Here is a 56,463-nt window from a genome sequence, read left to right as displayed (position 1 = left end):
CGCAAACGTGTGTTTACATGGTTGCCATGAACATTCTCGAAACGCATAATTTGACCAAGACCTATGGCGGCGTGCATGCCAATTCCGATATTGATTTCGCATTGCCACAAGGCAAGATCACCGCCTTAATCGGCCCAAATGGTGCTGGCAAATCCACCTTTGTCGGAATGTTGAGTGGTCGGATACCTGCAACCAACGGTCAAGTGGTGTTTGACGGGCGCGACATCAGCGCCCTGCCCGCGCATCAACGTATCCAGCTTGGGATTGCATATACCTTCCAGATCACCTCGATCTTTCCGCGTTTGACAGTGTTGGAAAACGTTGCCATCGCAGCACGGCGACGGTTTGCGAGCAACCCGGTGCAATTGAAGACCAGGATCGCCACCGCCCTTGGCAAAGTCGGGTTGCTGGAACGCGCAGAGGAGATTGCCGGAGACCAGAGCTATGGTCATCAACGCCTGTTGGAGATCGCCATGGGACTGGTGCAGGATCCTCGGGTGTTCATCCTTGATGAACCGACCCAAGGTCTGGCCGAGGCCGAAATCAGCGCCTTTATCACCCTCATCAAATCCCTTGCAGGTGAAACCACCATTCTACTGATCGAACATAACATGAATGTAGTGATGGGCGCGGCTGACTGGATCACGGTTCTGGATCAGGGCAGGATACTGGCCAGCGGCACACCGGAAGACATCAGTGCAAACACCGCTGTTCAAGCCGCCTATCTTGGTAAAACCGATGCTTGAGGTGCAAGGGATCCATGCCGCATACGGCGATGTCAGGGTGTTGCGTGGCGTAACCTTTGATGTTCAACCCGCTGAAATCATGTGTCTTCTTGGCAGGAATGGCGCAGGCAAGACCACGACACTCAAATCGGTCATGGGGCTCTTGCCGCTGGGGGATGGTTGCGTAACACTGGCAGGCGAAAACCTGGCAACCCTGCCCCCACACGATATTCCCAGGCGTGGTATCGGCTATATCCCGCAGGGACGGCGGTTGTTTCCCGAACTAACGGTCGGCGAAAACATCGAAATCGGCCTGATGACCCGGAGCATGGGTAAAGAGACAAGAGAATGGGTGCTTGAACTGTTTCCCCGGCTGCGTGAACGCCTCAAACAAACCGCTGGTACGCTTTCGGGGGGTGAACAGCAAATGCTGGCAACAGCCCGTGCATTATGCCTGCGCCCCAAGGTGTTGCTGCTGGACGAACCGACCGAAGGACTGCAACCTTCCATGATCGCGTTGATCCGCGATGTCATTCTGAAGATGAAGGCCGAAGGCGTTGCCATTGTTCTGGTAGAGCAGCGCGTCGATGCCGTTCTGCAAGTGGCTGATCGTGTGGTATTTATTGAAAACGGCACGTCGGTCAAAACCGCCACTGCCGATGATCTCAGAAAAGACCCTGAAATACTCACGCGGTATTTGGGGGTCTGAAACCATAATCAAAAGGAACCTGCGCCATGGGTGAGAAACTGGTCATCAAGAACATCGGCATGATCCTGTCAGGGAAGTTGGAGGAACCGATCCTCGACGGCGATTGCATGGTCGCTGAGGGGGGTAAGATCACAGCCTGGGGCATTGAAAAGAATCTCGACACCGAAGGGGCAAGCACCACCGTTGATGCCAAGGGCATCACCCTCGCCCCCGGACTGATAGACAGTCATGTGCACCCGGTTGTAGGCGATTACACGCCGCGCCAGCAGCAACTTCACTGGATCGACAGCACCCTTCATGGAGGAGTGACCACACTGATTTCCGCAGGCGAGGTCCATATGCCGGGCCGTCCCAAAGACATTGTCGGCCTCAAGGCGATGGCAATTGCATCGCAACGTTGGTACGAGAATTTCCGCCCCTCCGGCGTCAAGGTCCATGCAGGTGCTCCCGTGATCGAACATGGCATGGTCGAAGAAGATTTCAAAGATCTCGCTGATGCTGGCGTGAAACTGCTTGGCGAAGTCGGTCTGGGCACGGTCAAGGACGGCAAGACCGCACAGCAAATGGTCACCTGGGCACGCAAATACGGGATTCAAAGTACGATTCATACGGGTGGTCCGTCGATTCCCGGATCGGGTTTGATCGACGCGGATATGGTCATGGAGACAGGAACCGATGTGATCGGCCATATCAACGGCGGTCATTCCGCCCTGCCAGACGATCAAATCCTTTGCCTTTGTGAAAGCTGCACATCCGCCTTCGAGATCGTGCACAACGGCAACGAACGCTCTGCTGTCTTGGCGTTGAATGCAGCGCGCGAACTGGGCAAGCTGGATCAGGTGATATTGGGCACCGATGGTCCGGCGGGATCGGGTGTGCAACCATTGGGTATCCTGCGTATGATCGCCATGCTGTCTGCATTTGGCAATGTGCCGGCTGAACAGGCCTTTTGTTTTGGTACCGGTAATACAGCGCGGCAACGCGCCCTGGACACCGGCCTGATCGAGGTTGGCAAATGCGCTGATTTTGTACTCCTGGATCAGGCGCAACATAGCCCAGGCAAGTCGATGCTGGAATCGGTCAGCCAGGGAAATCTCCCCGGTGTCGGCATGACGATCATTGACGGAAAGGTCACATCAACCCGCAGCCGCAACACACCGCCTGCAAACAGATTGCCCGAAGTCGTCGCCTAAGAGATTTTCTTAAGCAACCGGATCAATGTCTCGCTCTCTGCCGCATTCAAAGGCGCAAGCGTTTCACGGCTGATCCTGTGTCCTGAAGTTTTCAAACCAGCAATCATTTCGCGTCCCTGATCCGTTAATGAGATCGCCATACGGCGCTTGTCCTTCGGATTCGCACGGGTCTGTACCAGGGATTTGGCTTTCAACCGGTCGACAACGCCCTTTATCGTTGCCACATCCATTGCCGCCAACCGGCCCAGATGGTTCTGCGACACCTCTCCTTGCTCGGAAATTCGCATCATCGTAGAAAACTGTGTGGGTGTCAGATTGCCCCATACATGGTGCTGGAAAATCGCCGAATGACGCTGGCTGGCCAGACGCAACAGAAACCCGATCTGGTCTTCAAGTACATAGTCCGCCTCAGAGGTCGTGGCCTCGCTCACCGCAAACCGTCCTTGCCAACGGCCTGTTCATGGGTAAGTCCGCCAACACGTGGCAACGGGCGACCGGAATCAGTCACAGCCACTGCAACCATGATCTCATTGGCGCGAGGTGCGTCGTTCAAACGGACCTCGATCCCGTCGAAATGGCTGCGCACATAAGCTGCATCCTTATGCCCCAGCGGTACGTCAAGGACTTGACCGGGGCTGCCCATTTTCTTGGAAGACGCCACCAGCGCCGCCCCTTTTTCCACAGCCATGCGCAACGGCGCCCCCAGCTTGGGATGCAAGATAGCGGCTGCATGTTCCAGTTCGCCGTTTTCCCCGACCATCGCAGATTTTCCATAGCTTTGCGCCTGGGCTGGTGTGATCCCCAAAGCATCCACGCATTTTTGCCCCAGAAGCGCACCCAATTCCGCTCCGATATCCATTAGCGTGGTCAAATCTTCGGTATAGGCCCCGGCAAAGGGGTTTTCGATCACTGCAACGGCCACGGCCTTGCGGGTTGGCGGCGCGATACTGCGGCCGATCTCGATATGGGTTTCCTCGATGTTGACAGCAATCTTTCTGATCTTGGCTTTCATCGTAAACCGTCCTCTCCTTTAATGTCAGATGCGGCAAGACCGCCCGCACGGTTGTGAATGCGTGCTCCTGTGCTCATGACCAGAACAAGGGCGAGCTCATCCGACTTGGGTGCGTCATTGCACCCGACTTCCATCGCGTCAAAATGGCTGCGTACATATGATGCATTGGTATGGGTCAAAGGCACGTCAAGACGCGTGCCGACGCCACCAACCTTCTTGGTTGACGGTACAATAGCCCTTGTGTCGCCCAAGAGTTCGCGCATCGCATAACCGCCGGGCGCATGCCACAAGGCACCATGTTCAATTTCGCCCGCGGCTCCGACAATGGCACCTTTGCCATAACCCTCGATGGCTTCTTGCCCGCCCATTGCTTCCGCCAACTGCGCTGCCATCCTCAGCCCCAGCGGTTTAAGATCATCAATGAAACCTTCGATTTCCTCGACATATTTTCCCGCAAAAGGGTTTGTAATTACCGCAAGAATTGAGCCGCGCAACAAGGGCTTTGCCGCCACTGGCCCGCCTTCGTGAAAGATCTCTTCAATCGAGACCACGGTTTTGCGCAGGATGACCTTATGCATATTCTATTGTTCCTTGTGATAATGTGACAGGCATGCGTCCAACGACGCGGGACTGCCCTGCAAAATGCAGACACGCCCCGTGAATGTGATCGTTCTGGCAAAACTCTCGGGCGCGCCCCACCCCCCTTGAAAGGGCAGTCGCGACCTCGAAATCCGTCAAACCCGCGCATCCCGTCACCACCAGTCTACGACCAAGATCCGACATGTCATCCAGCTCGCAGGCGGGGGCCCGGGAAATCGCGGAATGATTGGGCAGGTCAACCGCATTGGCGATCAGGGTTGCGGCAACATCGGCCTCGGCGGCATGTGACGCCAAGACCGTAACGCTGTCGGCGATCCCAAAACTAAAGCTGCGGCCATGCTGCCCACTGGTTGCGATGCCACGAACGCAATCGTTGTAGGTAATTTCGATCACACCCAAGGACTGTCCCTCCTGTCCCAGCATCGCTGTTCGAAACCGCTGCTCAGGTGTCAGATGCAGCGCAATATCGCCGCCGTTGTTCACATAGGCACGCTGCAAATCCGCATGCGCCACCATCGCGTCAAGCACGCTTTCTGCGACGGCACCGGCAACACCGGCCATTGCAGTGACAAAACCCGCGTCGCGAAAGGCCCAGGCCGCATCCATCATCCGCCGCGCCGTTTCGCCCTCGGGTCGCATTCTTTCTTCTGAGAGAGGTCTGCGCAGCAAGTCAATCTCGACCATCAATTCGGACAAAATCGTTTCAAATCGCCCCCGCGCAGCATCAAAGGCGCGCCTACGATCCCCATCCGCTGCGATAATCAGATCGATCGGACCATGATGCAAATGCAACCTGTCACCCTGCCCCAACAACCGTGCAACAGGCTGCATCACAGATCCTTCTCTCTGGACCAGCGGTAATGAATCGCAGAGGCAGGGTCATGTCCGCTGCGTGCACGGCTTACCCGTCGGGTTTCGGGCTCGACGATTTGCGAAACCGCTTTAATTGCATCCATATACCCGCCCAGAGCAGCATAATCGCTGCGCCGCAGGGTGAATTCTATGGGCGCAACCAATGCGGGCGTAGGCACATAGCCAAACGATCCTTCGGGCATTTCCATCACATCGACCATCACCGTGATGCCGCCTCCCGGCCAGACATAGGTTTGCGCACCGCCACAAGAGACATGGGTCAGTGTTTCCTTAACCGAACGGGTCAGGCGGACGGGGTTTTCCGTCACCCCCGCCCGCAAACTCCCCCCTGCGCCGCCCATGAACAACACCGAACAGACCGAAGGTTCGCAGTTTTCCGCAATCAGATCAGTGGATTTGCGCAGCGCCACGGGCAGATCGCGTGGCTGAGGCACCAAAGCATCATCCAACTCGTAATAGGCAAACTGCTCACCGGTGGTAGAGACCATCAACAAACGCAAACCTTCGCGCGCGAATTCAGGGTTGAAAGGGCCGAGTATGGTCAGGGGATCCTCAATATCCGTGCCGCCCCATCCTGTGCCCGGTTGGGCCACCTGAAAATAGCGTCCCGGTGTGGAACGGCGTCCCTTGATCTTGATCCCCGTCGGTTCCAGGGACAGTTGCTTACCTGCTTCGTGTTCAGACAGAACACCGGTGATATGGTCGTCAACCACCACCACATCATCCACATGATCCAGCCATTGTTTTGCAAACATACCGATTGTCGCAGAGCCACAGCCGACGCGCATCAGACGTTCGGTTTCACCATTGATGATAGGGGCTTTTCCTGCCTGCACAATCACCTCGCAGGCATTTGTGTCATCGCCGATCTTCAATGCAACCGCCGCGCGGTTACAGAGCGCCAGAAGCGTGGCACAGGTGGCACGACCTTCCTTTTTCGTACCCCCCGTCAGATGCTCTACACCACCTAGTGACAGCATTTTTGACCCGTATTCGGATGTCATCACATGGCCAACCGGTTCGCCCTGTGCGTACACCACGTCGCGTTCATCGCCGATGTGACGATCGGTGTCGATTTTCACCTTCACGCCACAATAGCTGAAAATGCCCTCGGTCACGACCGTGACCATATCAACGCCATCGATTTCCTGACTGACGATGAAGGGGGCGGGTTTGTAGTCTGGATAGGTGGTGCCGGCACCGATTGCCGTAACAAAGGGGCGGTTGCCTTTGACAATGTCACCGTTCCAATCATCCGGCTCTGCCCCGCTCATGAAGGGCACCAGAGTCCGGTTTGGCCCATCAACAATAGTCAGCGGGTCAAGCCGAACCAACCTGCCCGCGTCGTTGGCATACCGATCGCAGGCACCAGACCGACCTTCGGCGATGAAGCACAAGACCGGGCAGGCATCACATCGGATTTTTCCTTCGGGCAGCGGTTTTTTCATTTCTCAAGCGCCTTGATCGCAGCGCGGACCTTGTCTGGTGTTGCAGGCACCTGACAGATCCGCGCGCCGGTTGCTGCATAGATCGCATTCAGGATTGCGGGGGCGGTCGGGATCAATACATGTTCTCCCAGCCCTTTCGCTCCATAAGGTCCGCGGGCGTCCGGTTCTTCGATGATAAGTGTCTCGATCGGGGGCACATCGCCAATCGTCGGGATCAGGTAGTCATGCAGATTTTCGGTCCGACCGGGAATGTATTCTTCCATCAATGCCATTCCCAGACCCTGAGCAATACCGCCCTGCACCTGCCCTTCGACCAACAACGGGTTTATCGCCTGGCCAACGTCATGCGCAGCCACGAATTTTTGCGGTTTCACGGTGCCCAATCGGGTATCCACCTCAACCACCACCAGATGCGCCGCAAAACCGAATTGCGCATATGGCACGCCCTGACCATTTGAATCCAGTGGTTTGGTCGGCGGGTCATAGGTTTCTTCTGCCGTGAAAACAAACCCGTCTTCCCCTGCTTCCAGCGCTGCCAGGTCAAGCAGATGCCTACCGCCTGAATCACGCGCCACAACCGACCCGCCATCAAGACGTAAGACGGCATCGTCAGCGACGTTCATCCGTTGTACGATCTGCGCCCGCAACGCCAAACCCGACAATCTTGCCGCAGCGCCCGAGACATAGGTTTGCCGCGAGGCCGAGGTCTTGCCCGCATCAGGTGTCACATCTGTGTCCGGCCCGATCAAGACAATCCCTTTGGTTGGCACCCCCAGCGCAGTGGCAAATATCTGGGCAATCACAGTGTTGGCACCCTGCCCGATGTCTGCCGCCCCCTGGTGCAATACCACGGTACCGTCCTTCTTTAACCCAGCCTTGATGGTGGACGGATTGGGCAATGAGGTGTTGCCGCAACCATACCAGCCAGCCGCGATGCCCACCCCACGTTTGCGAGTGTCCCAAGCGTTGTTAAAAGCCTCTGCCTGCATCCGTTCGCGCGCCCAGGCAGGCCGCAGACTCTCAAGACATTTGCGGATCCCGACCCCCTGTGCAAACACCTGCCCACAGACCGTCTGCACATTGTTTTCCAGGGCATTCAGGATGCGGAACTCCAGTGGGTCCATTCCCAGTTTCTCGGCCAGCCTATCAAACAGGCTTTCCTGCGCAATCGCGGATTGCGGCACACCAAATCCGCGAAAGGCGCCGGCGGGTGGATTGTTGGTATGGATGCCTTTGGATTCTGCACGATAGTCAGTGATCTGATAAGGCCCCGAGGCATGTACCGGCACACGGTTGGCGACGGTCGGTCCCCAGCTTGCATAGGCCCCCGTGTCGAATTCGCCAAAGAAATCAAAGCCACAGATCTTACCCTCGGCATCTGCCCCGATTCTGAGTTGGATGTCCGAAGGATGCCGCTTGGTCGTGCTCTGCATGCTTTCGGTCCGTGAATAAGTCAGCCGTACAGGCTGCCCTGTCTTCATCGTAGCCAGTGCCAGATAGGGTTGAACCGATAGATCAAGCTTTGATCCGAAACCACCGCCAATCCCGGTCGGTACAATGCGTATCTTCGACCCATCCAGCCCAAGGATGATTTCAAGACTGTCGCGGTCCATCATCGGGGCCTGCGTGCCCGCAAAGATTTCAACACGGTCTCCAACCATTCGGGCATATCCTGCTTCGGGTTCGATATAGGCGTGTTCGACAAAACCACTGTTAAAGCGGCCCTCAACCGTGACATAGGCACGGGCAAGTGCCTCTTGCGCATCGCCGCAGGTGACAAAGCCGCCGCACATGACGTTTTGTGCACGTCCCTCATGCAGGATCGCCGCACCGCTATCCTGTGCCTGGCGAATATCCGTCACAGCTGGCAGAGCCTCCCAGACAACAGGGAAATCAGATTGAGCAAGTCGCTTGATCACCGCAGGCTCTGCGACCACGGCGGCAACGGCTTCACCCCGAAACCGCGTTTCCTTTTCCGCAAAGACCGGTTGATCGACAAACTGCGGGATCACTCCGAAGACGTTGCGCCCCGGCACATCTGCCGCTGTTAAAACCGCCACGACGCCCTCTGTTGTCGCGGCCCAGTTGTCGAGATCCCTGAATTGAAACGCCGCCCGCGGATGGGGGGAGCGGATCACCAGAACCTCCAGCATACCGGTGGCGGCAAGATCATCGCTAAAGACCTCGGCCCCCGATACCTTATCAAGGCCATCAACCCGACGGATCCTTGCTCCCACATGGTCCCCCTCCGCAGTCAGCGGCGCAGGTCGTGCCATCACGGCATCAATGATCTTGCGATAGCCAGTACAACGGCACAGAACGCCCCCCAGGGCATCCCTGACGGCAGCCTCTGTTGGCGCTGTTTCCTTTCGCAGCAGCGCTACAGCCGACACCATCATTCCCGGTGTACAGATCCCGCATTGGGCGGCACCGTGATCCTGAAACCGCTCTGCCAATGCCTGTGCGATAGGGTCATTGCTGTACACTCCGGCAAGTGTTTCAACACTGCGCCCTGAAACCTGATGTACTGGCGTCAGACAAGCACAAACTGGAGCGCCGTCCAGCAACACCGTGCAGGCTCCACAATCGCCTGCGTTGCAGCCGATCTTGACATCCCGCGCACCCAGACGCTCGCGCAAGGTTTCTGACAACCGGTCGCCCGTTGTCGCTGTGGTGGTAACCTCTTGACCATTCAGCGTGAAACCCAGCCTTGTCTCAGATGGCATTACTTCGGTCATCCCGCCGCTCCGATGATGGCACGTTTGCACAGTTCCGCAACAGCCTCGTGCCGGTAGATCGCGCTGCCTCGCACATCGTCAATTGGCGCAAGTTCGACCAGATGATCGGCAGTCACATCCACCGATCCGGGCTTTTCGCCAATGCAGGCCTGTTCTAGCCCCGACAGTCGTTGCGCAACCGCTGAGCAGGCACCTACTGCAATCCGCGCATATGTTATCACACCTGCCGCATCGGTTGCGATTACAGCCGACACCATTGCAATCGAGATCACCAGATAACTCCGGCTCCCTAGCTTTTCAAAACTGGCCCCTGCCCCCGCTGGCGGCACAGGCATCACAATGGCAGTCATGATTTCATCCGGTTGCAACGCGGTCTTGCGCACCCCTTGAATGAAATCCTCAATCCGGATTTGCCGCATCCCACCTGCTGCACTGGCCACTTCCACGGAGGCACCCAAAGTCAATAACGGCGGCACACCATCCGCCGCGGGCGAAGCGTTGCATAAATTTCCAGCAAGCGTCGCACTGTTTTGGATCTGCACACTTCCAATTTGGCGCGCCGCTTGTTTCAAACCGTCAAATGCCGCTGGCAAATCCGCTCTGATCAGGTCCATCCATCGAACGGCCGCCCCTATCCTGATTTCACTATCCGATATTTCGATTTTCGAAAATTCCGCTACGGCAGTCACATCAAGCATGGTTTCAAACCGCTGTCCCTGCGCCGCTGCCGGAAAAACATCTGTGCCGCCTGCGATCACTTTTCGGTCCGGTAGGGCCGCCAGTCGAAGCGCGGATGCCAGATCTGTCGGGCGGTGATAGGGCAAGGGACCAAGCCTCTCGATTGTTTGCATACGAATGATATGCAGACACCGGCACATGTCAACCGCCAAGCCGTTCAAACAAGACTTCAAGGCAGAGCGAACCATGCTCTTTCACTCGTGCCAAAATGCCCGATACACTGTGGGGCAATGAACCCGAGCAGCATCACCGGTACCACCATCGCAAGCACAACCGCATCGAACCTGCCGCGCAACTGCGTCGTTCAGATGGTCAAGCCAAGACGCTATTCATCTGGCGGAACACTTCATCCGTGACGCTGCACAGGCGAGGAAGACGGAAAATGTGATCCGTTAACCTGTACGCGACTGATCGCTTGAAATTGCTGTGCAGGTTGCCGATATTGATCCGCTTTCGTTGTCGCGCCAATTCAAACCTGATTTGATCTAAACCCCAGCACAACTTGTCCAACGGGTGCGGGGTGATGGTGCACGGAACCTGTTGAGCCCCCTGCCCGCCAAACACATCGCCATCAATAGCGGTCAAGGTGATCTGCAGTGCAAACTGTGGACAATTCAGCGACGGTTCTGGTTGGCTTCAATGCCTATATCAATGGCTTCGGTTGACCAATCCAGCACCTTCGCAAAAAAGGTGTGCGCGTTTCCGTGCACACCCGTAACTTGTCTGGCTTCTTTATGCCTGAAGCGTTGTCTCGGATGCCTCATCTGTGGTGCCATTGACCGGCTGCCGGGTTGTTGAGGCACGTGCCGGTACGTCCAGCACATCATCGACAACGCCTGCGACACCATTCTCAAGGCTGATCCCCAACTCTTTCCCAAGGGCCTGCATCGCAGGCATCTGCAACGCCATGCCAAGGACAGAATCCAGCGCCTGATTGACCGGCGTGCCACCGTTTGAAGTAGCGGCGTCACCTGATCCGCCTCGTCCCATGCCGGTCACTTGATGAATCTTGATGGAATCGATCTTTTCAGCGGGTTTTACCATCTCGGCGATGATCGCTGGCATGGCCTCAAGACTCGCCAGACGTATTTTCATCGCGATGATCTCAGCGCTCAATTCATTCTCTGAATTTGCAATCGCAGTCTGACCCTCCGCTGTCGCCAACATATCCGTTTTCTTGGCCTCAGCACGGATTATCATCGCTTTTGAATCAGCTTGTGCCTCTTCCAGCTTTGCCGCAGCGCGGTCATTGGCCGCATCTTTCTCGGCCTCGGCAGCAAGACGAATGCCGGTCGCCTGACGCTCCGCTTCTTTCTGCGCTTCGATGAGGGCAATCTGCTTTTGACGTTCCGCCTCGGCCACGGCACGGGCGGTCTCAATGGCTTCCGAGGCTTTTTTGGCCTCAGCGCGGGCATTATCCGCAGATGCACGCGCCTGGCTTTCTTCTTCGGACTTGCGGGCAACGATGATCTGGCGTTCCTGATCCGCGACCTCAAGCTCGCGCTCTTTGGCGATCTCTGCCTCGCGAATGGCACGCTCGCGCTCGATCTCGGATGCACGCACAGCACGTTCGCGTTCGATCCGGGCCTGCTCCTTGGCTTGATCCGAAATTTCCCGATTGCGCGCAATCTCGGCTTCCTGGCTGGCCTGTAATGTCTGGATTTCGCGAATCTGTGTGATCGACGCTTCCTGTTTTTCACGCTCGATCTGATATTTCAGCTTTTCGGCTTCCATCTCGGACCGCGCCACGGATACATCTGCGCTTGCGGTGATTTCGGCACGTTCCTTACGCGATGTTGCAATCACGGCGGCCAGCTTTTGCATCCCGACAGCATTAAATGCGTTGTTTTCATCAAGGGAGTCGAATGGCGTCTGGTCCAGTGCTGTCAATGACACCGCTTCAAGCTCCAGCCCGTTTTTCAGCAGGTCTTCGGAAATTGCATTCTGCACTTCCTGAACAAAGCTGGCGCGGTTCTCGTGCAATTCATCCATTGTCATCTGCGCGGCAACAGCCCGCAAACCATCAATCAACTTGCCCTCAATCATCTCGCGCAGTTGATCTACATGGAATGTCCGGTCACCCAGCGTTTGGGCCGCACGCGAAATACCGTCTTCAGTGGCATTGACCGACACGTAAAATTCAACACCAACATCCACACGCATCCGGTCTTTGGTGATCAGCGACTGTTCGTTTACACGAGCCACCTCAAGGCGCAGGGTCTTCATGTTGACCTTGGCGATTTCATGCAGGAAGGGTACAACAATCGTCCCCCCGTCCATGATCACCTTCTTGCCGCCTGAACCGGTCTTGACCAAGCTCGTTTCCCGGGTCGCACGTTTGTACAAGCGGGCCATAATCAAGCCGATAAAGATCAGCAAGCCGACTATGATACCGGCGATGACTAGTATTTCATTCAACTGCATAGAGGTACTCCTTGGTCTCGAAAGTTGGATTGCTCAGCGTCGACAGTTCTGGCTAGATCACAAAGAACTTGTCGCCGCGTTTGCGGATAAGCGTAACTTCACTCCCCTGCGGAAAGACACCTTCGTCGTCCAGCGGTTCAACCCGCAGGTAATGAATGTTGGAATAGCGGTCTTTGATCTTGGCCTCGGCAGGATTGCCGCGTCTGGCAGTTCCCTGGGTGATCGTGCCGCGATGTCCCCCCAGAAAACGGGTGCGCATCGCAGTGGTTTCAGTCTTGGGCATGATCAACGTGACCCAGTTCGCAATCACACGGGTCGTCGCAATAGCGGGAACCGCAGCGATCACAACCGCCAGAATTGCAAACAACGGAACACCGATCATTTTGATGGCCATGGCTTGCACAATCATGCCGGACAATCCGAACATCGTCAGAAACGAAACCAGCCAGATCAGAAAGGGTACATCACGTGCACCAAGCCATGTCAGAATGCCCGAGGGGGAAGACGGCATATCTGCCATTTCGCCTGCCACCTCAGGGTCAAATCCTTCGACATCAAAATCGGGCGCATCAAGATCAATATCCGCGGATAGATCAAAATCGGAATCCACATCAATATCAGGTGCTTCCGCCCCTACACCAAGAATGGTGGCCCCCAGCAACAGGCTGATAATCTCCAACAGAAACAACCCTGCCGTGACCGCAAGTGCAATCGCAAAGGGAAGAGATTGCGGCATCAAAAACAATTCAAACATCGGCATCCTTTCCAATCATATATAGCACTGTATCACAATAATGTTAGGGATATATATGCATAAACTTTGATTTTCGGTATAATTTGTTGGCGGTGTTGAAGGTATCGGCCTATATAGGGTAAAGAAATGGTCAGAATAATGACCAAAGGAGATCCATGCCTGATTTCATGCAACGCAGACGCTGGGCGCGCATTTTGGACCGCAGTGCCGAACAATTTGCCGACAGGCCGATCCCTGAAAAGGGTTGGATCGCTACCATGCGTCTGGCTTTGGGTATGTCCGCTGAACAGGTTGCCGCTCGCAAGGGCGTAAGCCGTAACGCTGTTTATCAAGCCGAGCGCAGTGAAAAAGAAGGCGCAGTGTCAATCAAGCAAATGGAGACCATCGCCGCCGCAATGAATGGCACATTTGTCTATGCAATCATCCCCAATGCACCGATTGAGCAGTTGAAATATCGCCAGGCCCTGCGGCGCGCGCATATCATGGCCCGCGACAAGCCCGGTTTCCGATCCTGGTCAAAGGATGAGCAGCAAGACTGGATCGACGATACAGCAGCACAGCAATTGCACGACATGCCGACTGATTTTTGGGAAGCAGAGTGATCCCTCTGTTGCCCACACAACAAAGGTAAGCACAGGAAACCGCAAAATGGGCGAATGCATATTAAAATGAGCAGTACCAGAGCAATTGTCGGCGGGAACCGGTCTGGCGATAACCCCGCCCCTACTCTGCAAGCCCTTGCAATCATTGTTTAGAATTCAGTTCGCAAGTCGCCCCGTTGGCATGTCTCTGGCAGCAAAACCAATATTTCGCAGCACTGCATTCAAGCATCCGCCAACAAATCCCTTTGTTCGCGTTGCGCCCAAAACCCTCACCGCGCCATGGAATATTAACATCAATCTGTGCCACGATATATCGCTCGACAGTGTTCTGCGCGCAATAGGACCCCGAAGGACTGCGAGATGTCCAAAGGAACCGCCACAGACGCTTCTTGAAGGTTTTGTTCGGGGAAATGTTTGCGCAGTTTTCAGGAGCTGCTCTGTAGACCATTGTCGCCGCAGACGTATGAAACATCTCACGCTTGACCAGACACCCCGTTCTTCCAGTGCAGGAAGCCTTCCTCACACGACCTTTCCATCATGCGGACAGAAACACCTTCGAGATGCGCCGCATCGTTTACTGTGAGACCTTCGAAGAGTGCTGACGTCGCCACCATCTTCACCCTTGGGACCCGAAAGGAATGCCTGGGGCTTTCATGTCAACGATGGGGTCTACTCATACCGCCCGCAGCTGATCCGCCCCAACGGCCACGCGGGTCTGGCCGCCCATGATCTCCATCAGAACCCAGACGCGCCGATCCGGCGCGATCTTTTCCACCTCTGCAACAAAGTTGGTAAACGGCCCCCCGGTCAGGGTCACCTGATCCCCGGGTTTCAGGTGCTTGTGAGGCAGTAACTTGCCCTTCGCATCACACCGCTGCATCAACTGCGAAATCAGACCGGTCGGCACCGCAGACGGCTCTTTGCCGAAGCTCACCAGCCGCGTGATGCCGTAGGTCGAATTGACCGTCCGCCAGAAGCCACTCGCAACATCGAAGGCAACGAAAATGTAACCCGGAAACAGCGGGCGCATGGCGGTGACAAACTTGCCGCCCCTCTGATGCGTCTCCTCTGCCATCGGCAGGAAGGTCTTAAAGCCCTGGCGTCTGAGGTTCCTATCCGCGATGTTGGCGCAGTTCGGCTTCAGTTGGGCCAGAAACCAACTTGTGCCGCGATCGTGGAATGTCATCTTGCAACCTCATTGAAACTCTACCGCCCACATATCGCTCGAACTTGAACAGATGCAAGTCAGCTTTTCCGGCTGCGATGTGACATTTAGATGATGGCGCTGGCGCACCTCGCCCTCAGCACGTTGATATAATGAAATAATTTAGCATTATCAGCTTGATACGTTTTGCCACTCACGCAAACGTCCGACCGACAGACACGCGGATCGGAGGCTGAATTGGACGGGAGTGGCGAGATTACCGAATTTCGGGCGGCGCAATATGTGCGCATCTCGACAAAGCACCAGCAGTATTCGACCTGCAACCGGTCCCACAGGATCCGCGAATATGCCGAGAAGCGCGGCATCGAGATCATCAAGAGCTATGCCGATGACGGCAAAAGCGCTCTTTCCATTGGCGGGCACGCGGTCTAGCAGCGGCTGATCGCAGATGTGGAATCCGGTGCGGCCGATTTCAACGTCATCCTCGTCCATGGCATCAATCGCCGTGGGCGATTTCAGGACTCAGATGAGTCTGCCCATTACGCATACATCTGCAAGCGCGCCGGTATCAACCTCGCCTATTGCGCCGAACAGTACAAGAATGATGGTTCCCCCTCTCTACCATCGTCAAAGGCGTCAAACGTGCCAGGATGGGGGAACATGATTGATCAACGCATTTTTCGCAATCAGAAGCGCATTGCGCTCAACCTGTGCCTGCGCTGGATGCATCCGGAGTTTACCGTACAAGATGGAAGCATCGATTGGGGGGGCTGAAGCCCCGTGCCCCGCGATCCCAAAGCCGTTTTTCTTACCATCAACGATGAAACGATCTGAGCTTGGTGCTCGCAAGTTACCAGACGCAGGGCTATCGGAGCCTGCGCTGGCGGGTCAGGTTTGAGCAAATGTGCTCTCAGGTAGACTTCGCATTGACACTGCGGCACACAACGGTGAAAAACCTTTAGATAAACAACCATCCGTGATCATGAAACTGCATTGTGCTGAAAGGGTCGTTCAGTTTTAAGCTTGTTATTTCCATACTCAATGGGTAGCGGAGCGGGCACGATTTCCAGCCGTGGCCGCCTACAAAGGCAAGGCGCAGCTTACCTTTGACCGCCCAGCTGGCAGATCGATTACCGCGACCGACTGAAAAAACCTCTTGATTTTCTGTAATTCAGTCTTGTTTGCGCGCGCAGCATTTGATACCGCTCAAAAATGAGCAATGTGATTTTTACATCACCTTTGCATCCAACAAGGTGCCCTTCGGGCAGTCCTTGTGCGGTAGCCTGAGAAAATCCCAAAAATGACCAGCAAGCGTACCAAGCTGCAGGAAGACACGCATTTTCGCGTGCTTCGCCTTTTGCAAGATAATCCTGAGATGTCCCAGCGTGAGCTGGCCGAAGCGGTTGGGGTCAGTGTCGGGGGCATGCACTACGTGTTGAACGCCCTGATCGACAAAGGCCTTGTGAAGTTGGGAAATTTCACAGCCGCGGAAGACAAGCGCCGATATGCCTACGTTCTGACGCCGAACGGTATCGCGAGGAAGGCTGCGCTGACTCGTGCATTTCTGGTGCGGAAGATGGAAGAATATGAGGCGCTCAAGGAAGAGATCGAAGCTCTTCGAGTCGAAATAGACGCCAACGCGACAAACAAGCTGTCTTGATCGCAACAGCAATTCGTTTGGCCGACTATCTCTATCGAGAAACGGTGAATTACTGCGTGATCAAAGATGAAATGCTGGCGGCGTCCACCAGAAATAAAGTTTGAGGATTCAATGAAAAAAGTATTGCTTGTCTTTGGGACTCGGCCAGAAGCCATCAAGATGGCTCCGGTTTATGAAGTACTCAGGGCAACTCCCGGTCTTGATGTACGCGTTGCTGTCACAGCCCAACACCGCGAAATGCTGGATCAGGTTCTGCGTCTGTTTGGGATCGAACCCGACTACGATCTGAACGTTATGAAGCCTGGACAGGGGCTAACCGAGATCACCGCGGCAGTGCTTGCCGGGCTTAAGCCGGTGCTGGAAGAGTTTTCGCCAGATTTGCTGCTGGTCCACGGCGACACTACTACGACGTTGTCGGCCTCGCTCGCGGCCTATTACCAGCAGATCCCTGTGGGTCATGTCGAAGCGGGCTTGCGGACCGGAAATATCTATTCGCCATGGCCCGAAGAGATCAATCGCAAAATCACCGGCACCATCGCACGGCTGCATTTCGCACCGACAGAAAAGGCCGCATCGAACCTGAGATGCGAAGGCGTCGAAGACGAGCAGATTTCGATCACGGGAAATACAGTCATCGATGCGTTGCTTGAAGTAGTTGAGCGGCTCGAAAACGATCCACAACAGAGCGCGGCATTCGACGCGGAATTCGGAATCGACCCGACCAAGCGCCTGATCCTTGTGACGGGTCATCGGCGCGAAAGCTTTGGAGGCGGCTTTGAACGTATTTGCTCTGCGCTTGTAGCGGTCGCAGCGCGAACCGATGTCCAGATCATCTATCCTGTTCACCTCAATCCCAACGTGAAAGGCCCGGTCGAAACCAGCCTCGGCGCTCTTGAACGTGTGAGGCTCATTGCGCCGCAGGATTATCTGCCCTTTGTTCATCTAATGCGTCGCGCTGACATCATTCTGACTGACTCTGGCGGAGTGCAAGAAGAAGCACCGTCGCTGGGCAAACCAGTTCTGGTAATGCGTGACACGACCGAACGGCCTGAGGCGGTGGGCGCCGGAACGGTGAAATTGGTGGGCACTGATGCTGAACTGATCGTGCGGGAAACGGCAATTCTCCTCGAAAATCAAGCGGCCTACGACACCATGTCACGCGCGCACAATCCATACGGCGACGGGCTTGCTACACAGCGCATCCGGGACGCCATTCTGGAATTCTTTGCTACACAAGAGGTTCAATACTAATGCACGACCAACCCTTCAAACGGATCTCAGTCATTGGGCTCGGCTATATTGGCCTGCCGACCGCCGCAATGTTCGCGTCGAGAAAGATTAAGGTAGTCGGAGTCGATGTGAACGAAAAAACGGTTGACACAATCAATCGCGGAGCGGTCCACATTGTCGAACCGGAACTCGATCTTATTGTACATGCGGTAGTCAAAGATGATTATTTGCGGGCAACCATGACCCCGGAGCCAGCCGAAGCTTTCCTGATCGCTGTCCCAACCCCGTTCAAGGGTGAGAAGCATGAGCCTGACCTTAGGTTCATCGAGGCGGCAGCGCGTGCGATTGCGCCGGTTCTGGAGCCGGGCAACTTGGTGATCCTGGAAAGTACCTCGCCCGTCGGGGCAACCGAAGCAATGGCAGCTTGGCTCGCCGAGGCCCGGCCCGACCTGAGTTTTCCCCAAGACGCCGGCGAAGCCTCCGACATCCGTATCGCGCATTGCCCCGAGCGGGTACTGCCCGGCAAGGTGATGCAAGAGCTGATCCACAACGACCGGGTCATTGGCGGCATGACCCCAGCCTGTTCTGAGCGCGCTGTCACGCTCTACAAGACCTTCGTCACCGGCGAGTGCGTCGTGGCCTCTGGCCCGCGGGCTGCGGAAATGGCCAAACTCACCGAAAACAGCTTTCGTGACGTCAATATCGCCTTCGCCAATGAGCTTTCGGTTATTTGCGATGAACTCGATATGGATGTCTGGGAACTGATCCGGCTGTCCAACCGCCATCCTAGGGTCAACATCCTGCAGCCCGGGCCGGGCGTGGGCGGGCATTGCATCGCGGTCGACCCATGGTTCATCGTCTCGTCAGCACCAGAGCAGGCTCGACTGATCCGGACAGCGCGTGAAGTGAATGATGCCAAACCGGGTTGGGTGCTTGAAAAGGTCCGTGCGGCAATTGGTGCACTTCTGAGCAAGAACCCCGACTGGACGGCGCGTGAGGTGACGGTGGCGATCTACGGGTTGGCGTTCAAACCCGACATCGACGACCTACGCGAGAGCCCGGCATTAGACATTGCCCGGCGCATCGCGGCGGAACATGCCGGGCCATTGCACATCATAGAGCCGAACGTGAGTGCCCTGCCTGAGGGCCTGGGTGCAGCCACGCTGGTTACGCTAGAGGAGGTTCGCGCAGAGGTTCATGTGATGTTGGTCGATCACAAATCTTTCAAGATCAGCTCCCCGCCGGTCGGCCAAATCGTGGACGTCCGCGGAGTTTGGGCGTAATTTAACGCAAATATGTATCCTGCGCTCCTCATATTCGGCCTAGTCCTCTCGGCAGCGGTCATTTTTGTTCAAATAAAGAGGGCTGGAGTCGCCGCGGTTGCCTATTATCCGATCACGATTTTTGCGCTTTATTTTGCAATCATCCACTTCCTTACACCACTGGTGAAATACTTTTCTGGTTGGTTTAGGTATCAATCCGAATATAATAACACTACCTTGGTATATTCAGTCGTTCTTTCTATCGTATTTCTGTTATTCGCCTCAGCATTAAACGAAGTTTTTTCTCGAAAAACCACGCAACTAATTAAATTGTATAGGGGTACATCTTCGTCGGTCAGCGACAAAAACGCCAAGAATACCTTTTGGGTGGGTTTGGCGATCGCGCTGATGGGAGCTTTCTTTGCATGGAGCGACCTGTCGACAATTACAAGCGCAAGCGGATCTTTCGAAAACTTTTTGCTCGATCGCCACCTTCACAGCCAGGCGAGATCATCCACCCGAATTTTCTCCAATTTTCTCATTCCGGGGTCGGCTGCAATTCTTGCAGCGGCGCTGCTCTCAAAAAAGCGCATGTCAAAGATTTTGCTATTTGGGACCCTTGCAGCATTCACAGTCTACTACGCCAATGCCATATCTAGCAGAAACACAATTCTTGTTTTTGCCTTGATAAACCTTTCAGTATATTTCTTCTTTTCAAGCCAAAGAAAAACGTCAATGCCACGTTTAAACATCAAGGGTTTGATGCTTACGCTGACTTCGGTTGCTGCCATAGCTGGAGCAGCTTATTACGTCACCCTTCAACGGTATAGCATTTCAGATTCAGCTTATTTGGCCGAAAGGCGCGAGGCCATCATTTTTTTTACGCTGGATGGTGCTTTTGGCAATGATGAAGCCCGCCCATGGATGATTGATAACGGTCATGAGCTTTACTGGGGGGCAACGTATCTTGCCGCGGTAACAAATTTGATTCCTCGTTCGATCTGGCCGGACAAGCCCCTTGGCGCAGGCCCTCGGTTGATCAACATGGTTAGACCAGGTTCGTTTATCATTGGCCAAGAAGGTAATAACTCCCTTACCACAGGCTTGGTTGTGGAAGCGCGCATGAATTTTGGCGTGCCCGGTGTATTTTTAGCAATTTTCTTACTAGCATATTTTTCAAACCGCATGACCCGTTCAGCCATTCGCAGCCAAAGTATATTGTCAAAAGTCACACTCATCATTGCCGCTGTGTCAATCAACTCAATGCTTCTCTATAGCGAGTTTCTTGGCTTTTTCTTCAGATTTCTAATGCTTACGACACCCCTTTTAATCGCGACATACATGCAAAGAATATCGTTTAGGTCGACACTACATATGCAGCGCGGTGCAAATTGAAACCTCTTTACGTCCTAGTACGCGAAAGCAACCTTTTCGGGCTTCCCATCCTGCGGAAAATCAGAAACTGGGTTTATGAACGGCATCTTGCCGCGCCGCGTATCAATGTTGGCAGCCGGGTGCGCATCCAACAACTACACGGAAACTCATCCTCAAATTTCCGGATCGGCACGGACCTACATATTAGCAATGATTGCCTTTTGGACTTGTCGGGAAACGTCATAGTTGGTGATCGGGTAACGCTAAGTGAGGCAGCCAAGGTTTTCACACATAGCCATCAAATTGATGGCGTTGGACAAGATTGGCGTCGAGGAAATCTTTTTTTCTCAACGCTTACAATAGGAGACGACGTTTGGATTGGGGCTAATGCGGTTGTTTTGTCTTCCGTTTCCACCATTGGCGCCGGAGCAGTGGTCGCCGCGGGTGCAGTCGTGCGCTCCGATGTTCCAGCCGGCGCCGTTGTAGGCGGAGTGCCGAGCAAGCTGATCAGGATGCGCGAAATCGTATGAGGCTCGGCTTTGTCGCTTATGGGACAGGACTTGTCCTGCTGTTGCTGGCAGATATGTTAGTCAGCAGCCTGTTTTCTCCGGACGACATCTCCGACTGGGCGTTGTTACGATCGCTCATCGGGATTTCGGCGGTCCTCCCGTTGATTGGGTTGGATCAGGTCTTGGTGCGTCGCCCCGCGGCTTCGGCGCAGGTGTTGCGACTGTTATCTTTCCAAGTGCCGGTTTTATCCTGCGTGGTCGGGGTGATCCTGTTTATCACAGAGATCCTGCCGAATTGGTGGATTGGGAGCCTGCTGGCGATTGGTTCCGCCGCATCCCTGGCTCAGTTTCAGTATTTTCGGTCACATCACAAACGGGTTCTGTCTCAGCTGGCGCAACAAGGTTGGAAGATCGCGGCGTTCGTCATGGTCGGCCTGATGGTCGTGACGGGATGGCGGGGTGATCTGATCCTGTCAGGCGTCCTGCTGGTCCTGACCACCAATATTGTGATGGCAGGGGCCATGCTGCGCCTGCCACCTTCGCAGCTGCATCCACAAACTACCGAGAACGTGGGGAAACATTACGCCATTGGCAGTCGGTTTATGGTCACCACCTTGCTTTTGGCCATGTCGGTCTATGCAGAACAGGTCGTCGTAAACCGATTGGGCAACAGCACGGACGCCGCGCTGTACTTTACGTCCGCCACGTATTTCCTGTTCCCGATCTCGTTTCTTAACGGTTACCTTGCGTTCCTTATCGGACCATGGCTACGCGACAACCATGATCGCTTCGCGGGCTTTCTGCACACTCGTTGGCTTGTCATCGTAGGCTTTCCCGCCGCCGCCGCAGCCCTGTTGAACCTTTTAGGCTGGTGGTTATGGCAGGTGGTCACACCTCCTGTCGGTCAGGTCGATCCGGTGTTGCAGGGTCTGTTTTTCTTGATGGCTTTTGTGCGCACCCTTTACGCTCTGCCCTCTGGGTACCTTGGCGTGTTCGGGATGCCCCATCAACACGATATCCTGATCCTGCTGCAAATCGTGGCTCTAGTACCTGTTGTTGCACTTTTCTTGGGCTTGAGATGGGTGGGATTTGATTTGGTTCACAGTGTTGCCGCGGCCAGCGCTCTTAACTGGTGCTGCCGCACTCTGGTGGGGTACGGAATGACCGCAAAAATAATTTGGCTGCGGTCAGGAGAGCCGAGAGTATGACACAGGACATTCATTTTCTTGCGCCCCTTCCCGCAATGCGCAAACGAACGCGTCTTGCCAAGATGGTGCCTGTTCTGCGCGACTCGGGTCACCAGATCTGGTTTTATGGTTGGGAACGCGTGCCCGGTGAAGCAAGAGAATTTGCTTGGGGCGAAGACGGAGTTCGCGAAACAACCCTGATGCGGGGCGGCGGTTACGCCTCCGGCAAGGCCCGGGCGATGTATCCCTTGTGGATGACCAAGGTGTTTTGGCAAACCCTTCGGCTAGGGCGCGGTAAACTACTCTTTTGTTTGGGTTGGGAAACCGCATTCCCCGCCCTTCTAGCAGCCAGCTTTACTGGATCGAGAATCGTCTTCGACGACGCGGATCGATTTTCGATGATCGTTCGACTCCCCGGCATTGCTGGCAGTCTGCTCAGGGTCTTGGAACGCTGGGCATCGCGTCGAGCGGAGCTTCATGTCATTCCAGGGTTTTCGCGCTACGAGTCGCACCACGACAAGATGTTCGTTTTGCGCAACAGCCCTTTGGAAGAAGATTTCCTTGCTGCAACGCGGGCAGTCCCTTCGCGCCCAGACGCCAGTTTGGTCCTTTACGCAAACGGATGGATTGGCGAGACCCGCGGTGCCCCGATCTTCTTGCGCTTGTTGGATCTCGCGGCACAAAGCAGGATGGACCTGAAAATCGTGATTGCCGGACGTTACGACGGTGCCGCGGCAACGCGCCTGATCTCACACCCGCAAGCCATCTATCTTGGTGAATTGTCTCAACGCGAAGCGTTGGCATGGTACGGTGCCTGCGATGCCGTTCTAACATATTATGACCCCGCCGTTCCGATCAACCGTAAGGCGGAATCGAACAAATGGGGAGACGCGGTGTTTTTCGGTTGCCCAATCATCGTCAATTCCGAAGTGGAAACCGCCGCACCGCTAGTCGAGGCCCAAGCCGCAATCAGTATGCCCTACTCAGACGCCCAGGGTCTTCTGGACCGCCTTAGAGAAATCGCACCAGAAGGTGAGTTGAGGGCCTCAATACGCAATGCCACCAAGCGTCTACGACCGGAATTCCCGGTCTTTGATCACCAACTCAAGCATATCCTTCGCCGCTTGACCCTAAAGGAGCAAGATTAGCATGTCACGTCTTCATCGCGTCCTGTACAAGATCGAACGGATCATTGGTTTGACCGCCATCAAACTGGCCCCGATCATACGTCCGGGCTTCGCAACCACTATTGCCGTCAAGGTTTATGGCCGATGGGGCATGAATTTCGTCGGAACGCCAAATTACCTTTCGGCCCGGATCAATTTCGACGGGACGGATTATGGCCTTATCGAAATCCACGAAGGTGTAACCATCTCGTCATACGTGCGAGTCCTGACACATGACTGGTCACTCTACACGGTGGCAAAAGCCATCCATCATTTCGCGGAGAAGCCGATTGGTGAAATCAAAGGCGTCAGCATCGGCGAATATTCCTTTGTTGGCACAGGCACTATCATAATGCCCGGATCCCGCATCGGGCGCGGATGCATCATCGGTGCCGGAACCGTCGTCCGGGGCAATATTCCGGATTATTCGATCATAATCGGCAGTCCGTGCCAGAATGTTGGCGACACGCGGCGCTTGATTGCATCCAAGTTCGAGCGCATGGGCATCGACTCGACGCCAGCACTGGCCGAATTCCTTTTAAACAACACTGATCCAAACTAGGCTCCGGAAAATGAAACAGATCCTCCAAAATCTCTCTACCGGCGAATCCGAACTCATCGAGGCGCCCGCGCCTCAGGCGAAGCGGGGCAGCCTGTTGATCGACACCAGCGTATCATTGATTTCGACCGGGACCGAGCGGATGCTGGTCGATTTCGGAAAGTCCGGGCTGGTCGCCAAGGCTCGCAGCCAACCGGAAAAGGTGCGACAGGTGCTGGACAAGGTGGCCACCGACGGGTTGATGACGACCGTGGACGCCGTGCGCTCGAAGCTCGGCCAACCAATCCCGCTTGGTTATTGTAATGTTGGCGTGGTCAGCCAGAGCAAGGCAGATGGCTTTCAGAGCGGTGATCGGGTGGTCTCGAACGGGCCGCATGCTGATGTCGTGAGCGTCCCCAAGAACCTCTGTGCGAAGATCCCTGACGGTGTCAGTGACGAAGCTGCTGCCTTTACGGTGGTGGCGAGTATTGGCCTGCAAGGAATTCGTCTTGCCCAGCCCTCGTTGGGCGAGAGTTTCGTCGTCACTGGCGTTGGGTTGATCGGGCTGTTGACTGTGCAAATGCTCCGTGCACAGGGCTGTCGTGTACTCGCGATCGATTTCGACCCGGAAAAGCTGGCTCTGGCGCGTAAATTCGGTGCCGAGACCTGTAACCCTGGTGCGGGCGAAGACCCGGTGGCAGCGGGTATGGCCTTCAGCCGAGGCTTTGGCATAGATGGCGTTATCATTACCGCCTCGACCAAATCTAGCGATCCTATCACCCAAGCTGCGCGCATGAGCCGTCAGCGCGGGCGGATTGTACTGGTCGGTGTGACCGGTATCGAGCTGAACCGCGCCGACTTTTACGAAAAGGAATTGAATTTCCAGGTCTCATGCTCCTATGGTCCCGGCCGCTATGATCCGTCCTACGAAGACGACGGCAACGACTATCCCATTGGCTTCGTACGCTGGACACAGCAACGCAATTTCGAGGCGGCGCTGGATATGCTGGCCTCTGGCGCGTTGGATGTGTCACATCTGATCAGCCATCGCGTTCCCTTCGAAGACGCGCCACGCGCCTATGAATTGCTGACCTCGGACAAGGCCGCGCTTGGGATCATTCTGACATATGGGCATGCGGTCGAACCCCGCCATCTGCGCAGCGTGACCTTGGCCGACGCGCCCGTCGCGGCCTCGGGCAAGGCGGTGGTCGGGTTCGTCGGGGCCGGAAACTATGCCTCGCGCATGTTGATCCCGGCTTTCAAGGCCTCGGGCGCGACGCTGCACAGCATCGCATCGGCGGGCGGAACCAATGCGGTTGTGCATGGGCGGCGCACGGGCTTTGCCCAGGCGACCTCGGACACCGATGGTCTGATCGCTGATCCGGCTATCAACGCCGTAGCGATTGTTACCCGCCATAACACGCATGGCCGCTTCACCTCACAGGCCTTGCGCGCAGGCAAGCATGTGTTTGTAGAAAAACCGCTGGCCCTGACACTTGAGGATCTCGATGAAGTCAAGTCGGCCCATGCTGAAAGTGGCAGGCACCTCATGGTGGGCTTCAATCGTCGCTTTGCGCCGCAAGTTCAGACGATGAAGCGCCTGCTAAGTGCGGTGACTGCCCCCAAAAGCTTTGTCATGGTGATGAACGCCGGTGCGATCCCGGCGGATCACTGGACGCAAGACCGGGCGACAGGCGGAGGGCGGATCATCGGCGAGGCCTGCCATTACATCGACCTGATGCGCTTTCTCGCCGGGTCTCCGATCACCTCGGTTCAAGCACGGCGCATGGGCGACACCGATGCCGAGGCGGTGACCGAGGACAAGGCTTCGATCACTCTCGGGTTCGAGGACGGGTCGTTCGGCACCATCCATTACCTCGCCAATGGCGGTGCATCCTTTGCCAAGGAACGGGTCGAGGTCTTTGCCGCCGGACGCACCTTGCAGCTGGACAACTTCCTGAAGCTTCGCGGCTTCAACTGGCCGGGATTCAAAAAGCAGAACCTATGGCGGCAAGACAAAGGGCAGACACCCTGCGCGGCGGCCTTTGTGAAGGCGGTCGAAGCGGGTGGTGCCCCCCCTATTCCGGCCACCGAATTGTTCGAGGTCGCCAAGGTCAGTATCGATGTGGCAGAGATCTTGCGCGCCCAGGCATGAACCGTCGCCTGACACAGGTTAGTACTTACGCCCGGTTGGGACCTGCCAGTATCGCGAGGGTCGCGGCCTATCGGCTCGGGTTGAAAAGCGGGCGGCATCCGGCCCAGCGGCTGGTGGCGCCCGTAGCCCAGCCGCCGTTTTTTCGTGTCGTTGACGCGCCCAGACAGAAAACCCATCCGAACCACGCCTGGGATGACAGACTGTGGTGGTTCGGCTGGCACAGCGCGCCCTTGCCTGATGCGCCGCCAGATTGGTTCTCCAACCCGTTCTCCAATACTGCCCAGCCAAACGCCACCCGAGACTGGTGGCGCATCCCCGATTTCGGCACCGGGGATATCAAAGGGCTGTGGGAGCTGTCTCGGATGGACTGGGTCGTCGCCTGGGCCACGACCGCGTCCTGTGGCGATGGGCCGGCGCTGGAACGCTTGAACCTTTGGCTGGCAGACTGGGCTGCCCGAAATCCACCTTACAAGGGGCCAAACTGGAAATGTGGGCAAGAGGCATCAATCCGCGTAATGCACCTGGTCGTTGCGGCCTGGGTGCTGGGTCAGGACCAGAGACCAGAACCAGGCCTAGTCGATTTGCTGCGCGCGCATCTGCAACGCATCGCGCCGACAATGTCTTATGCCATCGGTCAGCAGAACAATCACGGCACCTCTGAGGCCGCCGCGTTGTTTATTGGCGGCTGCTTTCTGATGGGTCAGGATCCTCGAGCCGAAGGTTGGGCCCACAAGGGGCGGCGCTGGCTGGAAGAGCGTGCAGCGACCCTGATCGAGCCCGATGGCAGTTTCAGCCAATATTCGGTGACCTATCACCGCGTGATGCTTGATACGTACTCCTTGGCCGAGGCTTGGCGTCGGCATCGCGGCATGCCCGCGTTTTCGAACCGACTGCATGCGCGGCTGATGGCGGCAACCGGCTGGTTGCGTGCGATGACCGACCCCGAAACCGGAGACACGCCCAATATCGGGGCCAATGACGGGGCGCGATTGTTACAACTGACAGGAACGGATTACCGCGATTTCCGCCCCTCGGTCCAATTGGCAGCGGCCTTGTTCCAAGACGAGGACGCCTTTGGCCCAGGACCCTGGAGCGCCCCACAGCGTTGGCTCGACGTGCCTGAAGGGCAGAGAGCCGCGCCGTTGCGCAGCGCCAGTTTCGACGATGGCGGCTATCATGTGTTGCGCACGGGGCGGTCCATGGCGGTGCTGCGCTATCCGCGATTCCGCTACCGCCCCAGTCAATCAGACGCTCTGCATGTCGATCTCTGGCACAACGGAACCAACCTGCTGCGCGATGCGGGGACTTTTAGTTATAATGCCGAGGGCGCTGAATGGTTCGCAGGCACGGCGGCACATAATACGATTGAATTCGATGGGCGCGACCAGATGCCTCGACTCGGACGTTTCCTTTTTGGAGATTGGCTCAAGGCCGAGACTGTCGAGCCTGTTTTGGATGATGGTGTTACGGCAAGTGGAGCGGCGGCATACATTGACCCCCACGGTGTTCGGCACCACCGGGCGATCACCCTGAGCGCTGATGCACTGATTTGCCGGGATACGATCACCGGCAGTTTTGAGGATGCATGCTTGCGTTGGCGCCTAGCACCTTGCGATTGGCATATTAAAGGTGACACCGTCCGGAATGGGACCTACAAGATTGCGATTGAATTCAATGGCAAGCCGATCTCCCCGGTACTCGGTACCACGGTTGAGTCTCGCTACTACCTGCAGAAAACAGAGATTCCTGAACTCTCGGTCAAAGTAAGCCGACCGGGAACTCTCGTCACGAAGATTGCTTTTTGATCATGCACGTTCTCTATTTCCACCAACATTTCTCAACTCCGCAGGGATCGGCCGGAACCCGCTCCTACGAGATGGCCCAAGCACTTATTCGGGCCGGGCATAGCGTCACGATGGTCTGCGGCAGCTATGCCCAGGGGAAAACGGGTTTGAGCATGCAGTTTGAAAAGGGAAAGCGACGCGGCGTTGTCGAGGGGATTGATGTAATCGAATTCGATCTCGATTACGGCAATCATATGGGATTCATGCAGCGTCTTGGAGTTTTCCTGAAGTTTGCTGTTGGGTCGGTTGGCGTGGCTCTGCGGGAACCTGCAGATGTTGCATTCGCGACGACAACCCCGCTAACGGCGGGCATCCCGGGTATTTTTGCGCGCTGGCTGACGCGCAAAACCTTTGTGTTCGAGGTTCGGGATCTTTGGCCGGAATTGCCCAAAGCAATGGGCGTGATCACCAACCCGGTCGTGCTTGGGCTTATGTCTGTTCTGGAATGGGTATCCTATCGGTCGGCAGATCGATTGGTGGGCCTGTCGCCCGGCATCGTCGAGGGCATTGCATCCCGCGGGGTCGACAAGGCACGGATCGCAATGGTGCCCAACGGTTGCGATCTCGATCTGTTTATATCTCCTGCGGAGGCATGGCGGCCCAACGGAGTGCGAGACGATCAGTTGCTTGCAATTTTCACGGGAACGCATGGGAACGCGAATGGTCTGGATAGTGTTCTCAATGCGGCAGCGGTTTTAAAAGAGCGCGGGCGTGATGACATCCGGATCGCCTTGGTCGGACAAGGGCGAGAAAAGCCAGGACTTATGGCCGAAGCGGAAGCGCGAGGCCTCGACAACGTTCTGTTCCTCGACCCTGTTCCCAAAACCAAGCTCACTGGATTGATGGCGGGTGCTGATTTAGGGCTGCAAGTTCTGAGGAATGTTCCTGCATTTTACTTCGGCACGTCTCCGAACAAGTTCTTCGACTACATCTCTGCCGGATTGCCCGTTTTGAACAATTATCCGGGCTGGCTTGCGGGCTTAATTAAGGAAACCGATTGTGGTTTTGCCGTGCCGCCCAATGACCCGGCCACCTTCGCGGACGCTCTGATCGCGGCCGCTTCGGATCGCGAAGCGCTTCGACAGAAAGGGATGAATGCGCAAGAACTTGCGAAAACACGCTTTTCTCGCGCGAAACTGTCTTCCGAATGGGTTCAATGGGTGACAGGTGCTACACGTTAAGCTTTAAGGCAATTGGCTGGGAATTTGAAACGGCGCGATAGATGAAACGAATTATTGATATTCTCGGGGCCAGCTTGGGTTTACTTCTGTTATCGCCAGTTCTGGCGATTGTAGCCTATAAAATCCGCCGCGAGATGGGGGCGCCAGTGCTCTTCAGCCAAACGCGCCCCGGCCTCCGCGGTGAGCCTTTTAGAATGATCAAATTCCGCACCATGCGCGACGCCCTCGACGCAGATGGCACCCCCCTGCCCGATTCCCAACGCATGACCAAACTCGGCCGCTTTCTGCGCTCCAGTTCGCTCGACGAACTGCCCGAACTGTGGAACGTGCTGAAGGGAGACATGAGCCTCGTCGGCCCGCGCCCTTTGTTGATGGAATATCTGCCGCTCTACTCCGAAGAGCAGTCGCGCCGCCACGAGCTGCGCCCCGGCGTCACCGGCTGGGCGCAGGTGAACGGGCGCAACGCGATTTCTTGGGATGAGAAATTCGCGCTCGATGTCTGGTATGTCGACAATCGCAGCCTCTGGCTGGATCTGAAGATCATCTGGCTGACCCTCCGCAAGGTCATCAAACGCGACGGAATATCTGCCGCAGGCGAAGCCACCATGTCAAAATTCACGGGGAACGGATCGTGAGCATGTTAATCGGCGTTTATGGGGCTTCCGGTTGCGGACGGGGGATCATGCCCTTGCTGCGCGCGCAACACCCACGGACCGAACTTGTTTTCATCGACGATGGACAAGCCCCGAGTTACGTCAACGGTCATGATGTCATTCCTTGGGCCGAATTTCTCAAACGCCAATCTGGTGAAAAGGCCGTCAGCATCGCGATAGCCGCCTCAAAAACCCGCCAGACCCTCGCAGAAAAATGCAGCGTTGCGAAAGTTCCCCTTGTAGAGGCCCGAGCGGCTTCTGTTGTGCAGATGGATGAAGTCGTCATCGAAGAAGGCGCCTGTCTGTCCCCTTTTGTGACCCTGACCTCAAACATCCGCATTGGCCGCTGTTTTCACGCCAATCTCTATTCCTATGTCGAGCATGACTGCATCATCGGCGATTTCGTGACCTTCGCACCGGGCGTGAAGTGCAATGGCAATGTCACCATCGGCGATCACGCCTATATCGGCTCGGGCGCCATCATCCGCCAGGGCATCAACATTGGTGCCGGCGCCATCGTCGGCATGGGCGCGGTCGTGACCCGCGATGTGGCGCCGGGTGTCACAATCGTCGGCAACCCGGCCAAACCCCTAATCAAGGACTGACCCCATGCGTATCTACCTGTCCCGCCCCCACATGTCTGGCCATGAGGAGCGCCGCGTAGCCGAGGCCTTTGCGTCGAACTTCGTCGCTCCCCTCGGTCCCCAACTCGCGGCCTTCGAGGCTTCTGTGCGCGACTACCTCGGCGCGGATGTGCATTGCGTCGGCCTGTCATCAGGCTCTGCCGCCCTGCACCTCGCCCTGCGCATCGCGGGTGTCGGTCCGGGCGACGAAGTCTGGATTTCCTCGATGACCTTCGCAGGTGGCATCTTTCCGGTGAACTACCTCGATGCCACCCCGCGCTTTTTCGATCTCGACCCGACAAACTGGACCATCGACACCGCACGCCTCGCCGAGGAACTTGCCAAGGCCGCTGCTGAAAACCGTCTGCCCAAAGCCATCGTGCCCACAGATCTTTATGGTCAATCCGCCGATCTCGACCCGCTGGAGAGCCTCGCGGCGCAATACGGCGTACGCCTGATCGTCGATAGTGCCGAAAGCCTTGGTGCCACCTTCAAGAATGGACGCAAAGCCGGCACCGGTGGCGATGCCGCGATCCTGTCCTTCAACGGCAACAAGATCATCACGACCTCCGGCGGCGGCATGCTCGTCACACGCCATGGGGACTGGGCCGAAGAAGCCCGCTTTTTGGCCACACAGGCCCGCGACCCGGCACCCCATTACGAACATTCCACCTACGGCTACAACTACCGCCTCTCCAACATCTGTGCTGCGATTGGGTTGGGGCAAATGGAGGTACTGGACGCCCGCGTCGCCCGCCGCCGCGAAATCTTCGCGCGCTACAAAACCGCCCTCTCCCGCAACGGCATCGCCTTCATGCCTGAGCCTGACGGACTGCACTCGACCCGCTGGCTGACCGCGCTGACCATCGACCCCGATCAGACCGGGGTCACGCGCGAGGACATCCGCCTGATGCTTCTCGAACATCAGATCGAGTCTCGCCCGCTTTGGAAACCGATGCACAAACAGCCACTCTATGCGGGTGCACCCTATCACGGAAATGGCTTCGACGAGCGCCTCTTCGCCAACGGCCTCTGCCTGCCGTCCGGCAGCGACATGACCGACGAGCAGCAGGATGAGGTGATCGGGCGGGTCACAGCCCTGCTTGATAAAGGCCGCTGAACTCTCGCGGCCAGTCAGACGCGAATGGGTCAAATCGGCTTGAGCAAGCAACAGCCTGAGATAGCTCTGCTCCTTTGCCTCTTTGACGAGAAAGATCGCGTACGGTCCCGCTGCTATGGCCTTTTGACGAAGACTTGCCGACCCCTTCCATAGCTTTGGCCCACCAGCGACTTCGACTTCGCCGACCGAAATCACACAGTCTTCAGCGTCGTATCGGTTAATCAGAACCCGATGTTAGATCGTTTCAAGTTTTGACGAAACATATCCGGCATTCTTGAGGTAGTTGAATTGGCGCATTCGTCAGCGGTGAAGCGGTTTAGGATTGTGCCGACTGGAAGTGCAGAGCGTTGAGCTCATGATTGCCCATGATCGCCTTGGCCTTGCCTGTATCGACAAGTTCTCGGACAGTCATGAGAACAGCCCGATTATCCGGACCATGGTCGATGAAGTCTCCCAGAAAGACGGTCTGTCGATCCGGATCTGGGTGGGTCCAACCAAGCGCGTTCCGCCGCCACCCCAGCCCAGCGAGGGTAGCCTCGAGTTTGGCGGATTGGCCGTGTGTGTCAGGAATGATGTCTAATGGGTCCATGAAGGCATCGTGAATTTGTTCTCGGTACTTTGTTTGGCTCAGCCTCCGCATCGGCCTGAACCAGTCTGAAGTTCTTGAACGTTAACTGTGCCAAAATGGTTTGTCATCGGGGTTTCGTCAGGGGAATGGGATGCGAACCAACCCCAGAAATCCGCCAATTTACGCCAGCATCCCAAGCAACGCGCCTACTGCGCGCTCTGTCTATGTTGCCATAGGTGTCGTTTGGAACGTGCGGGTGGGTTTTGGCGGGGTTGGGCAGCAGGGTATTGAAAGGTAACGAGAAAACGAGACCGAACCGGAACGGACGAGGTTCGCCCAAACTGAGACTGAGGGCTATTCTAAGCCCAGTCTGGGTCTGGCAGCGCGCATATGAGGTTCGGTCCGTTCCCGCAAACCCCTTTGTTAAAGCGGAAAAATCCGCGCCCGTCGGCCAGCGGGCGGAAAACCTCGAAACTCAGCTGCGGGATGCGGTTGCCATAGTTGCCGAGCGGCAGGTCCTCAAAAACGACATAGGCCGTGCCGCGATAGGCTGGCGTGTTGGCCGCGCCCGTCTTGGCTGTGATGAATGGATCGGCCGTCTGGCTCTCGTCACCCGGATACCAGCGCCAGGTGATCCCGGCCGTGTCGAGCAGCTTGCCGTCCGCCCAACCCAGAGCGCTGCATTTGCCAGTTGATCTGGTCGAGCACGCATCCGGAATACATCGCAAAACGCGGGACCTCAGGCATGCCGGTCTCGATGGACATGCTGGGCAGCGTCCAAGACCCCGACTGGAACTCATGCGTCCAGGGGCCGCTGCCGGTCGTGGTCGGATCGCCAAAGGCTGCCTTCAACCAGAACCCGAAGGCTTCCGCGTCGAGCGGCACGACGACATCCCCGTCCGCCGTCACCGCATCCTTGATTGGCGCCAGCGGATCCCGGCCGTAACCCAGCAATTCCGAATTGAGCAGTGGTTGCTCCGCCCCCAGCGAGGTGCTGGCGAAGGGCATCTTCGTGAAACCGCCCACGGGGGGCGTTCCATAGGTCGTCTCGAACGCAAGCGCCATCTGCGCCCGCGCCCCTTGGGCTCGTGCCATTGTGTTCTCCTTAGATTTTCGGGATCAGCCGAGCGGATCAGCCGTTGAATAGTGCAGCACCACGGGGATCACGGCCGCCTTCAGGCTGGCCGCGCCCTCGACCGGCAGATCGACGGGACGGGGCGCTTCCGCCTCGACCCAGTCGCAGAGCCCGCCCAGCGTTCGATCAGCCGCAAGCGCCGCGCCGATGCTGGCGGTCAGCGTGTCGAAGGCGGCGTCACGGTCGGTGCCTTGAACGACAGCTTCGATCTCGGCCCGGTGCTGGTAGTGGTAGCGCAACGGGGACAGCGTGACCTCGGGCTCCCCCGGCTCGCCGTCGCGTAGGATCAGCAGGCCCGCAGCCGGAACGCGTTCGGGCAAGACCTCACCGCGCAGGACGGTTGCGGGCAGCGCTGAAAGCCGCGCGTGCAGCGCTGCTAGGATGGTTTTGCGAGGGCTGGGCACGGTTCTCTGCCGATCATCATATCTAGAAATGTCGTCTTGTGCGTTTGCACTGATTTCGACAAGGTTATGTTTAGGCGCACTCTTGAGAGGTTCGATAATGCTGTTCAACGTCGACAAGGCTCTCAGTCTGCCGGATATTCGTCACATTGTCGCAAAGCGTGATGAAGTACTCGATCGTTTCGGGCCGATATTCCGAGATCCGCAAAGTCTGACCAAGCAGGACTATCTGGATTTCCTCAGTTTCAAGCACAATCACCACTGGACAGGTTTAGAACGCCTGGGGCGCCGAGCCACAGATGATATGGAAAGTCTGCGAGAAGCTATAACCATCCTAGTAGACGAAACAAAACCGATCGCGGACAGATTTGTTTCTGCCCTTTCCATGGTGAGTGGAGCCGGTCCGGCCACTCTCACACCTATATTACTCTTGGCGTATCCTGGTCGCTACGGGGTTTGGAACGGCACCAGCGAACCCGAAATGCGGGAACGAGGTGTATGGCCTGCTTTCCCCCACGGTACTTCTGAGGGGGAACGCTATGAAATAATCAATTCCGTGCTCCTTCAGCTGGCAAACGACTTGAAAGTGGACCTGTGGACACTCGATGCCTTCTGGTGGATGAGCAAGCTGGAACGTCAAAACACTGGCCACTACCTTGGCTCCAGAGAGATCGCGATCTGGAACATGGCTGAACAGGCCAACCAAACGGCGAAGCAATCCTACGGGCAGACAGTGGAACGCACTATCAAGAACAAGGACCTCCGGCTCTCGAAAGAAGCTCTCATCGCGCATCTCAAAGAGTTGCTGGAGGAAACAGGTGATAGGTGCGCCATTTCAGGAATTTTCTTGCAGTTTGACGGTCCAGACTTGCAATTACGACCGTCTTTGGATCGAATTGACAGTTCCGGCCACTATGAACTCGGAAATCTCCAAGTTGTGGCTCGTTTCATCAATTTCTGGAAGCGTGATACCGAGGATTCCGAGTTCCGCCGACTGCTGGCTATTCTGCGAGGAGAATCTTAGGCGGGACCCTTCTGGCTGCTCATACTCGTGCCTCCACCCAATTAGCCACGATCAACCCCGGCACGCTGTCGAGCGCCCGCTCAGCATCGCGGTCGAGATTGAGCCGCTTTGGCAGCTTGACCTGCGGCACCAGAAGGAAGATCGGCGCGGTGACCTTTCCGCGTCCGGTTTTTGAGCGCGACACCACGGCCTGACCCTTCGTGTTGAGCCGCGCCTCGGCCACCAGCAGGCTGGGGCCCGTCCGTCGATAGACAAACCGCAGGCGCAGCCCGCGCCGCCGTTCCCATTCGCCGGGGGTGATCCGGCCACCGCGCGTGGATTTTCCAGCGGCAGGCAGCGGGATCGCCAGCCAAAACCCGTCCTTCGAGCGGATCAACGGGCCGGTGTCGTGGGCTCCCACGATCACAGGAGCCTTCGACCAGACCAGCGCCGCCGCATCAAGGCTTTCGCCCGACCGCGGAAAGTTCTGGTTGCGGATCGAGTTCGCGAGCCGCCGCCCGAGGCCCGCACCAGTGATCTGTGTGCGCCAGGCAGTCTTGAGCCCGGTCCCAGCCTCGCGCATGGCGGCCGTGACCGCGCGTTCGCCCGTCGCGACCTCCGCTGCCATCATGGCCACAATATCCGGATCGATGTCGAGCTTGAGCTTCATGTCGCGCGCAAATCCACGGTCCAGACCAGCCGCTCGCGATCGCGGACAGGCTCGCCCTGAATGAGGAAGGCATCGCCGTCCATTTCCAAGCGGTCACCCGGACGCGGGGTCGGAACCTCCGCGACGCGCAGGTCAATCCGGGTCGTTTCCGACCAAAGCCGCGCGTCGCCGAAGTCGGTGATCGCATCGGCCTGCCGGGAGACGATGCGCACCAGCACGGGCGCGCCGCCGTCGGAGGTGTAAACCGCCTCGCGTCCGATATTCGGATCAGCAAACAGCGCATCCAGAATGGCGGCGAACGCTGTCATCAGAAGCTGCCGTTCAGGCGCACCCGGCCGATCACGTCGCCCGCGCCGCCTGCAACGGCTTCGGTGGCCACGCCGATCAGCGTATTCGCCGTGGCGGTCTTGGTGGCTTCCTTGTTGGTGTTATCCCAATAGATTTTGTCACCGGCCGACCAAGCTTGGGACGCGACTTTCTTCAGATCGAAGATGCCGACGAGCGCGGCCTCGACCGTTTCGGCATTGGCAGCATCCCCGGCGGCAACGCCGAAGATGGAGCCGACGAGCAGGCCATCGCCGGACGTCACGGCATAGGGCGCGGTCAGGGTGATGGTATTGCCGGGCTGGACGTAGTTCTTCATTGCGGAATCCTTTGCAAATAGAAACGGGCGGCCCGATTGGACCGCCCGTCAGAGGTAAGATGTCAGGGATGGCCCGGTTATGCGCCCGGGTTCTTGTAGAGGCCGCGCCAGTCGATGGCCTTGGCACCGAAGTCGAGGCGGCACTTGATCTCGACGCCGTCGACGTCGAAGCCGTTGCGGGTTTCGATGTACGCGCCTTGCTGACCCTCGAGATAAGCGTATTCGATGGTGTCGATCTGGTTCGGGCTGGCCGCCCGATACCAGGCGGTCTAGCTCGCGGCGTCGAGGCGCGGCTCGCTGATCGGCGCGAGGGTGCGGATCGATTGCGGCACCACGCTGGACGTCGCGGCGGGCACGAGGTTCTGGGCGACCAGCTGCTCGGCCTTCAATTCCAGCGAAGCGGGCACGATCAGGAAGGCAGGCCGGACGTTCAACACCGTCTTCTTGTCCAGCCCCGTCTGCTTGGCCATCGCCGCCCGCGCCGCGCCCACCGCATCGACCGCCAGCGCCGTACCGGTGCCCGCGAGGTTCTTGTGGGTGATGTGGAACAGCGCGTTGCCGTCAGCCATCGCCGGATTGGCGGTGATGACACCCCAGACCACGTCCGACTCGAGCTGCGCGATGGAGTTGCCATACATCGCCGGGATCCGGGTGAAGGCGTCCAGATCGTCGTTGATCAGCGTCTGGCGGGTGATCGCGACCACTCGGCCATAGGTCTTGACCTTGTAGCTCTCCTTGCTCTCGCCCAGCGTGCCGCGCTTGAACTCGCCGCTCTCGCCGACCTCCAAAAGCTGCGGCGCTTCGCCAAGCTGCACCCGATGCATCGCCTTGAAGTCGGTCGCCAGCACCTGGCGGCAGAAGAGCGAGAAGGTCCGGGGATAGGCGTCATAGGCTTGTCGCAGGGTCTTGTTGGTGACGGCCGACAGGATCTCGGGGAAGTCGGAGGTCGAGTGCAGGGCCCGCGTCGCCACCTCGTCGCGCGACAGGCCGCGGGTGTTCACCCCGGCATTGCCGAGGCTTTCGCGGGCCAGTTCCATCAGCGTCATGCCACGGTACTGCCGCGCGGCATCTTCCAGAGTGAAGAGTGTCGGGCTGTAGCGGTGCAGCAGCGCATTCGCCACGGCATCGCGTCGGGTGATCGCCTCATTGCGGCCACCCAGCGGGACCGACACCTGGCTGAACGTGCGGGTTTCCTCGGATTTGGCGGCGACCTGATCGAGGATCAGACGGCGGGCTTCGCCGATATCGGTCCCGCGCTTGACTAAATCCTCAGCAAAGCTGCGTTCGAGGTTCAGACGTCCTGCCAGATCATAGATCGTGGAGACGCGGTCGCGTTCGGTCTCGCGGGCCCGGGTCGCGACGGCTTCGGTATCGAGTGCGGCCGCAGTGTCGGCCTTCTGCGGCTTCGGCTGCGCGCGGGTTTCGATGGCGCCATCTTTCGGTTCGGCCACAGGCGTCTTGGGTTCAGTCATGGTGGTGTCCTCGGCAGCATTGATGTCGCTGGGCTGGTCTTTGGCCTCTGCGGCCGGGGCGTTGGGTTTGTCCGTCATCGGGATGGCTCCTGTACTGGTGGTTGGGACGTCCCGGCGATGGAGGACGCAGTCGTGAAGTGGGGATTGGGCGCGGAACCCCGCGGCAGGGTCCGCGCCAACGGGTACGGCGGAGACCTCGAAGGGCGTCCAGTCCACCGCGCGCCAAAGTTCGCGGGCGGCTTCCGGTTTCGAGACCTCGAAACGATGAACCTGGTAGCCGATGGACACCGCGCGGATGTGCCCGGCCTGGATGTCCCGCCAAATCGGTTCGACGTCCGCGCGCTCACTAATCCTGACCTGCGCAATGCCGCGACCGTTTTCGATACGCGCCGAACCCGGCACGACCGAGCCGATCACGGCATCCAGCGTGTCGATCTCATGCACCTTCAGAAACGGCGCGCCCGCATTGAGCCGATCCAGCCGCACATGGGTCGGATCGAGGCTGAGTACTTCGTCATAGGGCTCGCCAAACAGCGTCGAGCGGCGAACGCGCGCGCCCGCCGACCAGATCACCTCGACGGTGCGGGCGTCGGTATCGGCTGAGTTCGGCGCAAGCTCCGCCGACCGGCGCAGGGCCGGTAATTCGATCATCGTGTCCATGTTGGTCAGTCCTGTTCGTCGGAGTCGGGCCGCGCCGGGTCCGTATTGGAGTCGTCTTCCGGATCGCTCGCCGGGTCATTGGCCGGATCATTCGCCGGATCGCTGGTCTGTGCGCTGCCGGTCTTGGTGACGCGGCGCGGATCGCTGTCGAGCACCAGCCCGAGTGCATCGAGCTTGGCGTTTGTGGCGGCGATTTCCGCTAGCACGGCGTCAGGGTTGCGCCCCTGCCGGGCGATCACCTCGGCCAGCGTCATGGTGCCGGAGCGGATCGACAGCAGGTTGGCCATTGCGTCCTTCTGCGGATCGACCGCTTCGAACTTGGGCGGCGACCATTCGACCGGTACGTCCGGCGATGGGATTTGCCCTGCGGCCCACGCGGCCTCGGTGAACCAGCGCCAGACCGGGGCGCAGAACATCGGAATGAACAGCTGCCATTGCACGGCGTCGATCTGGCGGCGGAACTCGACAAGCCCGGCCCGGATCGAGGAATAGTTGACCTGGCTGAGATCGCCGGTCAGCAGCTCGTAGGGCACCCGGAACCCGGCCGAGATCGTGTGCAGGCTGGCCCGCTTGTAGTCTCCGTAGCCGCCGGTGGCGGAGGGCTGGTTGAACCGGATGTCCTTGCCGCCGCGGGCATAGGCAATGAGCCCCGGCTCGAACTGCTCCACCCGGTTGCCGTCAGCATCGACCACGGAAGGCGCAATGCCCTGCTGCGCCTCGTCATCTCCAAAGACGATGGCGGTCACGCAGGCCTCAGTCTTCTTTCGGACAAGTTCGGCGACCTCGTAGTCGTCAAGATCGCGCAAGCTGCGGATCACCGGCGCGCCCCAGGGCACACCGCGCGCCTGCGTGCGCTGTTTTTCGTACACATGAGCGATCTCGGTTGCCGGGACTGGACGGCTCTGCAGACCGTTCTGCAAAGCACCATAGGCGTCACCGGGATGTTCGGCATGCAGCCAATAGGCCCGACGCTTGCCGACCGGGTCGAACTCGATCCCCTGGACCAGACGTCCCGCGTCGAGGACACCGGATTTCGTCGCGTCGAGGAAGTCGGCCTCCAGCACCTGCAATTGCAGCGGGACGGGCAAGCCATCGCTCGCGCGGCGCAGACGTCGGCGCACCAGGACCTCGCCTGCCTCGACCATTTCCCGGCAGATCAGCGTTTGCAGACCATAGAAGTCGAGCTGGCCGTCGGCGTCAGCCGCGTCCGACCAACTTGCAAACAGCGCATCGACCTTCCGGTCCAGCTTGTCGGTGCCACTGGCCGCCCGGGGCATGATGCCCGCACCGACAATGTTGTTCACCAGCACCGCCACAGCCTTTGCCGCATGTGGGTTGTTGCGCACCAGATCGCGCATCCGGTCGCGCAAGAGCGCCCCGGCGATGCCGACCTCGGTGTCAGCCGAGGATCCCGGCGCGCGCCAGCCATCGGTCCGTCGCCCCTTCGCGGCGCCGTCATAACCCCGCGTCAGGGTCTCAAACGCCTGCCGCGCCAGCACGCGGCGGGCCGCAGTTCGCGGTGCCACTGTGGCAATCGCGTGGTCAATCCAGTTGGTCGACATCAGCGGTCTTCGCGCGAAAAGCCCGCAAGACCAGCAACCGGCAGTGGCCGTGTCGTCCCGGTGATGGCGCGCTCGATGGTACGAATACGCGCCAGCAGATCCTCGGCCGAACCGTAATCGACGGACTTTCCGTCATAGCTGACCCGGGTCGTTCCACTGGCGTAGGCCCGGCGCAGCGCCGACAGCTCGGTTTCCGTCCAGTCCGTCATTTCAAAACCATCCCCCGCGCCGTCCGAGCCAGTCGGATTGGCGTTTGCCATGCGACGTCTGCGTTTGCCTGTTGATCTGCCCCGCGGGATCCGCAGAAGCGTCAGCGACCCCGAGCTGATCCTCGAGATCGCGCCATTTCTCGTCGGTCCAGCGATCCGCGCCCGCGATCCAGGCAGCGGCACGGGCATAGACCCGGCAGTCCAGCGCTTCGTTGCGCTCGCGCAGTTTCTGCCATTCCAGCCGGGCGAAGCCGCGCTTCGTGCGCACGGTGACCAGCTGCTCGGCCACCAACTGCTTCAGCCATTCGTTCTCGACCCAGTGCGGCAGGTGAACCGTGCCGGGTGAGAATGCCGCTCCGCCCACCATGTCCTCCTCGGTCGGCTGTTCGAGCCGCAGGAAGCGATAGGTCTCGGCCTTGAAGGTCGACACCGCCACGGTCCAGAGCCGTGCGCCCCGGCGCAGACGTTTGCCGCCCTCGGTCGCGTCCACAAAAGTCGGCCCCGACACCGGGCTCGACCGATTGAACCCTTCGACGCCCTTCACCGGCGACACCTGTGCGAACCCTTGAGCACGTGCCCAGCCATAGACTGCTGGGGCCTCGTAGCCGGTGTCGATGGCAAGCCGCGCGGTTTTCAGATGCGCGCCGCGCTCATGCGGCCAGGTGCGCCCGAGCAGGTCCGTGAGTTCGTCCCAAGCCTCGTGCCGGTCGGGCCCGCCTTCGATGACGATGTGATCAACGAGCCAGCTTTCCAGCCCGCGCCCCCAGGCCCAGACATCGACCTCGATCCGGTCTTTTTGGACGTCGGCCCCGGCGGTCAGGAACAGCCCGCCCGCTGGGACAGTGCCCGGTTTCCAGCGTTCCCGCTGATCGTAGAGCCGCTGCCAGTCCGGTGCTTCACCGGTCTCGACCCATGTCTCGCCGAGGATCGTATTTCGGAAGGCCTTGATCGCTTCGTCCGATCCCTGTGCCGCGTCCCACGCCCGCACAATCCGCTCCCAGCTCAGCCAGCCGATGGGCGAATAGAGCGCCGAGAGGTGGTAGCCGACCGTATTGGGATCCGCTGCCGTCGCAGTCGCTCGCCATTCGCCAGCCTCCAGCATCGCCGTCTTGTGATGCTCCGCGATGGGCGTGTCGCAGCCCTCGCAGTGATATTCCGCCGTCTCCGGCTGCCCTTTTTCCCAGCGGAGCGGTTCGAACTTCAGCCACTGCATCGCGCCGCAATGCGGGCAAGGTACGAAGAACCGGCGCTGGTCGCTGGCCTCATAGTCCCGTTCGATCCGGCTCATCCCCCGTATCGTCGGCGTCGAGACCAGGAACACCTTGCGCCGGTGGGCAAAGGTCAACGACCGCGCCTCGGCCAGCGTCACCGGATCGCCTTCCTCGTCGGCGGACGCCGGATAAGCATCGACCTCGTCGAGGAAAATGTAGCGCGCAGGCGTAGAGCGCAGCCCGACCGCCGAATTCGCGCCGGTCATGATCAGGATGCCGCCCGCGAATTCCTTGGACAGCATCGTGTTGCCGGCATCGCGCGAGCGCGCCGGTTTGACCCGCTCCCGCAGTTCCGGGCTTTCGTCAATCAGCGGATCGATCCGCTGCCGCGAATTCCGCTTGGCCAGTTCCACTGTCGGCTGGACCGCGAGCATCGGGCCCGGCGCCTGGTGGATCGCAAAGCCGATCCAGTTGTTGCCTGCCTCGGTCGCACCGACCTGCGCGGCCTTCATGAAGACGATCCGCTGTGTCGGATCGCCGGGCGACAGCCGGTCCATGATTTCGCCCATGTAGGGCGTACGCGCCGTGCGATACCGCCCGGGTTCGGCCGATGCGCGACCCGAAAGCATCCGGTGCCGGTCCGCCCATTCCGACACGGTCAGGTCCGGGTCAGGCGTGAGGCCCGCACCCCAGGCGCGCAGGATCTCCGCCGCGCCATCGAAATCCGGCATATCGTCGGCATCACCGGAGATCGGGTTTGACCTCGGCAAGGTCGTCGAGCTGGGCACGGACATGTTTCTCCAGGACCTTCTGCATCGCGGCGGGCTCCACACCCAGATCGGCCGCCATCAACGCCGCCGCCCGAGCGGGCCAGTTGATCCAGACATCGCGCTCCTGCCGCGCCAGCCGAAACACGAGCGACACAGCGCGGGCCCGGTCGATCAGCTCGCCCTTCAGCTTTTGCAGCCGGATACGGCGTTCCTGCGCCTTCAGCACTTCATTGGCCGTCTTTGCCTGCAGGAACGTGGTGCCGCTGCCGACAGGCGGGGCTGCCATTCCCTGTTCGCGCAGCGTTTCGCCTACGGCGGATACCGCCGCCTCCGGGACGGGTTTGAGCTTTGGCTGCGGTGCTTTCCGTGTCTTGGACGGATCGGTCGCCTCAGCGCGCAGAGCATCGCTGGCCACCGCGTCAATGCTGCCATCGGCATGCAGCACCAGCCGTCCTGTCGCCTTGGCCTTCTGGATTGCCCCGCGTGAAAGGCCGACGCGGGCGGCGTATTGGCGCTCGCTCAGACCCTCCATTGCGCACTCCGATTATCATTCAAAATCATTTGCTTATGTAGTTGATAAGCCTCCGAAGCAGAGCGAACGTGATCCTGCAAAAACGATGCAACTCACCGCCGCGCTCAAGCAGCGCAGCGGTAGCGCAAAACCAAGGAGCCGCCACGATGACCCGCCTGAACCCCCAGACAACGCCCCGCCACCAACTTCGCGCCGAGAAGGTTGCGCGGAACAAGGAAGCAGCGCTCAACGCCTTCATCGGCAACAAGGCCGAGATCGACGAGATGCTGGCCCGCTTGTCGAGCCTGAGCAACGAGCATTTCAACGCCCACCCCGACGAGATCAACTGGGGCCATGTCGGCACCCTCGAAAACTACGCCAGCCTCCTGAAGCGTATCACCGACAGCGCCTTCGGCGAAGGCGAGCACGCGGAGTGAGCCCGATGAGCAGCACCCTTGCAGAGCGTTACAACCTCGAGGCCACCCGCCTGATGCCGCACATGGCAGGCGACCTTCAGGTCGAGCCGACCATCAATACCGCGAGCGAGATCGACGAGATCGTGTTTCGCCGCAGCGAATATCTCGGCGGCATGGCGGCCGTCCTGCTCGCCCTGACCACGCGCGACAACTGAGCCACTGCGCGTCGGTCCCGGCCCGCCCAAGCGGCGGGCTCGCCTCGGTAGAAGCCACGCACCCCGCGCGGCTCAAAACCGGAGGCAAACATGACCAAACTCACCGACACCCAAGCCATCATTCTCAGCGCCGCCGCCAATCGCGACAACCATATCGCATTGCCGCTGCCCGACAGCCTGCGCGTCGGAGCCGCCAACAAGGTAGTCGCCGCCATGCTCACCAAGCGCTTCCTCGAAGAGGTCGACGCCGACATGCGCAAGGGCGAGCCAGTCTGGCGCGAAACGGGCGATGGCCACGGCGTCACGTTGATCGCCACCGAAGCGGGCCTTGCCGCCATCGGCATCGAGACTGACAGCGCGGAAACCAAGCCGACCGAGGATCCTGCGCCCAAGACGCGCACGCGGCGCGAGGGCACCAAGCAGGCCACGCTGATCACGATGCTGCGCGCATCGGACGGCGCGACAATTGCAGAGATCATGGCCGCGACCGGATGGCAGTCGCATACAGTGCGCGGCGCGATGTCGGGTGCGCTGAAGAAGAAGCTCGGGCTCGAAGTGACCTCGGAGAAGGTCGAGGACCGGGGGCGCGTGTACCGCCTCGATTGATTGTGCGCAGCATCGCGGAGTCACAAAACGTCAAGAGGTATGCATCATACCTCTTGACGAATCCTGTCGTCAGGCTGCAAGATGCGTGCATCAACCATCTTGAAAGGTGCGCGCATGGTCGACTCGATCACAGTTCGACTGGATTCCAATCTGGCATCCCGTCTCGGCGAATTCTTAACCCAAAACCCCAGTCTATCAGCTGCATCGGTGGCCGTTCGTGCCTTGGATGATTTTCTCCCGAAGGCACCCAAGGTCGTATCGACAAAACCGTCTAAGCCGGGCGGTGGACAGGATGAAGTAACAGGCCGCGAAGGCTATGAGTTCGGCATCTCGGCTGGCCGGGCACTCGCGAGTCAAATTGGCGAGCTCATCAGCCCTGTGGCAACCGAGCTCAAATTACCAGACGGCCGTCCAGCCACCCTGCGTACGGCAAAGGGGCGCAACACCCAGTGGGGATGTCTCAACACGCTCCTCGAACGGGTCGATGTCGTTCTTTGTGCTTTCACTCCGGATGGGATCAACTTCGATGTCTGGGAGGTAGATGCCAAGGTCTGGGCGCGCGAAGCCAGAAACGCGTCTCCCGGCCACAAGCTTCACAACAAACTCACGCTGCTAGGAAAGTCGGGCGTTGAGAAGTTCGGAAAACCCTTCGGCAGTTACTCCATCTAGTTGGTTGTTCGTTCGGGCGATCGTAGAGCGCTTAAGTCCGCGCTACAGGCTTTTCGCATCCGGATCGCCTCGAACACCCGCCGCAGGGCGAAGGATCGGGCGATGCTCACAATGGTGAAGATCGCCCCCATTTTCAGGTTCTGCGCCAGCGTCGTGTGAAGCCCGAAGGTCGGGAAGATCAGGATCTGCGTCAGAACCGCAACGCCATAGCCCACCGCCACGTTGGCGATGGACTCGGCAAGCGACATCAGGCGGGACTGCTTCATACCGCCGCTTCATCCATCGGCCAGCAATTCAGCCGCGAGAGTTCGAAGCGCATGCGCCGCAACCAAGGGGACCACGCCGTTGCCACAGAGGCGAAGCCGGTCCACCCGGTGGGCCAGCCCATCAGCGCCTCGACGAACAGCGGGTTCAAGGTCCGGCGCGGCTCGGAGGTATCGCTCCCAGCCGTCGGCGTCACCAGGACCTGGCGGCCAAGCAGGCCGTTCACCGGGGTGTTTGCCAATGTCGTCGCGCCATCCTTGTGGTCGCGCGCCGTCGGCGTCATCCATAACTGGCTGGCGCTGGTCAGGTCGGCCGATTTGCGATTGCCCGCGCTCGGCTTGTTGCCGTCCGTCGCCATCGGCGTCGGCCAGTCCCGGGCCATGCCATCCAGACCCTTCTCGTGTTTCCGGGCACCGCCCCGGCTGCGAAAGCTGTCCGTCTGCGGCGTCGGCCACATCGCGGCCGAGGTCGCCAGATTCATCCCGTGCTTGCCCGCTGACTGTGACGGGGTCGGTTTTGTCTGCCGGTTCTCGTTGGCACTCGCCCGTGGCGTTGGCCAGAGCCGCAGCATCTCCGTCCGGTTCCCACCGCTCGAGCGGGTCCCGGAGCAGGCGCGCGGGGTCGGCCAACTCGTCGCCTTCGCGAGTGGCGAGGATGAAGAGCCGCTCGCGCTTGTGGGGCGCGCCGACTTCCGCCGCCGTGAAGAGGCCCGCCGCAAGGCGGTAGCCCATGCCGACCAGCCCTCCGGCGACTTCGGGAAATCCGAGGCGGAGATGATGGGCGACGTTCTCGAGGAACACGAAGGGCGGCTCGACCTCACCGATGATGCGGGCGACATGGGGCCAGAGATGGCGCGGGTCGTCCGCCCCCCGGCGCTTACCCGCGACGGAGAATGGCTGGCACGGATAGCCCGCAGTGAGGATGTCCACCGCGCCGCGCCATGGGCGACCGTCGAAGCTGGCAACGTCGTCCCAGACAGGTGCCGGATCCAGGGCCGCCTCTTCCATCCGTGCCACGAGAATGGCCGCGGCATAGGTTTCCCGTTCGACATGGCCCACAGTTCGATATCCGGGCACGGCGATGGTGAGCCCGAGGTCGAGCCCGCCTGCGCCGGAACAGAGTGAGAGGCCGAACAGGTCTCCGGCTCCGAAATCGCGTCCGGAGGGATGTAAAGCCAGGTCATGCATCGCCTCAGCGTGGATTGGCCGTGAGATCGGCGAAGGTCTGGCCGATCCCGTCCAGCACGGCCACTTGGCCGGTGAACTGCTGCCAGCGCTGCACGGCGACATCGACATAGGCCGGGTTGAGTTCGATCCCGAGGCACACGCGGCCCGTGGTTTCCGCCGCGATCAGCGTGGTGCCCGATCCCATGAAGGGCTCGTAGACCGCCTGTCCGGGGCTGGAATTGTTCAGAATCGGCCTGCGCATACATTCAACGGGTTTCTGGGTCCCGTGCACGGTTTCCGCGTCCTGATCCTTGTTTGCGATCTGCCAGAGCGTTGTTTGTTTGCGGTCACCGGCCCAATGGCCCTTGCCGGTCTTTTTCACGCCATAAAGGCACGGCTCGTGCTGCCAGTGATAATCGCCGCGGCTCAGCACCAGGCGGTCTTTTGCCCAGATGATCTGCGACCGGATGTTGAAGCCTGAGGCAATCAGGCTGTCGGCGACCGTGGTCGCATGCAGCGCACCGTGCCAGACATAGGCTACGTCGCCCGGGAACAACGCCCAAGCCTCGCGCCAGTCTGCGCGGTCATCGTTCAGCACCTTGCCCGTGCGCTTGGTCGCGGCTGCCCCTGCTTTGTTGCGCCAGCCGGGATCGTATTCGACGCCATAGGGCGGATCGGTCACCATCAGGAGCGGTTTCACATCACCCAGCAGACGCTCGACGTCGGTGGCCACTGTCGCGTCGCCGCAGAGCAGCCGATGTTTGCCCAGCACCCATAAATCGCCGGGTTGGCTGATCGGGGTCTCGGGGGCCTCTGGAACATCGTCCTCGCCGTCGCGGGACGCGGTTTCAGGATCGACCTCTCCGGCCAACAGCGCCTCTAGTTCAGCGTCATCGAACCCGATGAGCGACAGGTCGTAGTCCTCGGTCAGCAACTCGTTGAGCTCCGCCGACAGCAGCTCTGCATCCCAGGTCCCGAGTTCCGTCAGCTTGTTGTCCGCGATGCGATAGGCCCGCCGCTGCGCCTCGGTCAGATGCCCAAGCACGATCACCGGCGCATCGGTCAATCCAAGCTGGGTCGCCGCCAGTACCCGGCCATGGCCCGCGATCAACTCGCCGTCCTCGGCCACAAGGCAGGGAACGGTCCAGCCGAATTCGGCCATGCTGGCGGCGATCTTCGCAACCTGGTCTGCGCCATGCGCCTTCGCGTTTTTCGCATAAGGCTGGAGCTTGGCCAGCGGCCAGGTCTCGATCGCGTCCGGGGCAAAGCTCAGGGTCATGCTGGTCGGTTCGCCTCAATGGGGTGGATCCTTGGACACCGGCAACCAGCCTGGACTCCGCAAAGGGTCCAGCGGCAACCGAGGTTTTCGGCTCCAAGAGTTTGTTTTGTTGTTGTTTTCAGAAGATCGCGGGTGGATGCCAGCTGGGGTGGCTTCCCAAAAAAACGGCCCTGTCGCTGGCGATATTGCGCGCTTCGCCCGCCCGTATACTTTTGGGGCCAGGAAGGACCCGCGAATTCAGTGGGTTAGCGCGCTGGATGCCAGCTGGACCCTTGGTTGGCCCCCGGGGTCCAGCCACGCAGTCCGTCCCGCGCGCACTTCTCTCGAGTATATCTATATTGATAGCGAAATTACGGTGATCTGTCTCGCCTTGCGATGTCTCGCAAGAAATTGTCTCACGAAGCAGAATAGTATTGACAAACGGCTCAGTCGCCAGTCGGCGACACTAGCTTAATCGGACCACGCTGATACGGCATCAGACCATCTTCTTCATACTTAGCGAGTAGATGTTGTCGCAGTTGCTCCTGTTGTTCACGCAGACTTCGACCTGCCTCCATCGCCTCGGCGGGGATGTCTTTCTCCATGATATCCCGGAGCTTCTCTTCGACTTGGTCGCCGACGCCTTGGAACGAGAAATCCTGCTGATAGCCCTTCTTGAAAACGTAGCTAAGGATGGCGGCCGATCCGATGGGGATATCCTTTCCCGAGAGAAACTGCCGAAACAGCCAAAGCGTCAGATCTGCGACCTGTATCCCAGCACTATCGTCGGAGCTGGAAACCTCGAATGTCGATCCAGGTACCTTACGCATTACCATCTTCTCACCTGGCAGGTGGATGGGCTCGCCCGAAGCGTTTGAAAACATCCGGTGCCATTCTTCGAGGGAGCCTTCGAATTGCGATTGTCGGTCGTGGACGATCTTTCTGAGCGGGCGGTTCCAGCGCTTTGAAAATCCCTCGAGGCCATCGAGAAGCCCCACAAACCCAACCATATTCGGCATGTGCCCATTTTTTGCCTGACGTCCAGCGATGAAAATATCAAGTGCTTCCGGGTGGTCGCGAGACCACAACAAGGTTTCCGTGACAACATCTCTCGACCTTTGGTCAGCAAGCAAATGCACATTCTCAAGGATGGCGTCGCAGATGCCGGGGATTTTCGCGCGCGCCTGTTTCTCGTTGCGGGCCATCAACATTGACCAGAACTCGCGTGCGATCTCTTCGGTAAGGATCGTCGCAACCTTGAAGCACAGGGTCAGCTTCAGCACCCTTACGTTGTAGGCATTCCAGTTCGCCGCAGGATTTTCACCGGAGTCGAAAAAGGTGTCATAAAGCTTGGTGGCGACCAGATATCGCTTCACCACTCTCGAAACAAAGAATCTTGCGTCGACCTTCTTCAGGAGATTGAGGAGGTCGGGGGCAATCTTCTCAATCGGGCCGAAGCCGAGGACCGAGGCATGAAGGGATCCGATGCCATGTTTCCGGCAGAGGGCACTGAGCGACTTCTTTTGAAGCACATCGAAGTTAGATTTGGTGATGAGCGCTCCAGTGAAAAAATCCGGCTGCGCTGCATCAAATATGTTGGACCCAGTATTCCCGGTTTCGTCAACAAATGCGAACAAATCTATCTTCCCGTGCTCAACCAGCTTCTCGCACGATATAGTCGATTGATCTTTTAGTTGGCACCCTTTTCCCGTTCAGCTTCCAAACCATGATCGCAATGCCGTACTGCCACCTGCGGTTCGCGGTTGCCCGGCTGATCCCCATCTGCCAACAAATCGGCTTCCACGCCGTTCGTTCGGCGCGCAGCCAGACGATCCTGGCATCGTCCCGCTCCAGCCAGCGCAGCCAAAGCAATGCCTCCTCGGCTTCAGAAATCTGGCGCGGACCCGGTCGGGGGCGGCGCATCTGCGGCTCCTGACCGACCTTGTCCGCGAAGCTGTGGAAATACTCGGGCCATGCGTTGAAGAAGCCCTGCGGCATGACGCCGGGCAAGGTGCGGAAGACGTCGGCCGCGCTTTCCAGCCGATCCTCGACGCGCGCTGTGGTCCATTCAGTCATGGCGCGCCTCCTGGTCTCGTTTGCCGTAAAGACGTTCGCCAAGCTGGCGGACCAACTCGCGCTCGGGCCAAGTGAGGCGATTGTCATCGACGGAGACAGCCAGAACGCCTTGTTCCTTCCAGCCATCCTTCTTGACCTGATCGGGGCTGCGGCGAGTTCCCCCAAAGCCTCGAGGGGCGAAGCTCATGCGGTTCATGCCACGCCTCCTTCAGTGTCGACCGCCCAGTGCAGGATCGCGAGCGCGTCAGCTTCATTGTCATCGGCCGGGCTGAAGCCACGCGTCCGGGCGGCGGCGATCATGGCGTCCTTGTTGGCGTTGCCCTTGCCGGTGGCGTGGCGCTTGATGGTACCGACAGGAACGCCCTGGTAAGGCACGCCGCGCAGCTCGGCCCATGCGGTCAGGGTGGCCATCAGACCGCCATAGACGTGGGCCGCATCCGTGCCCGCGTGGCGACGGACCTCTTCGAACCAGATGGCAGCGATAGGACCGGACAGACGCTCCAACTCAGCCAGCCAGTTCGTGAAGCGCAAGTACCGCATGCCCCCGCCATCGAAGCGGCCGTTGCGAAACGATGCCGTTTCGCTGGTGATGAGGCCGTCCGAGGACCGTAGCGCCCAGCCCGTTGTGGTCCCGAGATCCAGGGCCAGGATGGTCCCCGGCAAAGCTACCGTCTGGTGTTCGCACACGGGTTCAATTTGCCTGTTCGACATTGTCATCTCCATTGCTGCTCGAAAGGTGAAGGGTGCGCGACGATCTTGCCCGCGCGCAGATACCCCACGACGTATGGGATGGGGCCAAACCTGCTGGTTGGCCCCCCATACGTAGTATGGGGGCTTTCATTGTTCGTCCTCCAATTAGCGCAAGACACTGAATTTATTTGGGTTTCGAGGACAAACAGAGGTCGTACAAGAGGACGAACATGTTCGACCTCTTTTTGCTCCAAGTGATTGATTTCATTGGAGTGAGGACGAACAACGGCGGAGGACAAACATGTTTGTCCTGAGGTCGAACAGAGGACGTACAAGCCAAAATCAGGCATTTTCTTCCTCCCGGACCGACCAATCGGAAGGATCTTCGAGGTCCATGCACTGCCCGTTGGAGGGCGATTTATAGTGGCTCGGGACGACCGGAATGACGCTGTCCAGGACCTCTCCGGTCTCCGGATCGACCCGGCCCTTGCGGCCGAAAACCATACCTTCGGCACAGAGGTAGCCGAAGCGCGACCGGACCACGGAGTGGCCGAATTTCGTGCCGTCGCGCAGGAAACGGATGTCGCCTTTGGTCGCCAGCACATTGATGCGGTCGCGGATGGTGAACTGGCTGCCAAGGCCGCACTGGTTCTCGAACGCCTCGCGAAACTGGGTCGAGGTGTAGAGTTTGCCCTCGGCCGCCTCATCGATCAGGATCGACAGGATGACATCGCGCTTGCGATCGCGTTCGGCATCGTGTTTCGCGCCAACGACCTGACGGACGAGGCGTTCGTTCATTGGGTTGATCTCGACCCACTGGCCGCCAACCTTGTCGATCAGCTTGGGCGGCAGCGCGGGTCCGTTCCGAAGCTCGATCTCAAGCTTGCGCTGCGAGCAATCCTCATCGGGGCGGTGCAGGATCAGGCCGGAGGTATAGAACCCGCGCAGCGCGCTGGCGCCGGAGAGTGCGAGGAAGGGATCGTCCTTCACCTGCTGCTTGCTGAGCTTCTTGGTGTGGTGGATCAGGATGACACCGCAGTCGGGGTCGATATGGTCGCGCAGGACCTCCACCCGCTCTTTGAGGAAGAACATCATGGCGGTGTTGTCGTTCTCGCCGCCGCCATCGGGCCCGCCGTCAAACAGGTTACGGATCGGGTCGACGCAGAGGATGTCTGGCGGCGCATCAGGGAAAGCCGTCTGGACAGCGCGCGCCACGCGCACACTGCCCTCGTTGTCGAGCAGCATCTTCAGCTTTGGCGTCGCGACGAAGGTGTCGCGCGCGGCCGTCAGAACCTCTGGCGGCAGGGCAATTTGCTTCAGCCGCTCGCGCAGGTAGTGATACTGGATTTCCGCCTGCAGATAGAAAATGCGCAGCGGACGTGGCGGGGTGAAGCCGAGGAACGGCACGCCCGCGGCCATGTGGACGAGCCAGGAAATCAGCAGATCGCTCTTGCCAACCTTGGGCGCGCCACCCAGCACCAGCAGCCCCCCTGGCGTCAGCACGCGCAGCGCAATGATGTCCTGCGGCATGGGGCTCTGGTCGTCCAGCAACGCGCCGAGCGTAAAGGCGGGCATCTCGACCGGCCCCGGTGCGCCGGAATCCAGCCGGATCAGCGGCGGTCCGTATTTCTCTACATGCCGCTCCCAGAGCCGCTCGGATTCGCGCTTGAGCCGTTCGACCGGCCACTGGGGCCGCAACATCGCGGCGTTGTAGCCACAGATGCCTTCCCAGCCCTCGTCCTTTGTCATCCGTCCCTCGTGGACCATACGGATGAAATGCCCGATCGCGGCGGATGCCCCTTCGAAGCGGGACCAATCGTCCTGCGCGCCCTCGCGCACCGGTGTCATCAGCACATCGTCGATGGCGGGCTTGTCCGGATGGGTGAACTCGGGCTGCAGCGACACGCCCGGTGCGGGCGGCATGTCAGTGACCGCTTCGATGAACTCGGCCAGATCACGCTCGCGGTCGGCGTTCAGCTCGACAATCCGCACCTGCGTCTTGAGGCTGTTCTTATAATAGACGCTGCCTGCCACCCGGATCGGCTGGTGTGCGGAGCGGAAATGCATGTCCCCACCGACCTTGGCCGCGATGTCGCCGCGCAGACGGCAGACGCGCGCTATGTCTTCACCCTCGGCAGGCTCGGTCAGCGCCCACCAGACATGGGCTTTCCGCTGACCCTCCGGTGTCACACCGCCACTTTCCACTACTATGGTCGGCGACCCAAGGTGACGCTCCAGATGGGCGCGCTTGGCAGCGATATCGCCGGTGTCGAGATCGACCACCACGGTCTGCATCTGCAAGATTTCGGCGGCCTTGGCTTGCCCGGGTGCCGCGACTGTGCCGGGGATCACATAGACCGCCGCGCCCTCACGCGAGGCCCACGTGGCGAAAGTCGCCATCTTCTCCGGCGCGGCCTGATCGGCATCGAGCCAGATGTTATGCGGACGACCATCAATGCCCTGGCCCTTGTCAATGAAGCTGCGGACCGGAATCAGCCCGTCGCAATAGCCGAAGACGACCTCCATGAATTGGGCGATCTGCGCAGGGTCCGGCTCGTCCCCGAACACGTCGATTTGCGGAGCGGCGTCGTTGAAGTCACGCCACGGATTGAAATGGACGATGTTTTCCTTGGGCGTATCTGGCGTTGTTTCGTCGCGCATGGGTGTATCCTGTTCGGAATCTGATGGATCGGTGGGCTCATCGGTCATGTGGCCAGCTCCCAGCACCGCTCGGCATGGGCGCAGAACCTGCATTCGAAGAAATCCCGGTTGGCGGCGATGCGCGGAAGCAACTCGCCCGCGTCGGTGGCCTGCAGGATCCGCACCGCGCGGTCGGACATGCGCTGCGCAAGATCGGCATCGAAGGGCACGAGCTCGTGATGCAGCTCAGCGGTGTCCTTGTTGATCGCCGTGAAGAGCGCCGGTGCCGCAGAAATCCCCGGCACCGAGGGCTCCATATAGGCCTGATAGATCGCGATCTGCGCGGCATAGACGGGCTTGGAGACCGTCACGCCGTCCTTGACGCAGGCGCGCCAGTTCTTGGCGTGCATGGTCTTGCATTCCCACAGCGCGGGCACGCGCATGCCAACTGCCGCCGGGGCGTCGGCGATGATCCCGTCGACATGGCCCCGGATGCGACCACCCGCGACGGAGAATCCAAACTGGCCGCCATCGCGTTTTTGGGTGACCAGATCGATCCCGGCCGCGCGCAGCCAGCGGATCGCCAGATCCTCGAGCTGGTGACCGATGGCGAAGATCCGCAGCGTCTGGCCGCCGAAATCCGCACCCTCATCCTTTGGCGCACCCGCGAACTCGAACTGCAGCGCGCGTTCGCAGGTATGCCCAAGGCGGGAAGCGCCGAGATAGGTCCGGGGCGGTGTGGCCTCGCGTTCGGCAATGAGGGCTGCGTCGACCAGCGCGTTGATCCGCTCGGCCGTGGAGGGCCGGTGATTGAAGTCCAGCATCAGAACGGCACCTCCTGTGTCTGGGCCCGCGCGATGTCGGACATGGCCTCGCGGAAGCCCTCGACGGCCTCTTCGATCAGGGCGCGCACCTGTGCTTCGGTCAGATCCGCGAAGGCGGTCTGCCAGCCGATCTCGTCCATCAGCATGGCGATGCGTTTCATGGTGGCGGTGACAGCGGCGCGTTCTTCTTCGGTCAGATCAACCATGGCAAAACGCTCCCGCGCCAAACGCGTCCAGAAGCCTTGGCAGGGCATCGAGCAGAACCAGACCGATGGCCGGGGCCGCCCCGTGCGCGGACGCGCACATTTCGATGATCGTGGCGGCGAAGCCGCCGGGCGGACCGGATCGCGCCAGCCAAAACCACGCGTGGGTTGCCGGCAGACAGCACAGAGCGTTCCACGCGGATGCCAGAGACGCCGCCGCTCCTCGGCCGCGATGGACTTTGATTTGGTCATGGGTCATGCCGCCCTCCGTTCGGGACCAGCCACCGCATTTACGGCTGCATGGATGGCGCGCTTGTTGAAACCGAAGGTCATCAGCGCCGAGGCGCGATAGCGCGTCAGGCCGAAGTCGTGGCGACACTCGGGCGGCAGGTATTTCAATTGCTTGTCGGTCGGTGGCTGGCGGAGCCATCCGCGCGTCTTGAAGGCGCTTTCATCGCTCTCGTGGGTGTTGAGCCAGTCGTCGGCCTGCGCGAGGCAGACGGTGCGTTCGCCGACGCCCAACAAGCGTGGCCGCTCGCCCTTGGCCCCGCCGATTGCATACCAGACCCCGTCCATCCAGAAGATGCCGCCCCAGGCCGTAAAGCCCGTGGCCATCAGCGCGTCGTCCGTGCCGAAGAGATCGACCCATGCGAAACTGGACCGTTTCAGCAGATCGATCTCGGTCATGACGAAGCCCGAGAGCGGCGCTGCGTCCGCGCCTGTTTCGCCCTCATCCTGCAGGAACACCTCGCCGCAGAGCGGGCATTCGGTGGCGGCGAGCGGGATCTCTGCCGCGCAGGCCGGGCAAGTTTTCGTCGGGGCTTCGCCGGTGCCGATCTTGCCATCCAGATCGACATCCTGTTCCAGCGTGCCGTGGATCAGGCTCGACGTCCCGAAATCCAGTACAACGCAGTCGGTCTTGACGATGCCGGGGTGTTCCTCGGGATCGACCGTGCGCAACCCGCGCCCGACCATCTGGATCATGGTGGATTTGTAGGAACTGGGCCGCAGCAGCACGACGCAAGACGTGGGTGGGTGATCCCAGCCCTCCGTCAGCACGGCGACGTTCACGATGACGCGGATGACGCCTGCCGCATAGTCGGCGAGGATGGCCTTGCGGGCCTCGGTCGCCAAGTCGCCGTGGATCAGCGCGGCCGTGATCCCCGCGGCGCGGAACGCCTCGGTCACATGGTCCGCGTGGGCGACGGTGGAACAGAAGACGACGGTCTGCCGGTCGCCTGCCTTCTCACGCCAGTGGCGGATCACCTCGTCGGTGACAGGAGCGCGGTCCATGATGTCCGCCACCTCGGTCATGTCGAAATCCGCACTGGTCTTGCGGACGGATTTCAATTCCTCCTGAACGCCAACATCGATGACAAATGTGCGCGGCGGCACGAGGTGACCAGACGCGATCAACTCGCCCAAACCCACCTGGTCAGCGACATTGTCGAAGACCTCGCGCAGACCCTTGCGGTCGCCCCGGGTCGGCGTTGCCGTCACCCCGAACACCCTCGCGTCGGGATTGAGGTCACGCACCCGGTCGATGATGCGACGGTAGCTGTCCGCCACCGCGTGATGCGCCTCGTCGATCACGAGCAGATCAAGGCGTGGCATGTCGGCGAGGTTCGGCGCCCGCGCCAATGTGGGCACCATGGCGAAGGTGACGTCGCCGCCCCAGGATTTTTCGGTGGCGTCGATCACGGATGTCGACATCTCTGGCACCACGCGGTGGAACTTGGCGCGGTTCTGCGCGGTCAACTCGTCGCGATGGGCCAGAACACAGGCCTTGGCCCCCAAACCATCAGACATGGCGCCGATCATCTCGCCGGTAACCGCCGAGAGCATGATGGTCTTGCCCGCGCCGGTGGGTGCCACACCCAGCGTGTTGCCGTGTTGGCCGAGCGCAGCAACACTGCGCTCGACGAAGGTTTTCTGGCGGGGACGTAGGCGCATGACCGATCCTCCTTACTGGGCCCAGCTCGGCCGCCCGGGGGCACCGGGGCTGGCTGCTGGCGGATTTGACGATGGAGCGGCGGGTGCATTCTGCTGCGGGGCGTTCCCTGGTCCGGCGCTACCGCTGAACTGCATGGGCGCCGTTCCCATGACCTGCGCATAATCGCGATGGTCAGGCGTGACCGCGCTACGGATCTCGTTCTTGTCGTCACCGCTTGCATCGGTGCCGATATCGATACGCGCAATGAACTCAATCCCGTCGAGATCGGCAAACCCACCGATCCGCCGCGCCGCCTGCGCCTCGGCCGACATGTCCTTGTCGGAAATCCCCCGCGCCGAGTTCAGCATGCCGCGCACCAGGCTGCGGCCCATGTTGGTCCAGTCTGGCCCTTTGGGGCTGTAGAGTCCGATCAGGGTGAAGATCTTGCGCCGGGCGTATTGCCCCTCGGTCACGGTGAACTCGCCGTTCAGGTAGACAGCACCGGTCGAGCCGCGCGTGGCATAGCCGCCGGTCCAGCCTTGCGAGGCGTCGTCGAACCCGCCGGGGCGGATGGTCAGGCGCACCTTGGCCAGCGTGCCCTTCGGGATGAGGTTGGTGTTGCTCTGCGCGTCGTTGAAATCGTTCCAGGAACCCATGAGGAACCTCCTTCTATTTTCAGGATTGCGGTTGGGATTGGTCGGCACCGGCCGGATCGGCAGGTGGTGGGGCGTAGGTCAGCCGGTCTGTTGCGGGGGCTGCCGGTGTCCGGATCTTCGCCATCAGGCGGCCGAGATGGGGTTCTTCGAGTTGGTCCAGGCGACCGGAGCGATCCTTCGCCGGGAAGCTCCACGGGTTGATCGTCTGGCAGACAAAGGCGCGATACGGATCGCCGCCATCGGACTTCAGTTCCGCCATGGTGATCACTTCATCGACGATCCCCGGCAGCTCGAGCCCGGTCTTGGAGCCGTCGATCTGCGGCTGGAACACCTTGCGATTGAAGTCGTCGAGCTTCTCGTCAAGGATCCCGACGAACCAGACGTTCTTGGCCCGCGTGTGCTGCAGATGGGTCAGCCAACCGATCATTTCGCGGCCATGCAGCCCGTAGGCACCGCGCACATCCGGCTTGCCAGTCTTCTCCGACAGCGCCTCGGGCTGGCCCTTGCACCACCCAAAGCACAGCCGCCCCGCCACAGTGATCGAGTCCA

Annotated in this window: 58 protein-coding genes and 4 pseudogenes (1 of these 62 only partly in view); 24 read left to right on the top strand and 38 right to left on the bottom strand. The window is 59.3% G+C overall.

The annotated features are described in order from the left end of the window. The 4 genes in view from OS190_RS09135 to OS190_RS09120 are tightly spaced (at most 26 nt apart) and all read left to right on the top strand, a layout consistent with a single transcriptional unit that may run on beyond the window. Window positions 1-30, top strand: the 3' portion of a protein-coding gene (locus tag OS190_RS09135; RefSeq protein WP_267158386.1) for a branched-chain amino acid ABC transporter permease. 915 nt of this gene lie to the left of the window's left edge; 30 of the gene's 945 nt are visible here — the last part of the coding sequence; its start codon lies off the left edge, out of view; the stop codon is at window positions 28-30. Then, entirely contained in the window at window positions 27-746 is a 720-nt protein-coding gene (locus OS190_RS09130) for an ABC transporter ATP-binding protein (protein ID WP_267158385.1), read from the top strand. The genes OS190_RS09135 and OS190_RS09130 overlap by 4 nt, the downstream gene beginning before the upstream one ends. Further along, window positions 739-1,434, top strand: coding sequence for an ABC transporter ATP-binding protein (locus tag OS190_RS09125; RefSeq protein WP_267158384.1), 696 nt, complete (start codon window positions 739-741; stop codon window positions 1,432-1,434). The genes OS190_RS09130 and OS190_RS09125 overlap by 8 nt, the downstream gene beginning before the upstream one ends. Before the next feature lie 26 nt (window positions 1,435-1,460). Next, complete coding sequence (locus OS190_RS09120; protein WP_267158383.1) at window positions 1,461-2,627, top strand: amidohydrolase family protein; 1,167 nt, start codon at window positions 1,461-1,463, stop codon at window positions 2,625-2,627. On the opposite strand, the gene OS190_RS09115 is transcribed toward OS190_RS09120, so the two are convergent. The 9 genes from OS190_RS09115 to OS190_RS09075 form a co-directional block, all read right to left on the bottom strand. Further along, window positions 2,624-3,058, bottom strand: coding sequence for a MarR family winged helix-turn-helix transcriptional regulator (locus OS190_RS09115; protein ID WP_267158382.1), 435 nt, complete (start codon window positions 3,056-3,058; stop codon window positions 2,624-2,626). The genes OS190_RS09120 and OS190_RS09115 overlap by 4 nt on opposite strands. After that, the gene (locus tag OS190_RS09110) at window positions 3,055-3,639 is read right to left on the bottom strand and encodes an amino acid synthesis family protein (RefSeq protein WP_267158381.1); all 585 of its coding nucleotides are present in this window, start codon (window positions 3,637-3,639) and stop codon (window positions 3,055-3,057) included. The genes OS190_RS09115 and OS190_RS09110 overlap by 4 nt, the downstream gene beginning before the upstream one ends. Next, entirely contained in the window at window positions 3,636-4,217 is a 582-nt protein-coding gene (locus OS190_RS09105; protein ID WP_267158380.1) for an amino acid synthesis family protein, read from the bottom strand. The genes OS190_RS09110 and OS190_RS09105 overlap by 4 nt, the downstream gene beginning before the upstream one ends. Next, window positions 4,210-5,070 (bottom strand): UPF0280 family protein, encoded by an 861-nt coding sequence (locus OS190_RS09100; protein WP_267158379.1) that lies wholly within the window; start codon window positions 5,068-5,070, stop codon window positions 4,210-4,212. Before OS190_RS09100 ends, OS190_RS09105 begins: the two co-directional genes overlap by 8 nt. Further along, window positions 5,070-6,560 (bottom strand): 6-hydroxynicotinate reductase, encoded by a 1,491-nt coding sequence (locus OS190_RS09095; protein ID WP_267158378.1) that lies wholly within the window; start codon window positions 6,558-6,560, stop codon window positions 5,070-5,072. The genes OS190_RS09100 and OS190_RS09095 overlap by 1 nt, the downstream gene beginning before the upstream one ends. Then, window positions 6,557-9,298 (bottom strand): molybdopterin-dependent oxidoreductase, encoded by a 2,742-nt coding sequence (locus OS190_RS09090; RefSeq protein ID WP_267158377.1) that lies wholly within the window; start codon window positions 9,296-9,298, stop codon window positions 6,557-6,559. Before OS190_RS09090 ends, OS190_RS09095 begins: the two co-directional genes overlap by 4 nt. After that, entirely contained in the window at window positions 9,295-10,122 is an 828-nt protein-coding gene (locus tag OS190_RS09085; protein ID WP_267158376.1) for an FAD binding domain-containing protein, read from the bottom strand. Before OS190_RS09085 ends, OS190_RS09090 begins: the two co-directional genes overlap by 4 nt. Window positions 10,123-10,768: 646 nt before the next feature. After that, the gene (locus tag OS190_RS09080) at window positions 10,769-12,460 is read right to left on the bottom strand and encodes a flotillin family protein (RefSeq protein WP_267158375.1); all 1,692 of its coding nucleotides are present in this window, start codon (window positions 12,458-12,460) and stop codon (window positions 10,769-10,771) included. 52 nt (window positions 12,461-12,512) lie between these two features. Continuing rightward, window positions 12,513-13,214 carry a YqiJ family protein gene (locus OS190_RS09075; protein WP_267158374.1) on the bottom strand — a complete coding sequence of 234 codons (702 nt, stop codon included), beginning with the start codon at window positions 13,212-13,214 and terminating at the stop codon, window positions 12,513-12,515. 155 nt (window positions 13,215-13,369) lie between these two features. On the opposite strand from OS190_RS09075, the gene OS190_RS09070 reads away from it, so the two are divergent. After that, the gene (locus OS190_RS09070; protein WP_267158373.1) at window positions 13,370-13,816 is read left to right on the top strand and encodes a helix-turn-helix domain-containing protein; all 447 of its coding nucleotides are present in this window, start codon (window positions 13,370-13,372) and stop codon (window positions 13,814-13,816) included. 673 nt (window positions 13,817-14,489) lie between these two features. Here the strand turns inward: OS190_RS09070 and nusG are convergent. Continuing rightward, complete coding sequence (gene nusG / locus OS190_RS09065; RefSeq protein WP_267158372.1) at window positions 14,490-15,002, bottom strand: transcription termination/antitermination protein NusG; 513 nt, start codon at window positions 15,000-15,002, stop codon at window positions 14,490-14,492. A 150-nt stretch (window positions 15,003-15,152) separates the two neighbouring features. Further along, window positions 15,153-15,473, bottom strand: a complete 321-nt coding sequence (locus OS190_RS20640) for a hypothetical protein (RefSeq protein ID WP_502212086.1) — start codon at window positions 15,471-15,473, stop codon at window positions 15,153-15,155. An 808-nt stretch (window positions 15,474-16,281) separates the two neighbouring features. Here OS190_RS20640 and OS190_RS09050 point away from each other — a divergent pair. The 14 genes from OS190_RS09050 to OS190_RS08990 all read left to right on the top strand — a co-directional run bounded on the left by OS190_RS09050 (window position 16,282) and on the right by OS190_RS08990 (window position 31,483). Beyond that, window positions 16,282-16,641: a MarR family EPS-associated transcriptional regulator gene (locus tag OS190_RS09050; protein WP_267158370.1), complete on the top strand. Its 360-nt coding sequence runs from the start codon at window positions 16,282-16,284 to the stop codon at window positions 16,639-16,641. A gap of 111 nt (window positions 16,642-16,752) precedes the next feature. Beyond that, window positions 16,753-17,892 (top strand): non-hydrolyzing UDP-N-acetylglucosamine 2-epimerase, encoded by a 1,140-nt coding sequence (gene wecB, locus OS190_RS09045; protein ID WP_267158369.1) that lies wholly within the window; start codon window positions 16,753-16,755, stop codon window positions 17,890-17,892. Further along, entirely contained in the window at window positions 17,892-19,154 is a 1,263-nt protein-coding gene (wecC, locus tag OS190_RS09040) for a UDP-N-acetyl-D-mannosamine dehydrogenase (RefSeq protein ID WP_267158368.1), read from the top strand. The genes wecB and wecC overlap by 1 nt, the downstream gene beginning before the upstream one ends. 12 nt (window positions 19,155-19,166) lie before the next feature. Further along, the gene (locus OS190_RS09035; protein WP_267158367.1) at window positions 19,167-20,528 is read left to right on the top strand and encodes an O-antigen polymerase; all 1,362 of its coding nucleotides are present in this window, start codon (window positions 19,167-19,169) and stop codon (window positions 20,526-20,528) included. A gap of 119 nt (window positions 20,529-20,647) precedes the next feature. Further along, window positions 20,648-21,037, top strand: a complete 390-nt coding sequence (locus OS190_RS20635) for an acyltransferase (protein WP_502212145.1) — start codon at window positions 20,648-20,650, stop codon at window positions 21,035-21,037. 41 nt (window positions 21,038-21,078) lie between these two features. Continuing rightward, window positions 21,079-22,224, top strand: a complete 1,146-nt coding sequence (locus OS190_RS09030; RefSeq protein ID WP_267158366.1) for a hypothetical protein — start codon at window positions 21,079-21,081, stop codon at window positions 22,222-22,224. Continuing rightward, the gene (locus tag OS190_RS09025) at window positions 22,221-23,351 is read left to right on the top strand and encodes a glycosyltransferase family protein (protein ID WP_267158365.1); all 1,131 of its coding nucleotides are present in this window, start codon (window positions 22,221-22,223) and stop codon (window positions 23,349-23,351) included. Before OS190_RS09030 ends, OS190_RS09025 begins: the two co-directional genes overlap by 4 nt. A gap of 1 nt (window position 23,352) precedes the next feature. Next, on the top strand, window positions 23,353-23,931 hold the full coding sequence (locus tag OS190_RS09020; RefSeq protein ID WP_267158364.1) for an acyltransferase: 579 nt from the start codon (window positions 23,353-23,355) through the stop codon (window positions 23,929-23,931). 10 nt (window positions 23,932-23,941) lie between these two features. Then, on the top strand, window positions 23,942-26,062 hold the full coding sequence (locus tag OS190_RS09015) for a bi-domain-containing oxidoreductase (RefSeq protein ID WP_267158363.1): 2,121 nt from the start codon (window positions 23,942-23,944) through the stop codon (window positions 26,060-26,062). Continuing rightward, a complete protein-coding gene (locus tag OS190_RS09010; protein WP_267158362.1) occupies window positions 26,059-27,867 on the top strand; it encodes a heparinase II/III family protein in 1,809 nt (602 codons plus the stop codon). Before OS190_RS09015 ends, OS190_RS09010 begins: the two co-directional genes overlap by 4 nt. A gap of 2 nt (window positions 27,868-27,869) precedes the next feature. Next, a complete protein-coding gene (locus OS190_RS09005; RefSeq protein ID WP_267158361.1) occupies window positions 27,870-29,087 on the top strand; it encodes a glycosyltransferase family 4 protein in 1,218 nt (405 codons plus the stop codon). 41 nt (window positions 29,088-29,128) lie between these two features. Next, window positions 29,129-29,722, top strand: coding sequence for a sugar transferase (locus OS190_RS09000; RefSeq protein ID WP_267158360.1), 594 nt, complete (start codon window positions 29,129-29,131; stop codon window positions 29,720-29,722). A 2-nt stretch (window positions 29,723-29,724) separates the two neighbouring features. Next, the gene (locus OS190_RS08995; RefSeq protein WP_267158802.1) at window positions 29,725-30,345 is read left to right on the top strand and encodes an acetyltransferase; all 621 of its coding nucleotides are present in this window, start codon (window positions 29,725-29,727) and stop codon (window positions 30,343-30,345) included. Window positions 30,346-30,349: 4 nt separating this feature from the next. Next, entirely contained in the window at window positions 30,350-31,483 is a 1,134-nt protein-coding gene (locus tag OS190_RS08990; protein WP_267158359.1) for a DegT/DnrJ/EryC1/StrS family aminotransferase, read from the top strand. A 316-nt stretch (window positions 31,484-31,799) separates the two neighbouring features. Here OS190_RS08990 and OS190_RS08985 read toward each other — a convergent pair whose 3' ends face one another. From OS190_RS08985 to OS190_RS08970, 4 genes and pseudogenes are all read right to left on the bottom strand, one after another. Further along, window positions 31,800-32,072, bottom strand: coding sequence for a metallophosphoesterase (locus OS190_RS08985; RefSeq protein WP_267158358.1), 273 nt, complete (start codon window positions 32,070-32,072; stop codon window positions 31,800-31,802). Window positions 32,073-32,497: 425 nt separating this feature from the next. Next, a pseudogene (locus tag OS190_RS08980) lies at window positions 32,498-32,719 on the bottom strand (hypothetical protein); the annotation flags it as partial. Beyond that, window positions 32,718-33,146, bottom strand: a pseudogene (locus tag OS190_RS08975) (phage tail tube protein); the annotation flags it as partial. The pseudogenes OS190_RS08975 and OS190_RS08980, both read right to left, overlap by 2 nt. A 24-nt stretch (window positions 33,147-33,170) precedes the next feature. Continuing rightward, entirely contained in the window at window positions 33,171-33,590 is a 420-nt protein-coding gene (locus OS190_RS08970) for an acyl-CoA transferase (protein WP_267158801.1), read from the bottom strand. Window positions 33,591-33,687: 97 nt separating this feature from the next. On the opposite strand from OS190_RS08970, the gene OS190_RS08965 reads away from it, so the two are divergent. Further along, window positions 33,688-34,611, top strand: a complete 924-nt coding sequence (locus OS190_RS08965; RefSeq protein WP_267158357.1) for a hypothetical protein — start codon at window positions 33,688-33,690, stop codon at window positions 34,609-34,611. 19 nt (window positions 34,612-34,630) lie between these two features. Here the strand turns inward: OS190_RS08965 and OS190_RS08960 are convergent, their stop codons facing one another. The 8 genes and pseudogenes from OS190_RS08960 to OS190_RS08925 form a co-directional block, all read right to left on the bottom strand. Next, entirely contained in the window at window positions 34,631-35,260 is a 630-nt protein-coding gene (locus OS190_RS08960; protein WP_267158356.1) for a DUF6441 family protein, read from the bottom strand. Beyond that, complete coding sequence (locus OS190_RS08955) at window positions 35,257-35,568, bottom strand: head-tail joining protein (RefSeq protein WP_267158355.1); 312 nt, start codon at window positions 35,566-35,568, stop codon at window positions 35,257-35,259. The genes OS190_RS08960 and OS190_RS08955 overlap by 4 nt, the downstream gene beginning before the upstream one ends. Further along, the gene (locus OS190_RS08950) at window positions 35,568-35,903 is read right to left on the bottom strand and encodes a DUF2190 family protein (protein ID WP_267158354.1); all 336 of its coding nucleotides are present in this window, start codon (window positions 35,901-35,903) and stop codon (window positions 35,568-35,570) included. The genes OS190_RS08955 and OS190_RS08950 overlap by 1 nt, the downstream gene beginning before the upstream one ends. Before the next feature lie 77 nt (window positions 35,904-35,980). Continuing rightward, window positions 35,981-38,026, bottom strand: a pseudogene (locus OS190_RS08945) (prohead protease/major capsid protein fusion protein). Between the two features lie 14 nt (window positions 38,027-38,040). Continuing rightward, the gene (locus tag OS190_RS08940; protein ID WP_267158352.1) at window positions 38,041-39,597 is read right to left on the bottom strand and encodes a phage portal protein; all 1,557 of its coding nucleotides are present in this window, start codon (window positions 39,595-39,597) and stop codon (window positions 38,041-38,043) included. Continuing rightward, window positions 39,597-39,806 carry a phage head-tail joining protein gene (locus OS190_RS08935; RefSeq protein WP_267158351.1) on the bottom strand — a complete coding sequence of 70 codons (210 nt, stop codon included), beginning with the start codon at window positions 39,804-39,806 and terminating at the stop codon, window positions 39,597-39,599. Before OS190_RS08935 ends, OS190_RS08940 begins: the two co-directional genes overlap by 1 nt. A 1-nt stretch (window position 39,807) precedes the next feature. Then, window positions 39,808-41,811: a phage terminase large subunit family protein gene (locus OS190_RS08930; protein ID WP_267158350.1), complete on the bottom strand. Its 2,004-nt coding sequence runs from the start codon at window positions 41,809-41,811 to the stop codon at window positions 39,808-39,810. Then, a complete protein-coding gene (locus tag OS190_RS08925) occupies window positions 41,759-42,319 on the bottom strand; it encodes a hypothetical protein (protein WP_267158349.1) in 561 nt (186 codons plus the stop codon). Before OS190_RS08925 ends, OS190_RS08930 begins: the two co-directional genes overlap by 53 nt. A gap of 146 nt (window positions 42,320-42,465) precedes the next feature. Here OS190_RS08925 and OS190_RS08920 point away from each other — a divergent pair, with 146 nt between their 5' ends. The 4 genes from OS190_RS08920 to OS190_RS08905 all read left to right on the top strand — a co-directional run bounded on the left by OS190_RS08920 (window position 42,466) and on the right by OS190_RS08905 (window position 44,204). Further along, window positions 42,466-42,735 carry a hypothetical protein gene (locus OS190_RS08920; RefSeq protein ID WP_267158348.1) on the top strand — a complete coding sequence of 90 codons (270 nt, stop codon included), beginning with the start codon at window positions 42,466-42,468 and terminating at the stop codon, window positions 42,733-42,735. Window positions 42,736-42,740: 5 nt separating this feature from the next. Beyond that, window positions 42,741-42,929 carry a hypothetical protein gene (locus tag OS190_RS08915; protein WP_267158347.1) on the top strand — a complete coding sequence of 63 codons (189 nt, stop codon included), beginning with the start codon at window positions 42,741-42,743 and terminating at the stop codon, window positions 42,927-42,929. A gap of 90 nt (window positions 42,930-43,019) precedes the next feature. After that, window positions 43,020-43,535, top strand: a complete 516-nt coding sequence (locus OS190_RS08910) for a DUF3489 domain-containing protein (RefSeq protein WP_267158346.1) — start codon at window positions 43,020-43,022, stop codon at window positions 43,533-43,535. 81 nt (window positions 43,536-43,616) lie between these two features. Next, entirely contained in the window at window positions 43,617-44,204 is a 588-nt protein-coding gene (locus OS190_RS08905) for a hypothetical protein (protein ID WP_267158345.1), read from the top strand. Here the strand turns inward: OS190_RS08905 and OS190_RS08900 are convergent. The 15 genes and pseudogenes from OS190_RS08900 to OS190_RS08830 form a co-directional block, all read right to left on the bottom strand. Continuing rightward, window positions 44,201-44,470, bottom strand: a complete 270-nt coding sequence (locus OS190_RS08900; RefSeq protein ID WP_267158344.1) for a DUF7220 family protein — start codon at window positions 44,468-44,470, stop codon at window positions 44,201-44,203. The genes OS190_RS08905 and OS190_RS08900 overlap by 4 nt on opposite strands. Next, window positions 44,467-44,949, bottom strand: a complete 483-nt coding sequence (locus OS190_RS08895; protein WP_267158829.1) for a hypothetical protein — start codon at window positions 44,947-44,949, stop codon at window positions 44,467-44,469. The genes OS190_RS08900 and OS190_RS08895 overlap by 4 nt, the downstream gene beginning before the upstream one ends. 205 nt (window positions 44,950-45,154) lie before the next feature. Continuing rightward, a pseudogene (locus OS190_RS08890) lies at window positions 45,155-45,655 on the bottom strand (DNA cytosine methyltransferase); the annotation flags it as partial. A gap of 4 nt (window positions 45,656-45,659) precedes the next feature. Continuing rightward, window positions 45,660-46,913, bottom strand: a complete 1,254-nt coding sequence (locus tag OS190_RS08885) for a site-specific DNA-methyltransferase (protein ID WP_267158343.1) — start codon at window positions 46,911-46,913, stop codon at window positions 45,660-45,662. Between the two features lie 425 nt (window positions 46,914-47,338). Continuing rightward, a complete protein-coding gene (locus OS190_RS08880) occupies window positions 47,339-48,529 on the bottom strand; it encodes a DUF3800 domain-containing protein (RefSeq protein WP_267158342.1) in 1,191 nt (396 codons plus the stop codon). A 16-nt stretch (window positions 48,530-48,545) separates the two neighbouring features. After that, on the bottom strand, window positions 48,546-48,968 hold the full coding sequence (locus tag OS190_RS08875) for a DUF6362 family protein (protein ID WP_267158341.1): 423 nt from the start codon (window positions 48,966-48,968) through the stop codon (window positions 48,546-48,548). Next, window positions 48,961-49,164 carry a hypothetical protein gene (locus OS190_RS08870; RefSeq protein WP_502212083.1) on the bottom strand — a complete coding sequence of 68 codons (204 nt, stop codon included), beginning with the start codon at window positions 49,162-49,164 and terminating at the stop codon, window positions 48,961-48,963. Before OS190_RS08870 ends, OS190_RS08875 begins: the two co-directional genes overlap by 8 nt. Continuing rightward, window positions 49,161-49,679 (bottom strand): crossover junction endodeoxyribonuclease RuvC, encoded by a 519-nt coding sequence (locus tag OS190_RS08865; RefSeq protein ID WP_267158340.1) that lies wholly within the window; start codon window positions 49,677-49,679, stop codon window positions 49,161-49,163. The genes OS190_RS08870 and OS190_RS08865 overlap by 4 nt, the downstream gene beginning before the upstream one ends. 321 nt (window positions 49,680-50,000) lie before the next feature. Then, window positions 50,001-52,367, bottom strand: a complete 2,367-nt coding sequence (locus tag OS190_RS08860; RefSeq protein WP_267158339.1) for an AAA family ATPase — start codon at window positions 52,365-52,367, stop codon at window positions 50,001-50,003. Beyond that, window positions 52,364-53,122, bottom strand: coding sequence for a hypothetical protein (locus OS190_RS08855; RefSeq protein WP_267158338.1), 759 nt, complete (start codon window positions 53,120-53,122; stop codon window positions 52,364-52,366). Before OS190_RS08855 ends, OS190_RS08860 begins: the two co-directional genes overlap by 4 nt. After that, window positions 53,122-53,328 carry a DUF6511 domain-containing protein gene (locus tag OS190_RS08850; RefSeq protein WP_267158337.1) on the bottom strand — a complete coding sequence of 69 codons (207 nt, stop codon included), beginning with the start codon at window positions 53,326-53,328 and terminating at the stop codon, window positions 53,122-53,124. The genes OS190_RS08855 and OS190_RS08850 overlap by 1 nt, the downstream gene beginning before the upstream one ends. After that, complete coding sequence (locus tag OS190_RS08845) at window positions 53,321-53,584, bottom strand: hypothetical protein (protein WP_267158336.1); 264 nt, start codon at window positions 53,582-53,584, stop codon at window positions 53,321-53,323. The genes OS190_RS08850 and OS190_RS08845 overlap by 8 nt, the downstream gene beginning before the upstream one ends. Next, complete coding sequence (locus OS190_RS08840) at window positions 53,581-55,278, bottom strand: DEAD/DEAH box helicase (RefSeq protein WP_267158335.1); 1,698 nt, start codon at window positions 55,276-55,278, stop codon at window positions 53,581-53,583. Before OS190_RS08840 ends, OS190_RS08845 begins: the two co-directional genes overlap by 4 nt. Window positions 55,279-55,290: 12 nt before the next feature. Beyond that, window positions 55,291-55,914: a hypothetical protein gene (locus OS190_RS08835; protein ID WP_267158334.1), complete on the bottom strand. Its 624-nt coding sequence runs from the start codon at window positions 55,912-55,914 to the stop codon at window positions 55,291-55,293. Between the two features lie 19 nt (window positions 55,915-55,933). Beyond that, window positions 55,934-56,463, bottom strand: a 530-nt coding sequence (locus tag OS190_RS08830; protein ID WP_267158333.1) for an ATP-binding protein, incomplete at its 5' end; no start/stop codon positions are given.

It is taken from the genome of Sulfitobacter sp. F26204 (assembly GCF_026410305.1).
Lineage (GTDB): Bacteria > Pseudomonadota > Alphaproteobacteria > Rhodobacterales > Rhodobacteraceae > Sulfitobacter.
The sequence above is the reverse complement of the archived record's forward strand: the minus strand, read 5'-3'. Positions and strand labels throughout refer to the sequence as shown.

Coding starts and splice junctions, on each gene's coding strand:
- OS190_RS09035 (WP_267158367.1), top strand. CDS start 19,167: ATGTATCCTGCGCTCCTCATATTCGGCCTAGTCCTCTCGGCAGCGGTC.
- OS190_RS08965 (WP_267158357.1), top strand. CDS start 33,688: ATGCTGTTCAACGTCGACAAGGCTCTCAGTCTGCCGGATATTCGTCAC.
- OS190_RS09125 (WP_267158384.1), top strand. CDS start 739: ATGCTTGAGGTGCAAGGGATCCATGCCGCATACGGCGATGTCAGGGTG.
- OS190_RS09095 (WP_267158378.1), bottom strand. CDS start 6,560: ATGAAAAAACCGCTGCCCGAAGGAAAAATCCGATGTGATGCCTGCCCG.
- OS190_RS08850 (WP_267158337.1), bottom strand. CDS start 53,328: ATGGTTGATCTGACCGAAGAAGAACGCGCCGCTGTCACCGCCACCATG.
- OS190_RS09025 (WP_267158365.1), top strand. CDS start 22,221: ATGACACAGGACATTCATTTTCTTGCGCCCCTTCCCGCAATGCGCAAA.
- OS190_RS08985 (WP_267158358.1), bottom strand. CDS start 32,072: ATGGACCCATTAGACATCATTCCTGACACACACGGCCAATCCGCCAAA.
- OS190_RS09120 (WP_267158383.1), top strand. CDS start 1,461: ATGGGTGAGAAACTGGTCATCAAGAACATCGGCATGATCCTGTCAGGG.
- OS190_RS08870 (WP_502212083.1), bottom strand. CDS start 49,164: ATGAACCGCATGAGCTTCGCCCCTCGAGGCTTTGGGGGAACTCGCCGC.
- OS190_RS08930 (WP_267158350.1), bottom strand. CDS start 41,811: ATGTCCGTGCCCAGCTCGACGACCTTGCCGAGGTCAAACCCGATCTCC.
- OS190_RS08935 (WP_267158351.1), bottom strand. CDS start 39,806: ATGACGGACTGGACGGAAACCGAGCTGTCGGCGCTGCGCCGGGCCTAC.
- OS190_RS09105 (WP_267158380.1), bottom strand. CDS start 4,217: ATGCATAAGGTCATCCTGCGCAAAACCGTGGTCTCGATTGAAGAGATC.
- OS190_RS09015 (WP_267158363.1), top strand. CDS start 23,942: ATGAAACAGATCCTCCAAAATCTCTCTACCGGCGAATCCGAACTCATC.
- OS190_RS08955 (WP_267158355.1), bottom strand. CDS start 35,568: ATGACAGCGTTCGCCGCCATTCTGGATGCGCTGTTTGCTGATCCGAAT.
- OS190_RS20640 (WP_502212086.1), bottom strand. CDS start 15,473: ATGGACGAGGATGACGTTGAAATCGGCCGCACCGGATTCCACATCTGC.
- OS190_RS08960 (WP_267158356.1), bottom strand. CDS start 35,260: ATGAAGCTCAAGCTCGACATCGATCCGGATATTGTGGCCATGATGGCA.
- OS190_RS08915 (WP_267158347.1), top strand. CDS start 42,741: ATGAGCAGCACCCTTGCAGAGCGTTACAACCTCGAGGCCACCCGCCTG.
- OS190_RS08950 (WP_267158354.1), bottom strand. CDS start 35,903: ATGAAGAACTACGTCCAGCCCGGCAATACCATCACCCTGACCGCGCCC.
- OS190_RS09020 (WP_267158364.1), top strand. CDS start 23,353: ATGTCACGTCTTCATCGCGTCCTGTACAAGATCGAACGGATCATTGGT.
- OS190_RS08835 (WP_267158334.1), bottom strand. CDS start 55,914: ATGGGTTCCTGGAACGATTTCAACGACGCGCAGAGCAACACCAACCTC.
- OS190_RS09010 (WP_267158362.1), top strand. CDS start 26,059: ATGAACCGTCGCCTGACACAGGTTAGTACTTACGCCCGGTTGGGACCT.
- OS190_RS08920 (WP_267158348.1), top strand. CDS start 42,466: ATGACCCGCCTGAACCCCCAGACAACGCCCCGCCACCAACTTCGCGCC.
- wecB (WP_267158369.1), top strand. CDS start 16,753: ATGAAAAAAGTATTGCTTGTCTTTGGGACTCGGCCAGAAGCCATCAAG.
- OS190_RS08885 (WP_267158343.1), bottom strand. CDS start 46,913: ATGACCCTGAGCTTTGCCCCGGACGCGATCGAGACCTGGCCGCTGGCC.
- OS190_RS08990 (WP_267158359.1), top strand. CDS start 30,350: ATGCGTATCTACCTGTCCCGCCCCCACATGTCTGGCCATGAGGAGCGC.
- OS190_RS08860 (WP_267158339.1), bottom strand. CDS start 52,367: ATGACCGATGAGCCCACCGATCCATCAGATTCCGAACAGGATACACCC.
- OS190_RS08875 (WP_267158341.1), bottom strand. CDS start 48,968: ATGACTGAATGGACCACAGCGCGCGTCGAGGATCGGCTGGAAAGCGCG.
- OS190_RS09050 (WP_267158370.1), top strand. CDS start 16,282: ATGACCAGCAAGCGTACCAAGCTGCAGGAAGACACGCATTTTCGCGTG.
- OS190_RS09080 (WP_267158375.1), bottom strand. CDS start 12,460: ATGCAGTTGAATGAAATACTAGTCATCGCCGGTATCATAGTCGGCTTG.
- OS190_RS08840 (WP_267158335.1), bottom strand. CDS start 55,278: ATGCGCCTACGTCCCCGCCAGAAAACCTTCGTCGAGCGCAGTGTTGCT.
- OS190_RS09130 (WP_267158385.1), top strand. CDS start 27: ATGAACATTCTCGAAACGCATAATTTGACCAAGACCTATGGCGGCGTG.
- OS190_RS09075 (WP_267158374.1), bottom strand. CDS start 13,214: ATGTTTGAATTGTTTTTGATGCCGCAATCTCTTCCCTTTGCGATTGCA.
- OS190_RS09090 (WP_267158377.1), bottom strand. CDS start 9,298: ATGACCGAAGTAATGCCATCTGAGACAAGGCTGGGTTTCACGCTGAAT.
- OS190_RS09000 (WP_267158360.1), top strand. CDS start 29,129: ATGAAACGAATTATTGATATTCTCGGGGCCAGCTTGGGTTTACTTCTG.
- OS190_RS08940 (WP_267158352.1), bottom strand. CDS start 39,597: ATGTCGACCAACTGGATTGACCACGCGATTGCCACAGTGGCACCGCGA.
- OS190_RS08865 (WP_267158340.1), bottom strand. CDS start 49,679: ATGTCGAACAGGCAAATTGAACCCGTGTGCGAACACCAGACGGTAGCT.
- OS190_RS09005 (WP_267158361.1), top strand. CDS start 27,870: ATGCACGTTCTCTATTTCCACCAACATTTCTCAACTCCGCAGGGATCG.
- OS190_RS08925 (WP_267158349.1), bottom strand. CDS start 42,319: ATGGAGGGTCTGAGCGAGCGCCAATACGCCGCCCGCGTCGGCCTTTCA.
- OS190_RS08855 (WP_267158338.1), bottom strand. CDS start 53,122: ATGCTGGACTTCAATCACCGGCCCTCCACGGCCGAGCGGATCAACGCG.
- OS190_RS08995 (WP_267158802.1), top strand. CDS start 29,725: ATGTTAATCGGCGTTTATGGGGCTTCCGGTTGCGGACGGGGGATCATG.
- OS190_RS08905 (WP_267158345.1), top strand. CDS start 43,617: ATGCGTGCATCAACCATCTTGAAAGGTGCGCGCATGGTCGACTCGATC.
- OS190_RS08900 (WP_267158344.1), bottom strand. CDS start 44,470: ATGAAGCAGTCCCGCCTGATGTCGCTTGCCGAGTCCATCGCCAACGTG.
- OS190_RS08895 (WP_267158829.1), bottom strand. CDS start 44,949: ATGAATCTGGCGACCTCGGCCGCGATGTGGCCGACGCCGCAGACGGAC.
- OS190_RS08845 (WP_267158336.1), bottom strand. CDS start 53,584: ATGACCCATGACCAAATCAAAGTCCATCGCGGCCGAGGAGCGGCGGCG.
- nusG (WP_267158372.1), bottom strand. CDS start 15,002: ATGACATTCCACGATCGCGGCACAAGTTGGTTTCTGGCCCAACTGAAG.
- OS190_RS09110 (WP_267158381.1), bottom strand. CDS start 3,639: ATGAAAGCCAAGATCAGAAAGATTGCTGTCAACATCGAGGAAACCCAT.
- OS190_RS09100 (WP_267158379.1), bottom strand. CDS start 5,070: ATGCAGCCTGTTGCACGGTTGTTGGGGCAGGGTGACAGGTTGCATTTG.
- wecC (WP_267158368.1), top strand. CDS start 17,892: ATGCACGACCAACCCTTCAAACGGATCTCAGTCATTGGGCTCGGCTAT.
- OS190_RS08910 (WP_267158346.1), top strand. CDS start 43,020: ATGACCAAACTCACCGACACCCAAGCCATCATTCTCAGCGCCGCCGCC.
- OS190_RS09070 (WP_267158373.1), top strand. CDS start 13,370: ATGCCTGATTTCATGCAACGCAGACGCTGGGCGCGCATTTTGGACCGC.